The 55196-nt window shown below is 70.1% G+C and carries 55 protein-coding genes and 2 pseudogenes (2 of these 57 cut by a window edge); 26 read left to right on the top strand and 31 right to left on the bottom strand.

Going from position 1 to position 55196, the window contains the following annotated elements:
- The 6 genes from SSP08S_RS20570 to SSP08S_RS20545 form a co-directional block, all read right to left on the bottom strand.
- Positions 1-477: the 5' portion of a GntR family transcriptional regulator gene (locus SSP08S_RS20570; protein WP_019069512.1), read on the bottom strand. It extends 243 nt beyond the left edge of the window; only the first 477 of its 720 coding nucleotides appear in the window; its start codon is at positions 475-477; its stop codon lies beyond the left edge, outside the window.
- Between the two features lie 80 nt (positions 478-557).
- On the bottom strand, positions 558-2117 hold the full coding sequence (locus SSP08S_RS55595; RefSeq protein WP_043259556.1) for an MFS transporter: 1560 nt from the start codon (positions 2115-2117) through the stop codon (positions 558-560).
- A gap of 91 nt (positions 2118-2208) precedes the next feature.
- A complete protein-coding gene (locus SSP08S_RS20560; protein WP_086021980.1) occupies positions 2209-5508 on the bottom strand; it encodes a TIM-barrel domain-containing protein in 3300 nt (1099 codons plus the stop codon).
- Between the two features lie 202 nt (positions 5509-5710).
- Entirely contained in the window at positions 5711-7291 is a 1581-nt protein-coding gene (locus SSP08S_RS20555; protein WP_078532469.1) for a flavin-containing monooxygenase, read from the bottom strand.
- A 2-nt stretch (positions 7292-7293) separates the two neighbouring features.
- Positions 7294-7758: a cupin domain-containing protein gene (locus tag SSP08S_RS20550; protein WP_245607920.1), complete on the bottom strand. Its 465-nt coding sequence runs from the start codon at positions 7756-7758 to the stop codon at positions 7294-7296.
- A 117-nt stretch (positions 7759-7875) separates the two neighbouring features.
- On the bottom strand, positions 7876-8661 hold the full coding sequence (locus SSP08S_RS20545) for an IclR family transcriptional regulator (RefSeq protein ID WP_043259578.1): 786 nt from the start codon (positions 8659-8661) through the stop codon (positions 7876-7878).
- A 64-nt stretch (positions 8662-8725) separates the two neighbouring features.
- Here SSP08S_RS20545 and SSP08S_RS20540 point away from each other — a divergent pair, with 64 nt between their 5' ends.
- From SSP08S_RS20540 to SSP08S_RS20495, 10 genes are all read left to right on the top strand, one after another.
- The gene (locus tag SSP08S_RS20540; protein ID WP_043259555.1) at positions 8726-9493 is read left to right on the top strand and encodes an SDR family oxidoreductase; all 768 of its coding nucleotides are present in this window, start codon (positions 8726-8728) and stop codon (positions 9491-9493) included.
- Positions 9493-9996 (top strand): cupin domain-containing protein, encoded by a 504-nt coding sequence (locus tag SSP08S_RS20535; protein WP_019069505.1) that lies wholly within the window; start codon positions 9493-9495, stop codon positions 9994-9996. Before SSP08S_RS20540 ends, SSP08S_RS20535 begins: the two co-directional genes overlap by 1 nt.
- The gene (locus SSP08S_RS20530; RefSeq protein ID WP_019069504.1) at positions 9993-10871 is read left to right on the top strand and encodes an alpha/beta fold hydrolase; all 879 of its coding nucleotides are present in this window, start codon (positions 9993-9995) and stop codon (positions 10869-10871) included. The genes SSP08S_RS20535 and SSP08S_RS20530 overlap by 4 nt, the downstream gene beginning before the upstream one ends.
- On the top strand, positions 10868-11803 hold the full coding sequence (locus tag SSP08S_RS20525; protein WP_019069503.1) for a DODA-type extradiol aromatic ring-opening family dioxygenase: 936 nt from the start codon (positions 10868-10870) through the stop codon (positions 11801-11803). Before SSP08S_RS20530 ends, SSP08S_RS20525 begins: the two co-directional genes overlap by 4 nt.
- A gap of 148 nt (positions 11804-11951) precedes the next feature.
- Positions 11952-12410, top strand: coding sequence for a cupin domain-containing protein (locus SSP08S_RS20520; RefSeq protein WP_019069502.1), 459 nt, complete (start codon positions 11952-11954; stop codon positions 12408-12410).
- A gap of 42 nt (positions 12411-12452) precedes the next feature.
- A complete protein-coding gene (locus SSP08S_RS20515) occupies positions 12453-13259 on the top strand; it encodes an alpha/beta fold hydrolase (RefSeq protein ID WP_102133381.1) in 807 nt (268 codons plus the stop codon).
- Positions 13260-13302: 43 nt separating this feature from the next.
- On the top strand, positions 13303-14049 hold the full coding sequence (locus SSP08S_RS20510; RefSeq protein WP_019069500.1) for an MBL fold metallo-hydrolase: 747 nt from the start codon (positions 13303-13305) through the stop codon (positions 14047-14049).
- 3 nt (positions 14050-14052) lie between these two features.
- Positions 14053-14430: a putative quinol monooxygenase gene (locus tag SSP08S_RS20505; protein WP_019069499.1), complete on the top strand. Its 378-nt coding sequence runs from the start codon at positions 14053-14055 to the stop codon at positions 14428-14430.
- Between the two features lie 48 nt (positions 14431-14478).
- Complete coding sequence (locus SSP08S_RS20500) at positions 14479-15978, top strand: MFS transporter (RefSeq protein WP_019069498.1); 1500 nt, start codon at positions 14479-14481, stop codon at positions 15976-15978.
- A gap of 48 nt (positions 15979-16026) precedes the next feature.
- Entirely contained in the window at positions 16027-16377 is a 351-nt protein-coding gene (locus tag SSP08S_RS20495) for a nuclear transport factor 2 family protein (protein ID WP_019069497.1), read from the top strand.
- 45 nt (positions 16378-16422) lie between these two features.
- Here SSP08S_RS20495 and SSP08S_RS20490 read toward each other — a convergent pair whose 3' ends face one another.
- Together SSP08S_RS20490 and SSP08S_RS20485 are read right to left on the bottom strand one after the other, a co-directional pair.
- Positions 16423-17115: an SDR family NAD(P)-dependent oxidoreductase gene (locus SSP08S_RS20490; RefSeq protein WP_019069496.1), complete on the bottom strand. Its 693-nt coding sequence runs from the start codon at positions 17113-17115 to the stop codon at positions 16423-16425.
- Positions 17116-17255: 140 nt separating this feature from the next.
- Positions 17256-18089 carry a helix-turn-helix domain-containing protein gene (locus tag SSP08S_RS20485; RefSeq protein ID WP_019069495.1) on the bottom strand — a complete coding sequence of 278 codons (834 nt, stop codon included), beginning with the start codon at positions 18087-18089 and terminating at the stop codon, positions 17256-17258.
- A 147-nt stretch (positions 18090-18236) separates the two neighbouring features.
- On the opposite strand from SSP08S_RS20485, the gene SSP08S_RS20480 reads away from it, so the two are divergent.
- A complete protein-coding gene (locus tag SSP08S_RS20480; RefSeq protein ID WP_019069494.1) occupies positions 18237-18560 on the top strand; it encodes a putative quinol monooxygenase in 324 nt (107 codons plus the stop codon).
- Positions 18561-18629: 69 nt separating this feature from the next.
- Here the strand turns inward: SSP08S_RS20480 and SSP08S_RS64525 are convergent.
- The 4 genes and pseudogenes from SSP08S_RS64525 to SSP08S_RS20460 form a co-directional block, all read right to left on the bottom strand.
- Positions 18630-18737, bottom strand: a pseudogene (locus SSP08S_RS64525) (hypothetical protein); the annotation flags it as partial.
- Between the two features lie 410 nt (positions 18738-19147).
- Positions 19148-19927, bottom strand: coding sequence for a hypothetical protein (locus tag SSP08S_RS20470; RefSeq protein ID WP_019069492.1), 780 nt, complete (start codon positions 19925-19927; stop codon positions 19148-19150).
- A gap of 142 nt (positions 19928-20069) precedes the next feature.
- Positions 20070-21038, bottom strand: a complete 969-nt coding sequence (locus tag SSP08S_RS20465) for an SMP-30/gluconolactonase/LRE family protein (RefSeq protein WP_019069491.1) — start codon at positions 21036-21038, stop codon at positions 20070-20072.
- 113 nt (positions 21039-21151) lie between these two features.
- Positions 21152-22039, bottom strand: a complete 888-nt coding sequence (locus SSP08S_RS20460) for a helix-turn-helix domain-containing protein (RefSeq protein ID WP_026178672.1) — start codon at positions 22037-22039, stop codon at positions 21152-21154.
- Positions 22040-22188: 149 nt separating this feature from the next.
- Here SSP08S_RS20460 and SSP08S_RS20455 point away from each other — a divergent pair, with 149 nt between their 5' ends.
- Positions 22189-23343, top strand: a complete 1155-nt coding sequence (locus SSP08S_RS20455) for a PucR family transcriptional regulator (protein WP_063739175.1) — start codon at positions 22189-22191, stop codon at positions 23341-23343.
- Positions 23344-23496: 153 nt separating this feature from the next.
- On the top strand, positions 23497-24318 hold the full coding sequence (locus tag SSP08S_RS20450) for a class I SAM-dependent methyltransferase (protein WP_019069488.1): 822 nt from the start codon (positions 23497-23499) through the stop codon (positions 24316-24318).
- Positions 24319-24430: 112 nt separating this feature from the next.
- Here the strand turns inward: SSP08S_RS20450 and SSP08S_RS63480 are convergent.
- A pseudogene (locus SSP08S_RS63480) lies at positions 24431-24520 on the bottom strand (LuxR C-terminal-related transcriptional regulator); the annotation flags it as partial.
- Positions 24521-24900: 380 nt separating this feature from the next.
- Positions 24901-25857 (bottom strand): tetratricopeptide repeat protein, encoded by a 957-nt coding sequence (locus SSP08S_RS63475; protein WP_245607927.1) that lies wholly within the window; start codon positions 25855-25857, stop codon positions 24901-24903.
- Here SSP08S_RS63475 and SSP08S_RS59415 point away from each other — a divergent pair.
- Entirely contained in the window at positions 25780-25959 is a 180-nt protein-coding gene (locus tag SSP08S_RS59415) for a muconolactone Delta-isomerase family protein (protein ID WP_245607926.1), read from the top strand. The two genes, SSP08S_RS63475 and SSP08S_RS59415, sit on opposite strands and share 78 nt — an antisense overlap.
- On the opposite strand, the gene SSP08S_RS20430 is transcribed toward SSP08S_RS59415, so the two are convergent.
- Positions 25920-26960 (bottom strand): S66 peptidase family protein, encoded by a 1041-nt coding sequence (locus SSP08S_RS20430; protein ID WP_019069485.1) that lies wholly within the window; start codon positions 26958-26960, stop codon positions 25920-25922. The genes SSP08S_RS59415 and SSP08S_RS20430 overlap by 40 nt on opposite strands.
- Positions 26961-27103: 143 nt before the next feature.
- On the opposite strand from SSP08S_RS20430, the gene SSP08S_RS20425 reads away from it, so the two are divergent.
- The 3 genes from SSP08S_RS20425 (at position 27104) to SSP08S_RS20415 (ending at position 29830) form a co-directional block, all read left to right on the top strand.
- Positions 27104-27946, top strand: a complete 843-nt coding sequence (locus SSP08S_RS20425; RefSeq protein ID WP_019069484.1) for an isocitrate lyase/PEP mutase family protein — start codon at positions 27104-27106, stop codon at positions 27944-27946.
- Between the two features lie 331 nt (positions 27947-28277).
- Positions 28278-29099: an SGNH/GDSL hydrolase family protein gene (locus tag SSP08S_RS20420; RefSeq protein ID WP_245607919.1), complete on the top strand. Its 822-nt coding sequence runs from the start codon at positions 28278-28280 to the stop codon at positions 29097-29099.
- A gap of 77 nt (positions 29100-29176) precedes the next feature.
- Positions 29177-29830: a TetR/AcrR family transcriptional regulator gene (locus tag SSP08S_RS20415; protein WP_245607918.1), complete on the top strand. Its 654-nt coding sequence runs from the start codon at positions 29177-29179 to the stop codon at positions 29828-29830.
- 77 nt (positions 29831-29907) lie between these two features.
- Here SSP08S_RS20415 and SSP08S_RS20410 read toward each other — a convergent pair whose 3' ends face one another.
- Positions 29908-31539 carry an MFS transporter gene (locus tag SSP08S_RS20410; RefSeq protein WP_019069481.1) on the bottom strand — a complete coding sequence of 544 codons (1632 nt, stop codon included), beginning with the start codon at positions 31537-31539 and terminating at the stop codon, positions 29908-29910.
- Between the two features lie 299 nt (positions 31540-31838).
- Positions 31839-32294 carry a MarR family winged helix-turn-helix transcriptional regulator gene (locus SSP08S_RS20405; protein ID WP_019069480.1) on the bottom strand — a complete coding sequence of 152 codons (456 nt, stop codon included), beginning with the start codon at positions 32292-32294 and terminating at the stop codon, positions 31839-31841.
- Between the two features lie 186 nt (positions 32295-32480).
- Between SSP08S_RS20405 and SSP08S_RS20400 the strand changes: the two genes are divergently transcribed.
- Both SSP08S_RS20400 and SSP08S_RS20395 read left to right on the top strand, forming a co-directional pair.
- Entirely contained in the window at positions 32481-33446 is a 966-nt protein-coding gene (locus tag SSP08S_RS20400) for an alpha/beta hydrolase (protein WP_019069479.1), read from the top strand.
- 45 nt (positions 33447-33491) lie between these two features.
- Positions 33492-34232: a maleylpyruvate isomerase family mycothiol-dependent enzyme gene (locus tag SSP08S_RS20395; RefSeq protein ID WP_026178668.1), complete on the top strand. Its 741-nt coding sequence runs from the start codon at positions 33492-33494 to the stop codon at positions 34230-34232.
- 7 nt (positions 34233-34239) lie between these two features.
- Here the strand turns inward: SSP08S_RS20395 and SSP08S_RS20390 are convergent, their stop codons facing one another.
- Positions 34240-34617: a MarR family winged helix-turn-helix transcriptional regulator gene (locus tag SSP08S_RS20390; protein ID WP_019069477.1), complete on the bottom strand. Its 378-nt coding sequence runs from the start codon at positions 34615-34617 to the stop codon at positions 34240-34242.
- An 87-nt stretch (positions 34618-34704) separates the two neighbouring features.
- Between SSP08S_RS20390 and SSP08S_RS20385 the strand changes: the two genes are divergently transcribed.
- Positions 34705-36195 carry an MFS transporter gene (locus SSP08S_RS20385; RefSeq protein WP_019069476.1) on the top strand — a complete coding sequence of 497 codons (1491 nt, stop codon included), beginning with the start codon at positions 34705-34707 and terminating at the stop codon, positions 36193-36195.
- 73 nt (positions 36196-36268) lie between these two features.
- Positions 36269-36556: a DUF6332 family protein gene (locus SSP08S_RS20380; protein ID WP_026178667.1), complete on the top strand. Its 288-nt coding sequence runs from the start codon at positions 36269-36271 to the stop codon at positions 36554-36556.
- Here SSP08S_RS20380 and SSP08S_RS20375 read toward each other — a convergent pair.
- From SSP08S_RS20375 to SSP08S_RS20365, 3 genes are all read right to left on the bottom strand, one after another.
- Positions 36517-37182: a response regulator gene (locus tag SSP08S_RS20375; protein ID WP_019069474.1), complete on the bottom strand. Its 666-nt coding sequence runs from the start codon at positions 37180-37182 to the stop codon at positions 36517-36519. The two genes, SSP08S_RS20380 and SSP08S_RS20375, sit on opposite strands and share 40 nt — an antisense overlap.
- A complete protein-coding gene (locus tag SSP08S_RS20370; RefSeq protein WP_026178666.1) occupies positions 37179-38399 on the bottom strand; it encodes a sensor histidine kinase in 1221 nt (406 codons plus the stop codon). Before SSP08S_RS20370 ends, SSP08S_RS20375 begins: the two co-directional genes overlap by 4 nt.
- 160 nt (positions 38400-38559) lie before the next feature.
- Positions 38560-39252, bottom strand: coding sequence for a TetR/AcrR family transcriptional regulator (locus tag SSP08S_RS20365; protein WP_019069472.1), 693 nt, complete (start codon positions 39250-39252; stop codon positions 38560-38562).
- A gap of 167 nt (positions 39253-39419) precedes the next feature.
- Between SSP08S_RS20365 and SSP08S_RS20360 the strand changes: the two genes are divergently transcribed.
- A complete protein-coding gene (locus SSP08S_RS20360) occupies positions 39420-39869 on the top strand; it encodes a nitroreductase family deazaflavin-dependent oxidoreductase (protein WP_019069471.1) in 450 nt (149 codons plus the stop codon).
- A gap of 8 nt (positions 39870-39877) precedes the next feature.
- On the opposite strand, the gene SSP08S_RS20355 is transcribed toward SSP08S_RS20360, so the two are convergent.
- Positions 39878-41146: a geranylgeranyl reductase family protein gene (locus SSP08S_RS20355; RefSeq protein WP_019069470.1), complete on the bottom strand. Its 1269-nt coding sequence runs from the start codon at positions 41144-41146 to the stop codon at positions 39878-39880.
- A gap of 132 nt (positions 41147-41278) precedes the next feature.
- On the opposite strand from SSP08S_RS20355, the gene SSP08S_RS20350 reads away from it, so the two are divergent.
- From SSP08S_RS20350 to SSP08S_RS20340, 3 genes are read left to right on the top strand one after another with little or no spacing between them, the layout of a single operon-like run.
- Positions 41279-42634, top strand: coding sequence for a dipeptidase (locus SSP08S_RS20350; protein WP_019069469.1), 1356 nt, complete (start codon positions 41279-41281; stop codon positions 42632-42634).
- An 8-nt stretch (positions 42635-42642) separates the two neighbouring features.
- Positions 42643-42939 (top strand): DUF1905 domain-containing protein, encoded by a 297-nt coding sequence (locus SSP08S_RS20345; protein ID WP_019069468.1) that lies wholly within the window; start codon positions 42643-42645, stop codon positions 42937-42939.
- 14 nt (positions 42940-42953) lie between these two features.
- On the top strand, positions 42954-44006 hold the full coding sequence (locus tag SSP08S_RS20340) for a protein kinase family protein (RefSeq protein ID WP_019069467.1): 1053 nt from the start codon (positions 42954-42956) through the stop codon (positions 44004-44006).
- Here SSP08S_RS20340 and SSP08S_RS20335 read toward each other — a convergent pair.
- The 8 genes from SSP08S_RS20335 to SSP08S_RS20300 all read right to left on the bottom strand — a co-directional run bounded on the left by SSP08S_RS20335 (position 43979) and on the right by SSP08S_RS20300 (position 52629).
- Complete coding sequence (locus SSP08S_RS20335; protein ID WP_019069466.1) at positions 43979-45049, bottom strand: ABC transporter ATP-binding protein; 1071 nt, start codon at positions 45047-45049, stop codon at positions 43979-43981. The genes SSP08S_RS20340 and SSP08S_RS20335 overlap by 28 nt on opposite strands.
- Positions 45046-46164 carry an ABC transporter ATP-binding protein gene (locus SSP08S_RS20330; RefSeq protein WP_245607917.1) on the bottom strand — a complete coding sequence of 373 codons (1119 nt, stop codon included), beginning with the start codon at positions 46162-46164 and terminating at the stop codon, positions 45046-45048. The genes SSP08S_RS20335 and SSP08S_RS20330 overlap by 4 nt, the downstream gene beginning before the upstream one ends.
- Entirely contained in the window at positions 46161-47081 is a 921-nt protein-coding gene (locus tag SSP08S_RS20325; protein WP_019069464.1) for an ABC transporter permease, read from the bottom strand. Before SSP08S_RS20325 ends, SSP08S_RS20330 begins: the two co-directional genes overlap by 4 nt.
- Entirely contained in the window at positions 47074-48060 is a 987-nt protein-coding gene (locus SSP08S_RS20320) for an ABC transporter permease (protein ID WP_019069463.1), read from the bottom strand. The genes SSP08S_RS20325 and SSP08S_RS20320 overlap by 8 nt, the downstream gene beginning before the upstream one ends.
- 121 nt (positions 48061-48181) lie before the next feature.
- Positions 48182-49999, bottom strand: a complete 1818-nt coding sequence (locus SSP08S_RS20315; protein WP_019069462.1) for an ABC transporter family substrate-binding protein — start codon at positions 49997-49999, stop codon at positions 48182-48184.
- 250 nt (positions 50000-50249) lie between these two features.
- Complete coding sequence (locus tag SSP08S_RS20310) at positions 50250-51293, bottom strand: NUDIX hydrolase (protein WP_019069461.1); 1044 nt, start codon at positions 51291-51293, stop codon at positions 50250-50252.
- 139 nt (positions 51294-51432) lie between these two features.
- Entirely contained in the window at positions 51433-51627 is a 195-nt protein-coding gene (locus SSP08S_RS20305) for a hypothetical protein (RefSeq protein WP_019069460.1), read from the bottom strand.
- A 30-nt stretch (positions 51628-51657) separates the two neighbouring features.
- Positions 51658-52629 carry a TIGR01777 family oxidoreductase gene (locus SSP08S_RS20300; RefSeq protein ID WP_019069459.1) on the bottom strand — a complete coding sequence of 324 codons (972 nt, stop codon included), beginning with the start codon at positions 52627-52629 and terminating at the stop codon, positions 51658-51660.
- A 188-nt stretch (positions 52630-52817) separates the two neighbouring features.
- Here SSP08S_RS20300 and SSP08S_RS20295 point away from each other — a divergent pair, with 188 nt between their 5' ends.
- Positions 52818-54839 (top strand): NPCBM/NEW2 domain-containing protein, encoded by a 2022-nt coding sequence (locus SSP08S_RS20295; protein WP_026178664.1) that lies wholly within the window; start codon positions 52818-52820, stop codon positions 54837-54839.
- Between the two features lie 45 nt (positions 54840-54884).
- On the opposite strand, the gene SSP08S_RS20290 is transcribed toward SSP08S_RS20295, so the two are convergent.
- Positions 54885-55196 carry the final stretch of an ROK family protein gene (locus SSP08S_RS20290; RefSeq protein WP_019069457.1) on the bottom strand. 645 nt of this gene lie beyond the right edge of the window, so only the last 312 of its 957 coding nucleotides appear in the window; its start codon lies beyond the right edge, outside the window — the gene reads right to left on this strand; the stop codon is at positions 54885-54887.

The raw sequence follows: 55196 nt of genomic DNA, 5'->3' as shown, positions 1-55196 counted from the left end.
GTGGAAACGCTGGTCGAGAGCGGCGAAGTCGCGGTAGGACGCGTACCGGCCCTTGGGGCTCGGGTGGGCCTGGAGCTCCTCGACGATCCGCTCCAGGCCGTCGAGTTGTGCCTCGGTGGCGTTGATCGCGGCCAGCGCGGCCGCCTTGGGTTCCAACAGCAGCCGCATCTCGAAGAGTTCCTCGAGGCCCCGGCGGGTCAGCAACTGTGTGGCCCGGTATCCGGAGAGCGCGCGCTTCACGACCAGGCCCTCGGACTCCAGCCGGGCCAGCGCCTCCCGGACGGGGGTCGGCGAGACCTTGAGCGCCCGGGCCAGCGAATCGATGCCGACCCGTGCGCCGGGGGCGATCTCGTGGTCCATGACCATCGCCTTGATGCGCTCGTACACACTGTCCGACAGCGCCTGCCGGACGGGCGGCACGCTCAGCTCACCGCCTTCGTCCGGAACCCCGGCCACGGAAGGGCTGTGCGGCGGCATCCCCACTCCCCTTCAAGGCTTGCTGTGTCCGCCCAGTTTAGCCAGTGCCGGGTGGGCGCAGCGGGACACCCAGGGAGCTGTCACCCCGCCTCCGCCGGCACCGCCGCTTCCCCGCTCTTCTCGGTCAGGTCGAGGCTGCTGCGCAGGCTGACCGGCTTCAGCAGGATCGCGGCGATCACCGCGAGCAGGGCCGCCCCGGCGGAGAGCAGGAAGATCTGCGCGGTGGCGTCGCCGTAGGCGGCACGGACGATCTCCCGCACGGTGACGGCGTCCGATCCGGTGGCGGTGCTGCGCAGTCCCGCGTCGGCGAGACCGTGCGAGATCTGGTCCTGGACGTGCCGGGCCAGTACGGCGCCGAGCACGGAGACACCGATCGTGCCGCCGAGCGAGCGGAAGAAGGACACCGTGGAGCTGGCCGCGCCGATGTCCTTCAGCGGCACGGTGTTCTGCACGACGAGCACCAGGTTCTGCAGCGTCATCCCGACGCCCATCCCGACGCAGAGCATCTCCACGCTCAGCAGCAGGATCGGCGTCCTGGAGTCGAGCGTGCCGAGACCGGTGAAGCCGACCGTGAGCAGGACGGCGCCGGTGATGATGAACGGCTTGATCTTCCCGGTCCTGCTGATCAGCCGCCCCGCGACCGTGGACGCGATGAGGATGCCCGCCATCATCGGAATGGTCAGCAGACCGGCCTCGGTCGGACTGTGCCCGCGGCTGAGCTGGAAGTACTGGCTGAGGAAGACGGCGGCGCCGAACATCGCCGTACCGACGGCGAGGCTGCCGACGATCGCCAGAGCGGTCGTCCGCTGCCGCACGATGCCGAGTGGTACGACGGGTTCGGCGGCCCGCGACTCCACCCACACGGCGACGGCGATCAGCGCCAGCCCGCCGCCGACCATGGCCGCGGTCTGCCAGGAGGCCCAGCCGAAGGAGTTGTCGACGAAGGACACCCACACCAGCAGCACACTGACTCCGGCGGCGATCAGGGTCGCGCCCAGGTAGTCGATCCTGACGTTCTCACGGCGGATGACGGGCAGATTGAGCGTCCGCTGGAGCAGGAACAGGGAAACGACGGCGATCGGCACGCCGATGAAGAAGCACCACCGCCACCCCAGCCACGAGGTGTCGACGATGACCCCGCCGAGCAGCGGCCCGCCGATGGTCGACGTCGCGGTGACACTGCTCAGGTAGCCGCTGTAGCGACCGCGCTCGCGGGGCGGGATCATCGCCGCCAGGGATATCTGGACGAGGGCCTGCACACCTCCGACGCCCACGCCCTGCAGGGCCCGCGAGGCGATGAGCTGCCCCGCGGTCTGGCTGATCCCGGAGGCCACGGCCCCCAGCACGAACACGGCGATGGACGCCTGCACGAGGGTCTTCTTGCTGAACAGGTCGGCGAGCTTGCCCCAGATCGGTGTCGTCGCCGTGGTGGTGAGGAGGGTCGCGGTGACGACCCACGTGTACTGGGTCTGCGATCCGTGCACCGCCCCGATGATCTTCGGCAGCGCGCTGGAGACGACCGTACTGCTGAGGGTCGACACGAACAGCGCGAGCAGCAGCCCGCTGAGCGCCTTCAGCACCTTGCGCCGGGCCGCGGGGGACGTCTCCGTGGGACCCGCCCCGTTCACTGCCGTGCTCATCCGACGAACCCCCAGCGACCAGTTCGCTATACACCGCGTATAGCAACATCGCCTCACCATACATGGCGTATAGCGACGGGAGACAGTGCCGTCATGTTCGACCCGCTGGGAGGCTGTACGTCACGGTGATCGACGCGTGCGGGCTGCGCGGCGGCAGCGTGAGCGTCAAAGTGTGGGTCGTTCGGTCGAAGTGGTAGTTGTCGGGGGACAGTTGGAGCCCTCCTGCACGCACGGTGCTCGGGGCGGTGACGACGCCGAGCAGAGAGACGGTCCACTGCCGGGTGCCGACCTGGCCGTGGAAGGTCCCGGTGCTGGGACCGATCGTCAACGTGCGCCTGGCGCCGTTCTCCCGGTACCGGATCCTCGTGGTGGCCGTGTGGCCGCGCCCGGTGGTGGTTCCGTCGTCCTCGTAGAGGGAGAAGGAGCCGGAGGCGCCCGCGGCGACCGTGAGCGTGACCTTGGTCAGCGGGGCCTTGTCGTCGCTGGTGACGTTGTGCGTGCGGGTCGGCACGACGGAGCCCGCCTTGACGAACACCGGCATGGTGTCGAGGCCGGAGGTGATGTTCTGGGTGGTGCCGCCGGCGTAGGTCTGTCCGGTGAAGTAGTCGGTCCACTGGGTGCCGGGCGGGAACCACACCGAGGTCGTGGCCGTGGTGCCGGGTGAAGTGACGGGAGCGACGAGCATGTCGGGGCCGTAGAAGTACTCGCTGCCCGAAGTGGCGTACGCCTGCGGCTCGTCGGGGTATTCCAGGTAGGTCGGGCGGGTGACGGGGACGCCGGTGGTGCTGGCCTGCTGGGCGAGTGAGTAGGTGTAGGGCACCAGGTTCTCGCGCAGGTTGAGGAACTTGTCCGCCGAGGCGCGGGCCGCGCTGCCGTACTGCCAGGGCAGCCGGTCGCTGTGGTTGCTGTGCAGGCGGTCGATGGGCTGGAAGGTGCCGAGCTGGACCCAGCGGGCGTACATGTCGTCGGGGAGTTTGTGCGTGGTGTGGGTCGTGCCGTCGGAGGTGTAGGTCTCCGAACCGGTCAGGTTCGTGGTGTCGTTGTGGCCGCCGATGTCGTGGCTGATCGCCGACAGGCCGGTGGCCGCCGCTTCGCCGGGCGTGTAGCCGACCTCCGCCTTCAGGGTGCCCCAGGTGGAGGAGGTGTCGCCGGTGAAGTGGACGGTGGTGCGCTTGTCGGCCCACGGACCGGTCGGCAGACCCTGCTGGCCGCTGTAGCCGCCCGCCTGGAGGGAGCCGTAGGCGCGGGAGACGACGAAGCCGCGGCCGATGGTCTTGTCGGAGTCGGTCGCGTACTGCTGGTTGATCCATGCGTCGGGCGTGACGCCGGGCACCGACGACTGGGAGTTGTCGCAGCACCAGTCCGGCCACCAGAAGTCGTTGCCCTGCTGGTCCATGGTCTGGTGCAGGTCCATGTACGCCTTGAGCTGGTCGGGGTCGCCCCAGTCGAAGGTGTAGCAGTCCCCCGGCCCGCTGTTCGCGGAGGGGGCGCAACCGCCCTTGCGCAGCTTGCCCTTGGCGGTCGCCTGGGCCTGGGCGAACTGCGGGTCGCCGCTGAGGATGCTCGGGTGGACGTTGAGCGTGTTGTGCAGGCCCTGGGCGGCGGACCAGTCGAAGAACCCTTTGGGATCAGGAAACTTGGACGTGTCGATCTCCCAACCGCTCCAGGTGTTCGGCGACTTGAAGTCGGTGTCGGTCACCAGGACGTCCAGGGGCACGCCCTCGGCGCGGAAGGCGGGCAGGATCCTGTTCTCGTAGTCGGCGGCGGTGCGGTCGATGTACTCCGAGTACCAGACGCCGTAGGCCCATTGGGGCAGGAGTCGGGACGGGCCGGTGAGGGTGGCCAGGTCGGACAGGGCCTGTTTGTAGTCGTGGCCGTAGCCGAAGACATAGCCGTCCTGGTACGGCGTGCCGCCGTGGGACGGGCGTGGGGTGACCTGGCGGGTGCCGGTGTCGTAGAGGGCCGAGACGGTGTCGTCGAGCAGGTACCAGCCGTCCTTGTACAGCAGGCCGGGCGTGGTGGCCGGTGTGCCGTTGTCGCCGTTGAAGCCGTCGAGGCTGCGGCGGTAGCCGCCGAGCGCCAAGTGCGGTTGCGGAGGCGGTGAGTCGGCGGCGGTGACGGAGACCGTGTCGAGGTTGACGTGGCAGCTCGCCGCGTCCGGACAGCCGACGGAGATGTCGTTCGCTCCGGCCTTGAGGGTGACCGGGACCGACGCCGTCTTCCAGGTGTCCCAGTTGCCGGTGACGGGCAGCGACAGGGTCCGCGTGGTGCCGCCAGAGGACACCGTCGCCGTACGGGTCTGGTTGAGACCGTCGCTGCCGGTGGCGTTGGCGTAGCGGACCTGCAACGCGTAGGTGCCGTCGGCCGGTACGCCGACCACGTGGGTCAACAGGCCTGCCCCCTGGTTCAGTTCGGCGAGAAAGCCGCTGCCGGAGTGGCCAGTGTGGTCGGTCGCCGTGATCGCCGAACCGGAGGCGCGGTCGGCCTCGGCCTCGCAGTTGACGCCGACTCCGCAGCCGGTGATCGCGGTCGTCGACGTCGGCGGATAGCCGTCGCCCTCGTCGACCAGAGCGACGCTGTCGATGTTGACGTCGCCGGAGTCCGCGGCGGTCCTCGTCAGCGCGATCGTGTGGTGGCCGGCGCCCAGTTGTACCGCGGCGCCCGCCAGACCCCAGGTGTTCCAGTTCGCGGTGACGGGCAGGCTCACCGACCGGTTCGCGCCGCCGTCCACCGACAGGGTGAGGGTGCGTGTCGTGTTCTGGCCGTCGCCGCCCAGGGAGTTGGCGTAGCGGATGTCGAACCGGTACGTCCCCGACGTGGCGACATCGACGTCGGCCGACAGGGAGTCGCCCGTCCCCTCGAAGCCGGCCAGGAATCCGGAGCCGGTATAACCGGAGTGGTCCGAGGCCACGCCCGGCCCGCTGTGCGGCAGTTGCTCGGCCTCGCACAGGGCGCCGAGGCCGCAGGTGAGCCGCTGCCACGGCGTGGCGTCGACGGACGACCCGCCGGCCGACAGGCGCACCGAGAGGTTCTGGGCGTCGAAGGGCCCGGAACCCACCTGGTACCGCAGGGTGAGCGCGCTCGTCCTGATGGTCAGCCAGCCGTCGGACGTACTCGAGGTGTACGAGGTCGGCGCGAACGCGGTGCGGCCGATCGCGTTGAACGTCGCGCCGTCGGTGAACTTCCCGTCCTGCGCGTACTCGGTGCGGATCAGGGTCGGGGACAGGATCTGGAAGCGCGCGTTGCCCGAAGTCACCGACGCCGTACGGTGGTTCGGCGACGCCTCTCCGGTACCGGTCACCGTCAGCGCCGCCAGGCTGCTCACCAGGGCGATGACCGCGAGGCGTCTTCGCAGGAAGCGCGTCGTGCGTAACGCCGATCTTCTTCTCATGGACAGCTCCGTCCTGAAGCGGGTGCGTCGGTCACCGTGCACGCCTGGTGGAAACTGCCGCCGTTCGACATCGTTGTCAAGCCCCGGCGTTCACATCCGTCGGCATCCGCGCGAGCGGGTCCGCCCCGGCACACGCGGGGCGTGTGCGCCGAGGCGGACGCCGGCGGCTTCGGGCAGGCGCGGTCCGGTCACTCGGTTCGTCTCAGCCCTGCGGCGAGGATCTCGTCAGGCTCTGGTCCGGCACGCTCCCCCGTCCTGGGCCGGTCACCATGCGGAGGTGCGATCGGTCCGGGTCTCCGGAGTCGGTCTCCGCCAGCCGCTTGAGCAGCATCGGGGTCAGTCCTCGGTACGCGGCCGGGTCGACCGGGCCGAGCCAGTGGGCGGCGCGGACGAGCGAGCTGATGTTGAGGCCGAGGTCGCTCAGTACTTCGTCGGCGTTGTGCATCGAGAACGGAATGATCTTGGTGCCGCGACAGTGGTGGGTGTCGGTGGCGCTGTCCATGAAGGCCAGTTGCTCGACGACGGCGTGCCGCATGGTCTCGGTGTCGGGTGTCTCGAGCGCGCCGGCGAGGTCGGCCGCGATCCACAGCGCCGCGAGCTCGGCGTTGAGCGGGCTGAAGAAGGAGGAGTTGTAGCCGTTGAAGTACAGGCCCGGGATCCCGAGAGGCAGGATCTGGCGGTAGAGCATGAAGTTGCCGCGCCCGTCGAGCAGTTGGGACCGCACCCGCTCGGGCAGGAACGGGACGCCCTGGGTGAAGCCGGTGGCGCAGACCACCAGGTCGGCGGGGAGCAGGGTGCCGTCGGAGAGGCGGGCGGAGGGGGCGCCGTCCACGACGAGGAGCTGCTCGATCGTGCGGTCCCGGTGGACGGTGATGTCGCCCGCCGTGACGGCCTCGAAGAATCCCTCGGTCGCGAGCCCGATGGCGCCGCGCACGATGTCCTCCATCGTTCCCTCGGGCACCAGGTCGAGCCGCTTGAGGCCGAGTTGACGTATCGACACGGTGCCGATGGAGTTGATCATCCGGCGGCGCAGGCCGTTGCCGGGGCCGTGCAGGAAGCGTTCGAAGCCGCGTGGGCGGATGTAGCGGAAAAGTCCCTCGCCGAGCCGGGTGAGCAGCAGCATCTTGAAGTTCAGTCGGCCGCCGATCTTCCGCGGGACCTTCCACAGCAGTTGGCGCGCGATCACATCGGTCCGGGCGGCGACGGCGCTGATCGGCACGGCCACGTCGCAGGCCGACTTGCCGTAGCCGACGACGAGGACGTTACGGCCGCGGGCCTGCTCGGCGTCGTGGAACTCGGTGCCCGCGCACACCACACCGCCGGCCTCGGTGAACTCCGCCAGGCCGTCGAACTTCGGTACGGCTGGTTCGCAGAACACCCCATTGGCGACGACGAGTTGATCGTAGGTCTCTGTGGTGTGCGTGCCCGTGGCGTCGCGGTACTCGACGTTCCAGGCGCCGTCGCCGGTCGGCCCGGCAGAGACCACCTCGGTGCTCAGGCGCAGTGCGGGTTCGAGTCCGAAGTGGGCGGTGTAGTCGGCGAGGTAGGACTGCACCTGGGCGCCGTCGGGCCACTCCGGGAAGTCCTTGGGCATGGGGAAGTCGGAGAAGGAGTACTGCGCCTTCGGGCTCTGTGTCGTCACTCCCGGGTAGCGGCGCGTACGGCTCCACACGCCGCCCACGTCCGGTGTCTTCTCGAACACGTGCGTCTGGTGCCCGGCCTGGGTGAGCACCTTCGCGGTGACCAGGCCGGCGACACCGGCGCCGATGATGGCGATTCTCATGGTCACGCGACCTCGGGCGGGAGTTGGAGCTCGATGCCGAAGTCGGCCATGATCTTCTTCATCAGCCCGATGTCCTTCGGTCCCGGCGGCATCTCCGCGAGCGCCTGGTAGTAGCCCTCCAGACCGGCGGGCGAGACGACGGAGATGACGCGCGACTCCTCCGGGTAGGGGTTGCGGAAGGCGTGGATCACATCGCGCGGCAGGTAGAGGTAGTCGCCGTGTTCGAGGACGAAGTCCCTGCCGCCGAGGTGGACGTCGAGCCGTCCGGCCAGGCAGATGAAGGACTCGTCCTCGCGCGTGTGCAGATGCGGCGGCGGTCCGTCGGTCTCCGGCGGGACCGTGTACTCGAACAGCGAGTACGCGTCGCGTGTCGCCGCGCCGTCCGCCTTGAGGGTGATGCCGAGCCCGATCGCCGCGATCTTGTGGCCGTCGCGGGAGGGCAGCATGTAGCCACCGCCTAGAGTCACCGTCGTCTCCTTCCGGTCGCCACCGCGGCCGTCCGACCGCGGCGCTGATCCGCTGCGCCCAGCGTGGTTTCGACGCGGTCGATGCGCAATGACCGAGTCCCATGGGCTGGGACGATTTCAGCAGCGGATGCTGTAGGCCCGGGAGGCCGCCGCGGCGGCGAGCCGCACGGCCGGCCCGGCCCGGTCGGTGCGGACCAGCGCGGTGGGACCGGTGACGGACAGGGCGGCGGCGACGTGGCCGTCCGGGCCGAAGATCGGGGCGGCCACGCAGCTCACGCCGATGTTGCCCTCCTCGCGTTCGACTGCCCAGCCCCTGGCCGGCACGGCAGTCAGTTCGCGGATTACGGCGACCTTGGTGGTCAGGGTGCGCGGAGTGCGCGGCGGCATGTCGGCGTCGAGCACCGCCTCGATGGTGGCCGGGTCGCTGTAGGCGAGGATCGCCCGGCCCAGCGCCGAGCAGTACGCCGGGATGATCCCGCCGACCTGGGAGAGCATCGGCATCGGGCGATGGCCGGTGATCTTCTCGACGACCAGGATCTGCGTGCCTTCCAGGACGCCGAGTTGGACGGTGATCCGGGTCGCGCTGTGCAGGTCCTGGAGGTAGGGAAGCACGGCCTCCCGCAGTTCGAGCCGGATCGGCGCCAGGCTCGCGATCTCGAACAGCCGGTTGCCGATCCGGTAGTGGCCCTGGGGTTTGTCCAGCCAGCCGAGCCGGATCATCCGCTCGGCGGTGCGGTGCGTGGTCGACCGGGGCAGCCCGCAGCGGGCCACGAGCGCGGAGAGGGTCAGCTCGCGGTGTGCCGCGTCGAAGGCGCCGAGGATCGCCGCCGCGCGCTCCAGGCCCTTGGTCTCCGTCGCGCCGTCCCGCGCAGTGGGACTCGTCCCTTGTTCTCCGGGGCTCATGCCGGTCACGCTAAGGCCCTCCCGCTCCGCGGACAAGGAGCGGATTCAGGAGGATGCCCACATCATGCGGACAGCATTGGTCGGCGGCGGTTCCAGCGGTATCGGCCACGCGATCGCCGAGCGCCTGGCGGGTGCGGGCGACCGGGTGGTGATCACCGGTCGGCACGCCGACGCCCTCGAAGCCGCGGCCGTCCAACTCGGCGGCATCGTCGGCGAAGTGCACGCCCTGGTGAGCGACATGGCCGACCCCGCCTCGGCAGCGGCGGCGATGGAAGAGGTCGAGCACCGCCACGGCGGCCTCGACGTCCTCGTGCTCAACGCCGGGGGTCCACCGCCCGGTGGGATCCTCGACCTCGACGACACGCGCTGGCGGGAGGCGTCCGAGCTGTTGCTGCTCGGCCCGCTGCGGCTGGCCCGCCTGGCGATGCCGGGCATGGCGAAGCGCGGCTTCGGGCGGGTCGTGTTCGTGACGTCCACCGCGGTGCGCCAGCCCCAGTCCGACCTGGCCGCGTCCGTGGTGCTGCGTTCCGCGGTCACGGCCGCAGCCAAGCTGCTCTCCCTGGAGTTCGCGGCCCAGGGTGTCACCGTCAACTGCGTTGCTCCCGGCGCCACTTCGACTGAACGCCGTACGCAGATCCTGACCAACCGGGCACGCGCAACACACCAGGGATTCGACGAACTCGACGCGCAGGACCTCGCGCGCATTCCGGCCGGGCGCGCCGCGCGGCCGGCGGAGATCGCGGCGGCCGTGGCGTTCCTGGCCTCCGACGAGGCGGCGTACATCAACGGGACCGTACTCACGGTCGACGGCGGAAGGACGGAGACGATCTGATGGCGGCATCGGGATCCCGCTTCACCATGGCCGATTTCCTCGGCTCGCTCCACGACACCGTGCGGCCCGGCGCCGCGCGGCCGGTCGTCGTGCACGCCGACGAGCTCGTGCCGCTGCCGGCCGACCAGGTGCACAACCCGACCGTGCTGGCGATCGCCGGTCTGCTGCCGACGGCCACCTTCGAACTCTTCCGGCAGACCATCCCGCCGGGCCTGAGCTCGGACATGCAGCGCCATCACCACGAGACCGTGCATTTCGTCATCAGCGGGAACGGCCACAGCGAGATCGAGGACGACACCGAGCCCTGGGCCGCCGGCGACTTCATCTACACCCCGCCCTGGACCTGGCACCGCCACTACAACGACTCGGAGACCGAGCCGGTCGAGTTCCTGACCATCGAGAACTCCCGCCTGCTGAACCTGCTGGGCGTCGGACGCCGGCAGAGCGCGGGCCTGGCCACGGTCGCCGAGGCCCGCGCACGATTCAAGGAGGAGCAGGCATGAGCCCGCTGCCCGCCCACATCGGCATCTGGGGCGAACTGTCCGACGTGGAGCACGAGTTGCGCTTCGTCGACGTCGCGAGCGTCCGTACCCGCGTCCTGCGCGCGGGAGTCGGCCCCGACCTGCTCCTCCTGCACGGCACCGGCGGCCACTTGGAGGCCTACGCCCGGGACATCGCCGGGCTGGCCGCCGACTTCCGTGTCACCGCCTACGACATGGTCGGCCACGGCTGGTCCGACCTCCCCGACCGGCCTTACACGATCGACGTGCTCTCCGATCACCTCGTCGGCCTGATGGACGCGCTGGGGATCGACTCGGCACACCTGTCCGGCGAATCGCTCGGCGGCTGGGTCACCGCATGGACCGCGGCCTACCACCCCGACCGCGTCGAACGGCTCGTGCTCAACACCCCCGGGAACATCGCCAACAAGCCCGAGGTGATGGTCCGGATGCGCGAGAGCACCCTGGCCGCCGTACAGGACCCGAGTGACGAAACCGTGCGCCGCCGCGTCGAGTTCCTCTTCCACGACACCTCGATGGTCACCGACGAGCTGGTGAACCTGCGACGCGCCGTCTACAGCCGCCCCGGCTTCCTGCGCGCGATCGAGAACACGCTGGTGCTGCAAGACCCCGAAATACGCAGGGAGTTCGCCTGGGACCCCGCCTGGGTCGGCGGGATCACCGCGCCCACCCTGCTGCTGTGGACCGACCACGACCCGACCGGCGGACTCGACGAGGCGGCGCTCCTCCGGAGCTGGCTGCCCGACGCCCGCCTGCACGTGATCGAGGGCGCGGGTCACTGGCCGCAGTGGGAGAAGCCTGACGAATTCCTGCGCGCCCACCGCGACTTCCTGCTGCTCGGCAAGGACCCGGTATGAGCGAGATCATCGGCATGGTCGCCCTGTCCCACTCCCCCTTCGCCACCCTGCTGCCGCCCGCCGGCCCCGAGCAGCCCGGCGGCCGGTTCCTCGCCGAGGCGGCCCGGCTCTCCCGTACGGTGGCGCGGCTCGCGCCCGACGCCGTCGTGGTCGTCGGACCCGACCACTTCCACGGGAACTTCTACGACGCGATGCCGCCGTTCCTCATCGGTGTCGAGCACGCGGTCGGGTTCGGCGACTTCGGCAGCCGGTCGGGCCCCCTGCCCGTCGCCGGCGAACTGGCGTGGTCCGTGTACGACGGGCTCACCCGCGCGGGCTTCGACCTGTCGCTGTCCTACTCGCTGACGGTCGATCACGGACTCGTGCAGAGCTACGAGATGGTCTGCGGCGGCGCGGAGATACCGATGGTGCCGCTCGTCGTGAACACCGCCGCTCCCCCGCTGCCGGCCATGGAGCGCTGCATCGGCTTCGGCCGGGCCCTGGGCGACGCCCTGCGCGACGGTGCCGGCACCGGCCGGGTGCTGGTCATCGCGAGCGGCGGGCTCTCCCACTGGCTGCCCAGCAACGACCCCCGCGATCCGGCGATGGCCGAGGAGCGCCGGCACGCGGTGATCCACGGGCGCGAAGCCCCCCGCGCCCTCTCCGTCGAACGCGAGCACCGGGTGCGGGCAATGGGCGGCAACCGGGACGCCCACGTCAACAGCGGGTGGGACCGCTGGTTCCTCAAGCAGTTGGGGACCGGAGAGTCCCGGCCGGTCGCGGCCCTCGGCGACGCAGGTCTTGAGGAGCAGGCGGGCAGCGGCGGCCACGAGATCCGCACCTGGCTGATCGGGCACGCCGCGGTACAGGCACCGCTGGTGTGGACCGCGTACGAACCGGTCCCGGAATGGATCACCGGCATGGGCCTCGGCGCCACCTTCGAGGTGCGCTGAGGGACCAGGGCCCGCGGGCGGCCACGGCCGCAAGCTGAAACAGGCATGCCCTCGTAATGAGAGTTCACTTGCATAAAGAGAGTCGACCGTCTAAGTTCATGAGAGCCAACCCCAATAAACACAGTGGTCTCTCTCCCCGGAGGTTCAGATGACGGACGTCTCAGTGGTCGGCCCGGACGACGGTGAGTCGATCCGGCTCGGCCCGACCCTGATGCGGATCCTCGAGGACGGCACCACGACCGACCACCGCCTCGGCATCGGGGAGATCACGCTCGCCCCGCACACCGACGGTCCGCCGCAGCACCGGCACGCCCGGCACGACGAGGGCTTCTACGTCGTCTCCGGCGCGGCCCGGTTCACCGTCGGCGAGACCGTGTACGACGCGCCCGCCGGAACACTGGTCATGATCCCGCCCGGCGCCCCGCACACCTTCGCCAACCCGACCGACGGCATCACGGTCCTGCTCAACACGTTCACCCCGGACCTGTACGTCAACTACTTCCGGGACCTGCGCGACATGATCGCCGGCGGCCGGCCGCTCACCGCCGAGGCGACGGTCGAGGCGATGAGCCGCTACTCCACCGAACCGTCCACCGACTTCGCCTGAACACCCGCAACTGCAACTGCACCTGCAATGAAGGAGAAGACCGTGGGAATCACCACTCAGTACACCGTCGACCTCGACGAAGTCGGCCCGGTCGAGGTGTCCGTGGCCGCATACGGTTCAGGACAGCCGTTCCTGCTGCTGCACGGCGGAGCCGGCCCGCAGTCGGTGACAGGGTTCGCCGAGAAGTTCGCCGCCGCTCACGACGTGCGCGTGCTGGTCCCGACCCACCCGGGCTTCGGTGGCACCGTACGACCCGAGTCACTGACCTCCGTCCCGGGCCTGGCCGCGCTCTACGGCGCGCTGCTGGACCAGCTCGACCTGACCGACGTGACCGTCGTCGGCAACTCGATCGGCGGCTGGATCACCGCCGAGATCGCGCTGCTGAAGTCGCCCCGGGTCAGCGGCATCGTCCTGGTCGACGCGGTCGGGATCGAGGTGTCCGGCCACCCGGTGGCCGACTTCTTCTCCCTGACCATGGATCAGGTCTTCGAGCTCAGCTTCCACGATCCCGAGCCCTTCCGTGTCGACCCCGCGACCCTGCCCCCGGCGGCGCAGGCGATCGCCGCAGGCAACCGGGCCGCGATCGCCGTCTACGCGGGCTCCGCCATGACCGACCCCACCCTCCTCGGGCGTCTCGGGTCCCTGGAGATCCCCACCCTCGTGCTGTGGGGCGAGAGCGACGGGATCGTCGACGTCGACTACGGGCGCGCCTACGCCGCCGCGATCCCCATGGCCCGGTTCCAACTGCTCCCCGGCACGGGCCACTCCCCGCAGCTGGAGACCCCCGACCAGGTCGACCACGCGATCTGGGACAGCGCCGACACGGACTTCTCCGCCTTCGCCCGCTGAGCCGGGACCACCTGCCGACCCCGCCCCCCACGGAGACCCCGCCATGCCCAAGACCGCGGTCACCCGCATCACGCACAGCTGCCACCTGATCGAAATAGGCGGCCGCACCTTCCTGACCGACCCGTGGTTCAGTACCCGGCCCGGCTACTACCAGGGCGAGCCGATCGCGATCGGCATCCCCGACCTGCCCCGGCTCGACGGCGTACTGATCAGCCACGAGCACTACGACCACTGCGACCTGGACGCCTTCGCCGCGTACCGGGACCGGGCGGTCCCGCTGTTCGTCGCCGGGACCGTTGTCGAGGCGGCGCGCAAGCACGGCTTCACGAACGTCACGGCCCTCGCGCCCTGGCAGGAGGCCGAGGTCGGCGGCGTCACGATCACGGCGACCCCGGCCGAGCACGGTGTCTACGAGGTCACCTTCGTCCTGCGCTCAGGCTCCGACGCGGTGTACTTCGCCGGCGACACCCTGCTCATCCCCGAACTGGCCGAGATCCCCGAGCGGTTGGGGCACATCTCCGTCGCCCTGCTGCCCACCAACGGCCTGCACATCCGGCCGGCCGACGACATGCAGGTCGTCATGAACGCCGACGAGGCGGCCGAACTGACCGCCGTCCTCAAGCCCGAACTGGCCGTCCCGCACCACTACGCCTTCACCAAGGGCTTCCTGGGCGACCGGTTGATCACCCGCAGCGACAAGAACCCGCTGCGCTACCAGGACGCGGTGCGCGACCTGGCCCCCGGGACCAGCGTCCGCATCGTCGAACCCGGCATCAGGATCGAGCTCTGAACCATGCCCGACACCGAGGACTTCCTCAGCGCGAGCCTCGCCCACGACAACCTCCAGGTCGACGCGGAGGACCCGAACCCCCGCCCGATGATCGCCGTTCTGGACGCCAGGCCCGGTCTGAGGGACAGCCTCTGCGCGAGGATCGTCGAACTCGTCCGCGAGGTGCGCCGCGAACCCGGCTGCGTGACCTTCACCGCCTACGAAGCGCGTGATGTAGCCGGCCGGTTCTACCTCTACGAGGTCTACACCGACGCCGCCGCGTTCGACGCCCACCTCCGCACCGAGCACGTCCACCGCTTCATCTCCGCCATACCCGAACTCAGCACCGGCGGCCCCGAAAGCCTCGTACAACTCGACGAACTCCTCGTCGACCAGCCGTAGTCGGGGACTTCTCCGGCACCCACGCCACCGCCCACAGAGAGGATGGACATGACGACGCACGAGTCCCTGGCCGACGGCAACCGTCGGCGGGCGGGCGTGATTCTGGCCGTGTGCTGCCTGAGCCTGCTGATCACCGCCCTGGACACCACCGCCGTGAACGTCGCCCTGCCTGCCGTCGGCCACGATCTGCGCGCCTCGGTGAGCGGCCTGCAGTGGACCGTGGACGGCTACACCCTGGTCGTCGCCGCCTTCATGATGCTCGCCGGATCCACCGCCGACCGGATCGGACGGCGCCGGGTGTTCCAGGCCGGACTGACCCTGTTCACCGTCGGCTCGCTGGCCTGCTCCCTGGCCCCGACCCTGGGCTGGCTGATCGCCTTCCGTGTCACCCAGGGGCTGGGCGCCAGCATGCTCAACCCGGTCGCCCTGTCGATCATCACCCACGCCTTCCCCGATCCCCGCGAGCGCGCCCGCGCGATCGGGCTGTGGGGCACCACGGTCGGCCTGTCGCTGGCCGCCGGCCCGGTGGTCGGCGGCCTGCTCGTCGCCTCGGCCGGCTGGCGCTCGATCTTCTGGATCAACATCCCGATCGGGCTGGCCGCCCTGGCGCTCACCGCGGTGTTCGTTCCCGAGTCCAGGGCCGCGACAGCACGACGGCCGGACCCGGTCGGCCAGTTGCTGGTCGTCACGATCCTCATCTCGCTGATCTTCGCGATCATCGAGGGCTCCCGGCAGGGCTACGGCAGCGTCCACATCATCGCCCTGTTCGCCCTGTCGGCGGCCGCGGTCGTGGCGCTGCCCGGCTACGAACGACGCCGTGAACAGCCGTTGGTCGACCCGGTGTTCTTCCGCTCCGTCCCGTTCACCGGCTCCTTCGTCGCCGCCGTCACCGCGTTCCTCGTCCTGTCCGGCTTCCTGTTCCTCAACACGCTGTATCTGCAGGACGTGCGCGGCTACAGCGCACTGCACGCCGGCCTGCTGACCATGCCGCTGGCCGTCGGCACCGCGATCGCCTCGCCGCTGTCCGGGCGCCTCACCGCCCTGCGCGGTCCACGCCCGCCACTGGTCGCCGCGGGCCTGCTGATCGCCGCCGCGACACTGACCCTGACCACACTCACACCGACCACCCCATGGGCGGTCCTGCTCATCGCCTACGTACTCCTCGGCATCGGATTCGGCCTGGTCAACGCGCCGATCACCAGCACCGCCGTGGCCGGTATGCCACGCGCCCAGGCCGGGGTCTCCGCCGCGATCACCACCACCGGACGTCAGGTCGGCAACAACCTCGGCGTCGCCGTCCTGGGCGCGATCGTCACCGCACGCACCCAGTCCCCGGGCCGAGCCGGATTCGCCGCCGCCAGCCATCCCGCCTGGTGGATCCTGACCGCATGCGGCCTGCTGATCGCGGTGATGGGCCTGGCCACCACCACGCCCCGCGCCACCGCCACCGCCGCCCGGGTCGCCGCACGCTTCCCGACCGATCCCGCGCCCGATCCCACGACCGCCTCGAGCGGCACGCCCGGCGTCCGCGACGGCACACCGGCGTGATGCCACGCCAGTCCGCATCCCAACTCCGCTCGCACGAAAGGAAGTTGCGTGTCCACGTTCCTCGACGACCTGCAGAAGGCGATCTCTGCGCACGATCTTGAGGCACTGGTCTCCTGTTTCACGGAGGACTACCGCTGTGACATGCCGACCCACCCGGCACGCGGTTTCGTAGGACAGGAAGTCGTCCGCAGCAACTGGGCCGGCCTCTTCGCCCGTGTGCCGGACATCGAGGCGCGCGTACTGCGGGCAGTCGAGGACGGCGACGTCATCTGGAGCGAGTGGGAGATGTCCGGCACGACTGTCGACGGAACGCCCCAGGTGATGAGGGGTGTCGTCATCGTCCGCACCGAGGGCGACCGGGCCTCGCAGGCGAACTTCTACCTGGACCCCGTCGACTAGGGCCCGGCGCGCCGGGGGTCGGCCGGACCTGGGCTCGGGGCAGGTTCACCACGGGAGGTTCCCGGACCGGTCGACGAACCGGCCCGTCGGTCCGTCCGGGCCGAGCGTCGCGAGGGTCACGATGGACTCCGCGCCGTCGGCGACGCTGTGTCCGAGGCCGCCGGTGAAGTCGGTCGCGGTCTGCCCGGGGTCCGCGGCGTTGACCTTCACGTCCTTCAGTTCCTTGGCGTACTGCGTCGTGAGCATCGTGACCGCGGCCTTCGAGGCGCAGTAGAGGGGCAGGGCGTACTGCGACTCGATCCGCGCCGGGTCCTGGGTCATGCCGAAGGAGCCCATCCCGCTGGACACGTTGACGATGACGGGGTTCGGCGATGTGCGCAGCAGCGGGAGGAAGGCGTGCGTGACACGCACGATCCCGACGACGTTCACGTCGAGCACGGCGCTCATGTCGGCCGCGGTGTACTCCTCGACGGGGCCGACCTTGCCGAGGACGCTGGCGTTGTTGACCAGGACGTCGACCGTTCCCTCGTGCGCGGCGACATCCGCGGCGGCGGCCCGGACCGAGTCGTCGTCGGTCACGTCGATCCGGACGAACCGGGCGCCGAGCGAATCGGCCGCGGCCCGACCGCGCTCAGGGTCGCGGGCACCGAGGAGGACGGTGTGCCCCGCCTCGACGAGGCGACGAGCGGTTTCAAGACCGAGGGACTTGTTGGCCCCGGTGATGAATGTGGTGGTCATGCGGGCTCCTCCTGACTCCGAACAGCACGGTCGTGCGCTGTTCACGCACTTCATGCTGGGTCGTCGGGAAGGACGGCGGGAGCTACGGGACTTCCTGGTACGGCGCGTACCACCCGGTGGGCCGGGCGGAACTGGGGGTTTCATCCCTGCGGAGTCATCCTCTGGACCCCGATGGCCGCGAGGAATTCGAGTTTGCTGCCGGCGTCGGTGCCCGGCTGCGGCGTGTACACCACGAGGCGGAGGTTCGTGTCCTGGGTGGCGAGGATGTCGGAGGTCAGGGCGATGTCCCCGACGTCCGGGTGCTGAACGAGTTTGTGGGCGCTCTGGTGACCGCCCACCGCTCGGCGGCTCCACAACTCGCCGAACCGTGGGCTGAGGTTCAGCCTCGACACCAGCGCCGCGAGGTCGGGATCCTCGGGGTATCGGCTCGTCGTGGCGCGCAGGTCGGCGACGAGGGACTCCTCGAACGCCGCCCGCTCGGCCGCCGTCTGCCGGACCCGGGGCAGCTCACCCAGGAACTGCCAGACCAGGACGTTGCGGTCGCCCACACCGTGGACCGTGGGATCGCCGAACGTGGCCGCGAACAGCGGATTCCAGTGCAGCAACTGCCAGGTGGCGTCGTAGATCGCCAACGGATTGGCGGCGAGCTGGTCCACGATCCGGTACAGACTCTCCGGGATCATGCGCGGAATCCGGGTCGGATCCGCCGCGTGGCCGGCCATGCGCAAAAGGTGCGCGTGCTCGTCGTCGGACAGGTGCAGTGCGCGGGCCAGGGCCGAGCAGACCTGCGCCGAGGGCGTCGCCACCCGTCCCTGCTCCAGCCGGACCACGTACTCGACCGAGATACCGGCCAGCGTCGCCAGCTCCGCGCGCCGCAGTCCGGGGACCCGACGGGGTGAGCCGTGGGCGAAGCCCACGGTCGCGGGGTCCAGCCGGTCCCGCCACGACCGCAGCGCCGCACCGAGTTGATCCATGCACACCATCCTCCCGCACACCCCGCCCCGCCGGGTGGTACGCGCTGTACCACGAAGACCCGTAGCTCCCGCCGTCGCTCCCCGGGGCCCAGTGTCGAGTCGTGAACGGCGCACAACGACGCTGTTCGGAGTCCAGGAGGAGCAAGCATGACCACCACGTCCAACCACTACGTCACCGTGCTCTGGGAAGCCCGGGCCAGATCCGGGAAGGAAGCCGCGATGAAGGCGTTCATGACAGCCGCCGTCACCGCGTCACGCCACGACACGGGCAACATCGACTACGAGGCCCACCAGGTCGAGGGAGAACCGGGCACGTTCGTCGTCTTCGAGCGCTGGGAGAGCCGCGAGGCCCTCGAAGGCCATCTGAACGCACCCCGCATGCGGGACCTGATACCCCAGCTGCTGGAACTGATGGACGGGAGCATCGAGGACGGGATCCGCTTCCTGCAGCCGTTCCGCCCGGCACGGTAGGCCGCGACGTCGTCCGGCCTGAACACAGGTGAACGTGCCGGTGAGGTTGACCGCCGGCACCCGGTCCCAGGCATCGGGCGTGATGTCGATGACGGAGGCGAACGTCTCGACGCCCGCGCCGGTGACGGTGACGGTGACGGTGATCGGACCGTACGCCTCGCGGACCGCCTGGATCACCGCTGCGACCACACCGCGGTCGGAGACGTCGCAGGCGTAGGCCGTTGCTTCCGCGCCGGTGACGCGCGCCTACGTGGAGGACCTGATCCACCGCTTGGAGGAGCATCCGTCACCGTACGGCTGACAGACCGTCAACTCCGCTGCACGAGCAAGCCTGTTCGGGGTCGGGGGCGCCGCCCACCGCGCGCCCTTCACGCCCATCTCCAGGCGCTCGAAGAGCACGGGTTCGACGCGGCTCCGCAGCCGGTCGATCTCACCGCGAACGGCCGCGGGCAGCTGACCTTTCACTGGACGCCCCGCCACGACTGCGGATTCTCGCCGACGGCTACGGCCTCTGCTGTGTCCCGTGGGTCTGTGCAGCCCACGGGACACAGTCCGCGGAACAGGACTCCTGAGGCGCCGTTCGCCGGCTACGTCAGGTTGAGGGTGTCCCCGGCCGACGCCTTCAGCGAGGTGGTCGTGGTGCCGGGGAAGTACCAGCGCCAGCTGCCTGCCGCCGTGACGGTCACCTTGGTGCTCAGTTGCCCGACGTTGCCCGTCGTGACGGTCCTGACCGTGGCGTAGTGGGCGGCGCCCTTCTTCCTGAACTGGAGCTTGACCTGCTGCCCGGGGAACCCGTGGTACTTGCGGTCCTCCCAGTTGGCCCGCGCCAGCTTGCCGGTGACGGTCACCTTGGCGTTCTTGGCGACCTTCTCCGGTGCGATCACCGTGGTGAGCCGGGCTGCCCGCTTGACCTTGTACTCGGCGATGTGGTCGGAGATCCAGTAGTCGCCGTCGTTCGCCTTGACGGTCGCGTTGACCTGCCAGACGCCGGCGACCTTGTTGGTGTCGATGTCGTCGCTGTCGGCGATCCAGGAAGGATCGACTGTCAGCGTGGCCCGGCATACCGAGGTCGTCGCGCTCTTCTTCGTGCAGGACGAGTCACCGTCCCAGGTCACGAAGGTGTAGGCGTTCGACTTGTTGAAGGTGCTGAGGTCCGTGAGCCCCTTCACCCCCGAGTTGTCCTTGACGGTGATGTCGACCGGGTAGCGGATCGTCTTCGCCGTGCCCACGATGACGTTGCCGCCGCCGTTGACGACGGTCTTCACCACCCGGACATCGCCCCGCCCCTCCGCGTGCGCCCCGGTCGCCGTCACCAGCACCAGGGCCGCAGCCCCGCCGGCCGCGGCCCAGGCCGTTCTGCCTCTCATGGTCCTCCCCTTGTCGTGTGCGTGCCAGGAGAGGCTATGTGATCAGCGCGCTTCCCCGGCCACCCGGCCAGGGCGTGCCGATGAGGTTGCCCACCACCTGGTACGTCTGCCGGGGCGTGATCGAGCGCGGTGACGGTGCCGTCTACCTCCGGTCCAGGTGGGCCAGCAGCAGGTTGGGGTCCTCGGCGGTGACGTAGGCCGCGCTCAGGACGTAGGCCGTGTCACCGCGCAGGGCGATGGAGGTGGGGTTCTGGAGGCCGTCGGCCTTGGTCAGTACGACCGTGTTGCCGATGTGGGGCTCGACGAGGACGACCTCGCTCGAACCGTTGACGGTGGCGAGCAGTTGGTCCCCGCGCCCGGTGAAGGCGAAGTCGTCGATCCCCGGCAGACCGGTGGCCTCGGTGCGGACCCGGCCCGCGCGTCCGTCCCGCAGGACGGGGATGCGTACGACGGTGCCCTGGTCGAGGTTGGTGACCCACAGCGCCCCGCCCCGGATCTTCAGGCCGTTGGCACCGAGGAAGCCGGCCGACGCGAGTTCCGGGGCGGTGGACCAGGCGGTGGGGGTGCCGCCGGAGACGGGCACCTTCCAGACGGTGCCGAGCACGGAGTCGGTGACGTACAGGGAGTGCGAACGGGCGTCCAGCGCAAGGCCGTTGGGCAGTCCGTCCGCCGGCAGCGCGGCGATCCGCTCCGGTGCGCCGCCCGGCCGCAGCCGCCATACGCCGGTGAGGTCGGCGGTGCCGGTGGCGTACAGGAAGTACAGCGTCCCGTCGTGGGCCCGGACGATCCCGGACGTCAGCGCGAAGCCCAGGACGGGGGTGTGGACCCCGCCGTCCGCCGGCGCGGGCAGGGTGGCCAGGATCTGTGTGGCGCCCTTGGGCGAGAGCCGTGCGATCTGGCGGGCGGCGGCGAAGGTGACGTAGGCGCTGCCGTCCGGGGCCAGTGCGATGTTCTCCGGGGTCTGCCCCTCGGCCAGGTCGAAGTGGCGGGCGATCCGCGCGTCGCTCAGCGGCGCGGAGACGGCCGACGCGGGGGCCGGGGACAGCACGGCGGTGGCGGCCGCGACGAGGACGGCCGCGGACAGGGCCGACTTGGTGAGGGTCTTGCGCATGGGTCGGTTCCTTCTTGAGAGATGGATTCGGGCACTGCTTCTGGGCATGCGGCAGCCAGGCGCCGATGCGCGGGTGACATCGAGCGGGCGGCGGTCGACCGCCCCGGACGGGTTCAGTCCGTACTGACCCGGGACCGGTTCGACAGGGACTCGGCCGGTACGGCGGCCTGGGCGAGCAGCGCCAGTGCCGCGCGCGAGGGTGAGCCGGCCGGGGTGGTGGCGACGACGAGGCTGATGCCACGCCCGAGACCGAGGCTCTGCTGCACGACCGTCAGCGGACCCACCAGCGGATGCTGCATGTCGTAGGAGGCGAACATGTGCGACTTGACGCGGTGATCGGCCCACATCGAGGCGAACTCGCCGCTCTTGGCGCTCAGTTCACCCACGAGCGCGTGCAGCGCCGCGTCGTCGGGGAACCGGCCCGCCATCAACCGGAGATTGCCCACCGCGGCCCTGGCCTTGCTCGGCCAGTCCGCGTACAGGTCGCGGGTGTGCGGGTCCAGGAACACCAGCCGGGCCAGGTTGGGGCGCTCGGCCGGCCGGTCCGGGGCCTCGGGGTCGAGGTGCCCGGCGAACAACGCGTGCCCCAGCCGGTTCCACGCCAGCACATCGGCGCACCGGCCCTGCACGATCCCGGGAGTGTCTCCCAGTACGTCCAGGAGCTGGGCGTTCTCCTCCGTCACCCGCTCCGGCGGGAGCCGCCGGCCCCGGGGGCGCTGTCTGCCCGCACGGGCCAGATCGTGCAGATACCGCCGCTCGGGCTCGTCGAGCCGCAGGGCACCGGCCAGCGCGTCCAGCACCTCGGGTGAGGCACTCGGCGACTGGCCCTGTTCCAGCCGCGTGTAGTAGGAGACGCTCACCCCCGCGAGCAGCGCCAGTTCCTCGCGCCGGAGACCGGGCACGCGTCGCCGCTCCCCGTAGGTGCTCACCCCGACGTCCGCAGGACGGAGGTGAGAACGCCGAGCCTTCAGAAAATCCCCGAGCTGCGTTTCTCCGTTCACGGAACTCAGTATGGGCAGCGATCGCGCACGCAGCCTGACCCAACTTCGGGTAGGCAAGGGCGGGTCCGGCTCCCCGGGCCGGCCATGTTCCCGTCACTCCTTGTGAGCGCGCTTGACACCGGCTCGTTGTCGATTCGACAGTGTCGGGCGTGACAGCCTCCGCGGTACGACCGGACGGACATCCGCTGCGCCTGCTCTGCGAATCGCTGCAGTCCCGGCTCGACGAGCTCAGTGTCGAGCTCACCGACGACATCAGACGCGAGATCCCCTCGTACGCGGCCTTTCCGCTCGCCGAGCAGCGCGGGACGGTGCGGGTCCGCCTCGGCTATGTGCTGCGCGGCCTGGCCCTCGATGTGGAACCGACGGCCGAAAATCTGCTGGAGGTGCAGACCGCGTCCCGCAGAAGGGCGTACTACGGTCTGCCCGTCCAGGACGTGCTCGCGACCTTCCATCTCGTCTCCCGCCGGCTGTGGGACGAACTGCGGGCCGCGGCGCGCGGTACGGCGGCCGAGGACACCGCGGTCGAGCTGGTCGCGCCGCTGTGGCTGTGGGTCCAGGCGATGAGTGGTGTCGTGGCGGACGTGTACGCGGACGAGGCCGGGGCGCGCTACGGCCGCGAGGCCGGGCTGCGCCAGCGCTTCCTGGAGCTGCTCCGCACCGGTGGGGCACCGCGCGAGCACACCGCCGAGATCGCCCGTGAGCTGGGCTTCGACCCGGACGGCGAGTTCCAGGCCCTGTGCACGACGGCAGCCGTGTGGTCCGCGGAAGGGCGCCTCGGCCTGTTGCAGCGCGCGGCGCAGCAGGTCGCCGGGAAGGTCTCCTGCGGCCTGAGCGGTGAACTGATGGTCGCCGTCACCCAGCGAAGCGACCCGGCCGACCTCGTCAGCCGCGTGATCAAACTGGGCGGTGACGACGCTCTCGTGGGCGTCGGCCTCGTACGGACCGGGCTCGCCGGCGCGGAGATGAGCATCAGCGACGCCGAGCGCGCCCTGGTGGTCGCCGAACAGGGCGGCCGTGCGACGTCGTTCGAGGACGCCTGGCTGCGGGCGAGCCTCGTCGACAGCCGGGACCGGCTGCTGCCCCTGTTCACGGAGGTCCGCCGGGTCGCGGTCGAACAGCCCCAACTGGCCGAGACCGTCCTCGCGTTCGCCGACTGCGGGCTGTCGCGCGCACATACCGCCGACGCGCTCCAAATCCATGCCAACACGGTGGCCTACCGGCTCGGCCAGTGGCACAAGCTCACCGGCACCGACCCGCGCACCTTCGAGGGCCTGGTGCGCTCGGTCGTCGGCATCACCAGCTGACGTCACGAGTTGACCTCGGCTGTGGAATCCACAGCGAACCGCCCGATCACTCCATGATCACGCCGAAGACCGCCCACCGCCCGATTCCTACACTCCGTAGTTGACGACGTGCCGCGTTCAAGGCACCCCGTAAAACGATGGAATGGATCAGGAATGGTCGAGACGGACCCGGGTTCCTATGTCATGGGAAACAGCTCGGAAGAGGCGGACAGGCTCGGAATACAGGCCTCTCTCTACGACCGCCACACCGAATACCTGTTGCGGACGGCGGGGTTGAAGGAGGGAATGCGTGTCCTCGACGTCGGCTGCGGTACGGGTGAGGTGTCGCTCTGTGCGGCGCGGATCGTCGGCCCGCGCGGCCGGGTCCTCGGCGTCGACATGGAACCGGGGGTCCTGGAGCGCGCACGCGCCAACGCGGCGGCGTCCTCCGCCGGAAACGTCACCTTCGAACAGGACGATCTCTCCGACCTCCGTACCACCGGGCTCTTCGACGCCGTGGTGGGACGGCTGATCCTCATTCACCTCGACGATCCGGCGGCGGTCGTGAAGGAACTGACGCGGCTGGTGCGCCCCGGTGGCGTCATCACCTTCCAGGACTTCAACGTCTCGAGGACGCGCGCCGTCCCCCACGTACCCCTGGTGACGGAGACCGTGGAGTGGATCGCGGCAGCGCTCCGAGAAGGCGGCCGCAACCCCGACATGGGTGAACAACTGGCCCAGGTGCTACGGCAGTCGGGGCTGCCCGAGCCCCGGGTGGCGGTCGCCGTGCCCACCGGCGGGCCCGACTCGGCCGCGGTGACCCTGATCGCCGAGTCGGCGCGCAGTCTGCTGCCGGTGATGGAGCGCGGCGGCATCACCACCGCCCGGGAAGCGGACCTCGACACCCTGCGCGCCCGCATGTCACGCGCCTGCGCGGAGGTCCGGGCGACGGTCTACGTCCCGGAACTCGTGGCCGCCTGGGCCGAGTTGCGCTGACGACGTCAGTCGCTCGACGGCAACTCGCGGAACTGCGCGGCGAGTTCGCTGGGGAGCGGATGCCGAGTTTCGAGTAGACGTGCGTCAGGTGGTACTGGACTGTCCTGACCGAGATGAACAGCTCCAGCGCCGCCTGCTGGTTGCTGGCCCCGTCGGCCACCAGCCGGGCCACGGACCGTTCCTGCGAGGTGAGTTGGGCCATGCCGGGGGTGAGGCGGCCGGTGTGCAGACCGCCCGCCTGGAGTTCCCGGTCGCAGCGCTCGACGTAGGTGCGGGCGCCGAGGGTGGCGTAGGCGTCGCGGGCGTTCTTCAGGACGGTGTCGGCCTCCCGGCGCTTGCCGGCCCGGCGCAAGGTCTGGCCGTAGGCGAAGCCGACCCTGGCCCGGTCGTACGGGAACGGCAGGTGTTCCAGGTGGGCAAGGGCCTGCTCGAACTCCTTGCGGGCCGCGTCGATGTCGCCGCGCGCGGCGACGAGCCGGCCGCGGGCGAGGCCGAGGCGGGCCTGTGCGGAGCGTCGGCCGCAGCGGGCGGCCAGTTCCTCGTGCGGGGTGAGGAAGGTGTCGGCCTCGTCCCAACGGCCGGTCACCACAAGGGCGTTGGAGTACACGTCGGCCCAGGGCCAGAAGCCGGGTTCGTCGACGCCGTCCCGTTCGCTGAGCTGGACCACGGGGGCCAGCGCCTCCACGACACGCTCGTAGTCACCGCGCGCCTCGGCGACCTGGGCGCGGGCGAGGCAGGACGGGACGAGCATGACCTCGTAGTGGTGGAGGCCCGCGGCGGCTTCGGCCACCTGCCGGTCGGCCACGTCCCAGTCGCCGCGCAGGGCGTGGATCTGGGCGCCGGTCCAGTGCACAGGGGCCGGACCAGCTCGATCCGCACTTCCGCCGGCCTTAGGGCGGCGCGCTGCACGGTCTCCAGTGCCTCCGACCAGGAGCCCAGGGTGAATTGGGTGCGGGCGAGCCAGCCCTCGGCCCACAGGAAGATACGGGTGGAGCCCATGCGGAAGCTGGTCGGTACGGCCGCCTCGAGCCGGGGGCGGGCGGCCTCGGGGGCGTCCAGGGCGAGGTCCACCCAGCCCCGGCCGAGCTGGAAGCGCTGGGGCTGGGCGCCGCCGGGTGTCTTGGACGCGGCCGCCTCGTAGGCGGCCAGGGCCTCTTCGGGACGGCCCATCGCGGCTAGGCCGAGGCCGAGCACCGCCTCCGACTCGATGGCGGAGGGATCGTCGGGGTCCGCCGCGAAGTCGATGGCCCGGCGGGCCCAGTCGACGAGGTCGCGCCCGTCCCAGCGACCCAGTGCGTGCAGTACGCGCCGCTGGCAGATCTTGGCCATGAGTTCGGGGTGCCGGTCCGGGTCGCAGTGCTCCCAGGCCTGCGTCAGGTAGGTGTCCGCCTCGGCGGGCCGGCCGCGCATGATGGCGAGGTAGCCGAGGACCGTGTCGCGCAGCACGCCTGCGGGGAAGCTCTGCTGCACATCTGGCGGTGCGTCGGCCAGTACGCCAACATCAGCGTCTTCGACGTCGCCGACAACGAGGCGCTGCACCAACTCCTCTGGGATCTACCGCTGTTCCCCTACATGTCCATCGAAGTGACACCGCCGGCACGTCACCCCTCGGGCCTCGCGGCGGACGAGACATCGGCCTGAGAAGCGGCGACCGCCGGTTCGGGCAACGACAACGTCCGCTGTCCGGCGTCCAGTTGGGCACGGACACCGACCGGCATCGGCAGATTCGGCCCGGCATGCCCGAACTCGACATTGCCCAGGACCGGGATGTCACGGTCGCCGAGGACATCGAGAACTATGTCCCGGAGAGTCGGAGACCCGTCGCCGGGCGTCCCGAGTCCGTCGATCTCGTGCGGGACGCCCACGACCATGCCGGAGATCCGATCGAGGATGCCGCAGTGCCGCAGCACGTGCAGAAGGCTCCACACATGCGCCGCCTGGCCGCCCGTCTCCTCCCAGAACAGCACGGCGCCGTCGAACCGTTCGAGCGGCAGCGCGTACGGCGTCGCCTGCGCAAACACGATGCGATTGATCACTCCGCCGATCAGCGGGCCTTCGGCGCGACCGGCCCGCCAGCACTCCCAGGACGGGGTGGTCGGCAGCGCACCGATCGCCTCGCCGCCGGTCAGCAGTCTCAAGTAGAGCCGCTCAAGCACCAGTTGGCGCGCCGCCGACGCTCTCTGCCAGTGGCCGCCGAGTCCCGGGGTGGCCATGTCGGCGTGAAATCCGACCAGTCCGGTGCGGGCGTAGAGCACCAGGTGTAGCAGCGAGATGTCGCTGTAGCCGAGGATCGGCTTGGGGTCGGCGACGACCGCCTCGAAGTCGATCAGGTCCAGATAACCGAGCGCCGTCTGGCCGCCGTCGTGCGCGACGATCGCCCGCACCTCGGGATCACGCAGCAGCCCGTTGAACTCCTCGGCGATCTCCGCCGGCCGAGCCGCACTCCACCAACGCTTCCGCCCGGCCTCCAGAAGCGGCGCCCGCCGCACCCGGAACCCCATCCGCTCCAGCACGGCCACCGCCCGCTCGAGGTCGGGCTCGTAGACGGCGTGCAAAGGCCCGGACAGCGAGGCGATGACGACGAGATCCCCGGGCAACAGGGCCCGGGGCCTGAGCAGTTGAGGCGGCACGGTGCGGGTCACCGAGGCAGTGTCCCGACGCCCGCAACACCACGCCACTCATTTACCACCGGGTCCCCTGTGTACCCGCGCGTAACCCCAAAAACATAACGCTCGTTGCGTAAGCGCACATCACAACCGCCGCAAGAGACAAGAGGACCCGTTCAATGCCTCACGGCAGCGCACTGCGCAGCGCGATCACCGCTTCCGGCACGACGCCTCTGATCGGCGTGTACGACATGTACTCGGCGTCGATCGCCGCCCAGCACTACGACGGCCTCTTCGTCTCCGGGTTCGGATTCGCCGCGTCCTTCTACGGCCTGCCGGACATCGGTTTCATCGCCTGGCCGGACATCGTGGCCTTCACCGAGCGGCTCCGCTGGGCCTTCCCCCGCCATCACCTCCTCGTGGACATCGACGACGGCTACGGCGACCCGGAGGTGGCCTGTCATGTCGTACGGCGGCTGGAGCGGGCCGGTGCCTCGGGGGTGATCCTGGAGGACCAGAAGCGGCCGCGCCGGTGCGGTCATGTGGCGGGCAAGCAACTCCTTCCGCTCGACGAGTACCTCGACAAGCTCGAACGCGTACTGGCCTGCCGCACCGGCGACTTGACCGTGGTCGCGCGCACCGACGCGACCGACGAGGCCGAGATCCTCACGCGCGCCAAGGCGCTCGCCGCCACCGACGCCGACGTGGTGCTGGTGGACGGGGTGCGTGACGTCGACGCGATCCGCCGGATCCGCGACTCCATCGGCGACAAGCCGCTGCTGTTCAACCAGATCGCCGGTGGCCGCTCCCCCCGGTTGTCGCTGGGCGAGTTGGCGGAACTCGGCGTGGACGTCGCGATCTACAGCACCCCCTGTCTCTTCGCCGCGCACGAGGCGATGGACAAGGCTCTGACCGACCTCAAGGTGACCGACGGACGGCTCCCGGAGACGGGGGACGACGGAGTCGGCGTACCGCAGTCCGTCGAACTGCTCACCCGCAATCTCCGGGCCACACCGAGCTGACGCGGCGGAGCCGTCTATCTCCGGTTGGACGCGGTGATCGTCCCGGGGCACGAGGACGGTGCCCCGCCCCCGCCATAGCCTCGATCACATCGAGAAAGCGCGCGGCCCCTCGACGGAGCCGGCCGCCCGCTCTCCGGTAGTTCGCGGCGCCGGCAGCACAGCGCGCCGCGGCGATCCCATTCCACGAGAGCGCGGAGGCGTTGTGCCCCTCTTCGGATTGCCCCCTGTCCCCGGCCGACGGCCGCGAAATCTCCGTGCCGCCACGGCAGTTGTGGTCACCTCGGCCGCCGCGTTCACGCTGAGCGCGCCGACGGCGACGCCGGTCCCGACCGTGCCTGTGGCAGTCAGCACCCGCGGCGGATCCCCCTACGTCGCGCTCGGCGATTCCTACGCCTCGGGTGCCGGGCTGGCCGGGGTGAAGGACGCCAAGTGCGACCGTACGAGCGGCAGTTACCCCACTCTGATCGCCAAGTTCCGTGCCGTCACCGGAGCGCGCCAGGCCTTCAAGGACGTCACCTGCAGCGGCGCCACCACAGGCGACTTCTGGAACAGCCGGGGCGGCATCCCGCCCCAGATCGACGCCCTCAGCCCCGACACGAGACTCGTCACCCTGACCCTGGGCGGCAATGACGTGGGCTTCTCCAGCGTGCTCGCCACCTGCGCGCGGGTCGCCTCCTCCGACCGGGACGGCAGTCCGTGCGAGCGGTACTTCACGGCGGACGGCAAGGACGTACTGGAGGAGCGCGTCGCCACCATGGAGGGGCGCGTCCACGACGTGCTCGCCGACATCAGGCGGCGCAGCCCGCACGCGAAGGTGATCGTCGTCGGATATCCCGCACTCTTCCCCGACGACGGCGTCGCCTGCCCCGAAATCCCTTTCGCCAAGGGCGACTTCGCCTATCTGCGGGACACGACGAAGAAGGCCAACCGGGCACTGGAGCGTCAGGCGGTGGCCGCCGGCGCGGGGACGTCCTTCGCCGACACCTACACGCCGACGATCGGCCACGACATGTGCCGGCCCCGCGACGAACGGTGGATCGAGTCCCTGACCCCCGCCCCGAACACCATGGCCGCACACCCCAACACCCTCGGCCAGTCGGTCATGGCGGCGTCGGCGCTGTGGCAGATCTACCAGCCCTTCCACCGGCCGTAGCGGTCGGCTTCACCAAAACACCAGGTCAGGGCAGCATCGGTCAATGGACCGCGCCCCAGCCGCCGTATAGTCGCGTCATGCAAGAGACTGGGCGGATGGAGCCGACGCCCCGCAGGAACCTGCGCGAAGAGCAGAAGATCCTCACCCATCGCCGACTGCTCGAGGCGGCCGTCACGGTGTTCACCGAGAAGCCCTTCCTCGAAGCGCGGATGGAGGACATCGCCCAGGCGGCGGGGGTGACCCGCGTGACGGTCTACGCCCACTTCCCGGGCAAGGCCGAGATCGTGGACGCGCTGGTGGAGCGCCTGTACGGCCTGATGGGCGAGGCCTACGCCGACCTGGCCGCGCTGCCCCGGTGGACGCCGGCGGACATCCGGGCGTGGCTGGAGGAGGCGGCGGTCCGCTGGCGGGAGATGGCGCCCATCCGTCGCGTCGCCCACGCGGCGGCCCCTACGGCACTGCGCAGCCTGGGCGACGGCCGGACGCAGTACGTCGAGGCACACGAGCGGTATGTCGGCATGCTGGTCGGCGACTACGGGCGGTGGCGGGGCGTGGACCCCGCCGAGGCCCGGCAGCGTGCGCTGATGGCCGTACTGCAGACCGAGTCGTTCTTCTCCGCCTGGATCGCCGTCGAGTGGCCCTTGGAAACCGCGGACCCGCTGCGCCTGTTGGCGGACTCGCTCTGCCACCTCCTCGCCCCCGCAGTGGAGAACGACAGCGCCTCGGCCTGAACGGACCGTACGACAGGGGTGGTTGGCCGTCGGTGTCCTAACCGAGGGTCAACCACCCCTGGAACAGCGGTCGTTGGTCAGCCGGTCTCGCCGACGACGGTTGCCCCGGCGGCCGTTTGGGTGGCCGCAACGGGCTCCGTGTGCGGGGCGCGGGCGCGGACGCCGATCGTGACGAGGGCCACGGCGGCTGCCACGAGCATGCCGACTCCGCCGACGAGGGCGCAGGTGTGCAGCGCGTCGGTGAAGCTCGCGCCGTAGGCGGCCAGGGCCCGGCCGGTCGCCTCGCCGGAGTTGAGGTGCAGGAAGGCGCCCGCCTGGATGCCGACGCCGTTCACCGTGCCGATGACCTGGCCCTGGTCGGCGGGGCTCAGGCCGGACGCGGCGACGTGGGCGGGCAGGGTGTCCAGGGTGCGGTTGGTGAGGACGACGCCGAAGATGGCCGGGCCCAGGGCGCTGCCGATCTGGCGGAGCGCGCTGTTGGCGGCGCCGGCGGTGCTGCCGAGGCGGCGCGGGAGGCTGTTCATGGCGATCGTGGTGACGGGGGCCATGGCGAGCGCGATACCGAGGCCGAGCACCGCGATGACGAGGACCGCCTCGCCGGTGCCGGTGGTGGCGTCGAAGAGGTTCACCAGCAGCGCCCCGATGCCGCCGACGAGCAGGCCGGTCACCAGCACGAGGCCGGGCGAGAAGCGGTGCATCAGCCGGCCGACGACCGGGCCGAGGACGACGGTGAAGCCGTTGAGGGCGATCAGGCGGACCCCGATGTCCCAGGTCGAGGCGTGGTGGACGAGGCCGAAGTACTCGCTGAGCGAGAAGACCAGGCCGACCTGGGCGAACAGGGTGAGCGCCATGACGAACGCGGCCCCGGAGAACGCCGTGGACTTGAACAGGCGCATGTCCAACATCGGGCAGCGGGAGCGCAGTTCGACGACCACGAAGGCCGGCAGGGCGAGGGCGGCCACGGCGAACGCGGTCACGACCTCCGCCGAGCCCCAGCCCGGAGCGCCGCCGCCCTCGATGACGCCGTAGACGATGCCGGTGATGGCGACGATCGCGAGGAGCTGGCCGGGGATGTCGAGGTGGCGTTCGCGGTCGGAGCGGGAGTCGACCAGGACGACGGCGCCGACCAGGACCGTGAGGACGCCGATGGCCAGGGTGGGCAGGAAGATCCAGCGCCAGCTCGCGTGCTCGACGATCAGGCCGTTGAAGAGGGGGCCGAGCGTCAGGCCGAGGCCGAGGGCGGCCGTCCACAGGGCTATCGCGCCGGCCCGCTTGCGGTGGTCGGGGCAGACATGGCTGATCAGGCCGAGGGTCGCGGGGAGCAGCGCGGCGGTGCCGACTCCGGTGAGCGCCTGGCCGACGCAGACCTGGACGACGCTGTGCGCGGTGAGGGCGACGAGACAGCCGACGCAGGACAGCGCCAGACCGATCAGGTACATCCTCTTGCGGCCGAAGAGGTCGCCGATGACACCGCAGGTCAGCAGTAGGGCGGCGGTCGGGAGGATGAACGCGTCGGTGATCCACTGGAGCCCGGTGGTGGAGGCGTCCAGCGCCTGCTGGATCACCGGAAGCGCCACCGACACACCGACGACCGGCAGATAGGAGACGAAGACTCCCAGGCAGGCCAGCAGGATGGTGGCAGTGACGTGACGGGACGGGGAGTCCGGCTGGGGGGAGGTAGGCGAGACTTCGGAAACCAGGGTCGGCATGGCACCTCTTCAACGTCGAACGGGGCGGATTGACCGGGTGTGAACTGCGCGTGGCGTTCCGTGCGCGGCTACGGCGGGGGTGACGGTGCCGACTCCGTCAGTCGTGTCCCGGAGCCCGGAGGCTGACGTGGTTGTTCGGCTTGAATCTCCATTGACGTAAGCCATTTCCTTTCGGGAAATCGCTTCGGACCGTATACCGGTGACCCGGTCCTGGAGATGCCGTTGGACCTGCAAACTAAGCTGAACAGCGGCGACGACACACCGCTCCGCGGGGCCTGAACGCGCAGGTGGGAGGCCGGTCAGCCGGCGGCGACGTTGGCCGTGATCAGCCGGAGGAGCTGCTTGGCCAGGGCGTCCTGGTCGGGGGTCAGGCCCATCGCGTCGCCGATCGACACGGGCACGGACGCGGCCCGCTCCCGCATCCGCGCGCCGGTGTCGGTGAGCCGGATGGCGACCGAGCGCTCGTCGTCGAGGCGGCGTTCACGGCGCAGCAGTCCGTTCGCCTCCAGCCGCTTCAGCAGCGGGGAGAGCGTGCTGGATTCCAGCTGGAGCGCGGCGCCCAACTCCCGTACGGAGATCGAGTCCTGCTCCCAGAGGACGAGCATGACGAGGTACTGCGGGTAGGTCAGGCCCAGTTCGTCGAGCAGCGGCCGGTAGCGGGCGGTCACCGCGCGCGAGGCCGCGTACAGCGCGAAGCACAACTGGTCGTCGAGGAGCAGCGACCCCTCGGCCGGTTCCGCGGCGGCTGGGCTCATGGTGCGACTCCTCGCTGCGGTGCTCTTCAGGGCAATCACCACCTTATCGTTCGGGTCCGGTCGATCCTATCGAGCACGCTTTAGTTGTGCACGACTTAATCGCGCGCTATTCTCAAGCCTGTGCCGCACCACCGGCCCGGACCCCACCGGGACCCGCCCGCGGCACCCGCTCGTGAGGAGATCGTCATGACCGACACCGCACCCCGCCCCGTCCTCGAACCCGCGGCCCAGGCCTTCGCCGAGGCGACCGCGAACCCGCCCTACCTCTTCGACCTGACGCCCGCCGAGGGCCGCAAGGCGGTCGACGAGGTGCAGTCCGGCGAGATCGCGAAGCCCGCCGTCGACGAGGAGTGGATCACCGTCCTCGGCGGCCCCACCGGCCAGGTCAAGGCCCGCATCGTCCGCCCGGCCGGGGTCACCGGCACACTCCCCGTGATCATCTACATCCACGGCGCGGGCTGGGTCTTCGGCAACGCCCACACCCACGACCGACTGGTGCGCGAACTCGCGGTCGGCGCCGGTGCCGCCGTTGTCTTCCCGGAGTACGACCTCTCCCCCGAGGCCCGCTACCCGGTCGCCATCGAGCAGAACTACACCGTCACCCAGTGGGTCGTGCAGCAGGGCGCCACCAAGGACCTCGACCCGACCCGCATCGCCGTCGCCGGTGACTCGGTGGGCGGCAACATGACCGCCGCGCTGACCCTGATGGCCAAGGAGCGGGGCGATGTCCCCCTGCTCCAGCAGGTGCTGTTCTACCCGGTCACCGACGCGAACTTCGACACCGCCTCCTACCACCAGTTCGCCACCGGCTACTTCCTGCGCCGCGACGGCATGCAGTGGTTCTGGAACCAGTACACGACCGACGAAGCCGAGCGCGCCCAGATCACCGCATCCCCGCTGCGCGCCACCACCGAACAGCTCACCGGCCTGCCCCCGGCCCTCGTCATCACCGGCGAGGCCGACGTCCTGCGCGACGAGGGCGAGGCCTACGCCAACAAGCTCCGCGAGGCCGGAGTCCCCGTCACCGCGGTCCGCTTCCAGGGCATCATCCACGACTTCGTCATGCTCAACGCCCTGCGCGAGACCCACGCCGCCGAAGCCGCCATCACCCTGGCCGTGGGCGTGCTGCGCAAGGCACTCGCCACCGGCTGATCCCGGGAGCACCCGCCCCTGCCTTCCGTACGGCACACTCGCCCCATGGACACCGATGCGTTCGTGGGGACCCTCGACCGGGAGGGCGGCCTGCTGGCCTCGGCCGCGGAGGAGGCGGGCGTCGACGCCGAGGTCCCCACCTGCCCGGAGTGGCGGGTGCGGGATCTGCTCCGGCACACGGGGATGGTGCACCGCTGGGCGACCGCGTTCGTAGCGGAGGGATACACCGAGTACCACCCCGACGGCGGTCTGCCGGATCTCGACGGCGCCGATTTGGTGGCCTGGTTCAGGGACGGGCACCGTTCCCTCGTGGACGCCCTCTCCGCCGCCCCGCCCGACGTGGAGTGCTGGCACTTCCTGCCGGCGCCGTCACCGCTCGCCTTCTGGGCGCGGCGTCAGGCGCACGAGACGACCGTGCACCGGCTGGACGCCGAGGCGGCGCGCGGCGGGGTGGCCGAGGAGATCGCCCCGGACTTCGCGGCCGACGGCATCGACGAGTTGCTGCGCGGCTTCCATGCCCGCCGCAAGAGCAGGGTCCGCAGCGAGGAGCCCCGGGTGCTGCGGGTGCGGGCGACGGACACGGACAGCGCTGTGTGGACCGTACGGCTGTCCCAGGAACCGCCCGCCGCCGAGCGGCACGACACCGGGGATGCCGACTGCGAACTGGCTGGTCCTGCAGGGCAGTTGTACCGGGCGCTGTGGAACCGGGGGCCGTTCCCGAGGGTGACCGGTGACATGTCGCTCGCCGGGCTGTGGCGCGAGAAGTCGGCGATCACCTGGAGCTGACGGTCCGTCAGCCGGACAGCATTCTCGTCAACACCGCGCGCTGCAGCGGAAGTACCTCGCCGTGCAGGTCGCGCCCTTTGTCCGTGAGGGTCACGCGCACGCCCCGGCGGTCCTCCGCGCACATGCCGCGCTCGACGAGACCGTCCTTCTCCAGGCGGGCGATCAGCCGGGACAGGGCGCTCTGACTGAGATGGACGCGCTCGGAGATCTCCTGGACGCGATAGGCGCACGCGTCACCGGCCAGCACGTCCAGCACCTCGAAGTCACTGCCGCACAAGCCGTGTTGGTGCAGGGTGCGGTCGAGTTCGCACTGCGTGCGGGCGTGCAGCGCCAGCATCTCCCGCCACTGGTCCACGAGCGCTTGCTCGGCCTTCTTCGCCGCCATGAGAGCGCACCGTAGCAGAGAAGCGGATTTATTGCACCGTAATTAAATGCGTTTGCATTCGATGCATACGCATGTAGTCTCTGCGGCATGACCTCTCCGCTCTCCCCTCCCGCGGCCCCGTCGTCGGCGGTTCGCTGGACCCCACGGCTGTGGGGCACCCTGCTGGTGCTCTGCGCCGCGATGTTCCTGGACGCGCTGGACGTGTCGATGGTCGGCGTCGCCCTGCCCTCCATCGGCTCCGAACTCGACCTCTCCACCTCGACACTCCAATGGATCGTCAGCGGCTACATCCTGGGATACGGCGGACTGCTCCTCCTCGGTGGCCGGACCGCCGACCTGCTGGGCCGACGCCAGGTCTTCCTGGTCGCCCTGGGAGTCTTCGCGGTGGCCTCGCTGCTCGGCGGGCTCGTCGACTCGGGTCCGCTGCTGATCGCCAGTCGCTTCATCAAGGGCCTCAGCGCGGCCTTCACCGCACCGGCCGGCCTCTCGATCATCACGACGACCTTCGCCGAGGGCCCGCTGCGCAACCGCGCCCTGTCCATCTACACCACCTGCGCGGCCACCGGCTTCTCGATGGGCCTGGTGCTCTCCGGCCTGCTCACGGAGGCCAGTTGGCGGCTCACCATGCTGCTGCCCGCGCCCATCGCGCTCATCGCCCTGCTCGCCGGCCTGAAGCTGCTGCCGCGCAGCGAGCGCGAGAAGGACCACAACGGCTACGACGTGCCCGGCGCCGTCCTCGGTACCGCGTCGATGCTGCTGCTGGTCTTCACCGTCGTACAGGCGCCCGAGGCCGGATGGGCGTCGGCCCGAACTCTCCTGTCCTTCCTGGCCGTTGCCGTCCTGCTGAGCGTCTTCGTGTACGTCGAGCGGCGCTCCGCCGGGCCGCTGATCCGGCTCGGGGTGCTGCGCTCCGGCAACCAGATCCGCGCCCAGCTCGGCGCGATGGCGTTCTTCGGGTCGTACGTCGGATTCCAGTTCCTGGTCACGCTGTACATGCAGTCGCTGCTCGGCTGGTCCGCGCTGCACACGGCGCTCGCCTTCCTGCCGGCCGGGGCGGTGGTGGCGGTGTCCTCGACGAAGGTCGGCTCGATCGTCGACCGGTTCGGCACGCAGCGGCTGATCGCGACCGGCTTCGCGCTGATGGTCGTCGGGTACGCGCTGTTCCTGCGGGTCAGCCTCGATCCGGGGTATGCGGCGGTGATCCTACCGTCGATGCTGCTGATCGGCGCGGCCTGCGCGCTGGTCTTCCCCTCGCTGAACATCCAGGCCACGAGCGGGGTCGAGGACCACGAACAGGGCATGGTCTCGGGGCTGTTGAACACCTCGGTGCAGGTGGGCGGCGCGATCTTCCTGGCCGTCGTCACGGCCGTGGTCACCGCCCACGCTCCCGCGCACGCCACCCCGCAGGCGGTGCTGGACAGCTACCGGCCCGGGCTCATCGTGGTGACGTTCATCGCGGTCGCCGGGCTGCTGATCACCCTGCCGGGGCTGCGCGGCCGTCGCGACCAGCAGACCCTCGTGGTCGCCAAGTCCACCGTGAAGGAGGCGGAAGCGGAGCGCGTGGCGGTCCGTGACTAGGGGGACGCCTCCCTGAGTGTGCGCCCGGCGGAGCCGATTGCTCCGTCGGGCGCACACGTGTGAGACTCGCGGAATGAGCATGACCGGGGGACGACGCACACAGGCCGAGCGGGACGCGATGACCGTCGAGATCGGGTACGCGCTGGTCAGCGCGGTGTTCGCGGCTGTCGTCGTGTTCGGGGCGGTCGCCGGTCCGGTGTGGCTGTTCGAACTGCCGGGCACGGTCGAGACGGTGCTGACGTGGGCGGGCCTCGTGCTGCTGCCCGTCGTGTTCTTCGTACGCGTGGCGAGCGTGCTGTACCGGTATCGGCAGGAGTCGGGTCAGCCCAGCCAGCCGGGGCGGACCAACCCCGACTCGTAGGCCAGCACGACCAGTTGGGCCCGGTCCCGGGCGCCCAGCTTCACCATCGTGCGGCTGACATGGGTCTTCGCGGTGAGCGGGCTGACGACCAGACGGCGGGCGATCTCCTCGTTCGAGAGGCCGATACCGACCAGGGCCATCACCTCCCGTTCCCGCTCGGTGAGTTGGGTGAGGGCGTCGGCCGTGGCCGGTTCCTTGGACCGGGCCGCGAACTCGGCGATCAGACGGCGGGTCACCCCGGGGGACAGCAGCGCGTCGCCGTCGACCACCGCCCTTACCGCGCGCAGGAGTTCGTCCGGTTCGGTGTCCTTGACGAGGAAGCCGGAGGCGCCGGAGCGGATCGCCTCGAAGACGTACTCGTCGAGTTCGAAGGTGGTCAGCATGACCACCTTGACCGCTTCCAAGTCGCCGTTCCCGGTGATGCGTCGGGTCGCCGCGAGGCCGTCGAGCAGCGGCATGCGGATGTCCATCAGGACGACGTCGGGGCGCAGTTCGCCCACCTTGCGCACGGCCTCCTCGCCGTCGGAGGCCTCGCCCGCGACCTCGATGTCGGGCTGCGCGTCCAACAGCGCCTTGAACCCGGCGCGGACCAGCGACTGGTCGTCGGCGAGCAGTACCCGGATCACCGGTCGTCCTCCTTCGATGTGACCTTCAACGGCAGTACGGCGAGCACCCGGAAGCCGCCGTCCGGGCGCGGGCCCGCCTCGATGGTGCCACCGAGCGCGGCGGCCCGCTCCCGCATCCCGGCCAGCCCGTTGCCGCTGCCCCCGGCGTCCGCGCCGGTCGCGGGCCCGTCGTCGTCGACGCGCAGCCGCAGCTCCCGGGCATCGTGGTCGATGTGCACGCGCGCGTGCCGCGAACCCGAGTGCCGTACGACATTGGTGAGGGCCTCCTGGACGACGCGGAAGGCGGCGAGGTCGGTGCCGGGCGGGAGGCGGGGCGGGGTTCCCTCGACCTCCACCGTGAGGCCCGCGCTCGCCGCCTGCTGCACCAGTTCGGGCAGCCGGTCGAGACCGGGGGCCGGGGCGCGGGGCGCGTCGCCCGGGGTGCGCAGGCTGTCGAGGACCTGGCGGACCTCGCCGAGCGCCTCCTTGCTGGCGGCCTTGATCGTGGTGAGGGCCGTACGGGCCTGCTCGGGGTCGGAGTCGAGGAGCGCGAGGCCGACGCCCGCCTGGACGTTGATGACGGAGATGCTGTGCGCGAGGACGTCGTGCAGTTCGCGGGCCATCCGCAGCCGCTCCTCGTCGGCGCGGCGGCGGGCCGCCTGGGCGCGCTCGGCGCGCTCGCGGACCCACTGGTCGCGGCGGGTGCGGGCCAGTTCGGAGACCGCGGCGACGGCCACCAGCCAGGTGGCGACGGCCAGTTCACGGCCCCAGGGCATCGCGTGGTCGTGCTGCGGGGGCAGCCACCGGTACAGCCAGTGGGCGATCAGGAGGTGCGCCGCCCAGAGCGTGCCGAGCGCGGCCCAGGCCGCCCGCCGCCGCCCGGCGACGACCGCGCTGAAGCAGCCGAGCGCGACGGGCAGGAAGACCGGGCCGTACGGGTATCCGGCGCCGAAGTAGAGCACGGCGGCGAGCGCGGTCCCGAAGGCCACCCCTACGGGGTAGCGGTGGCGCCACAGGAGCAGCACCGAGCCAGCGACGAGCAGCACGCGCGCGTAGAGGTCGAGCTGGACGCGGTCGGGCTGGCTGTGCGAGGCGAAGCTGCTCCCGATCAGCACGAACAGGGTGACCAACAGCGTGGAGCGCCACGGCCACCGCGTCGGGGCCGCCTCCCCGCCCCACGGCGGTCCATGGCGCCACCACTGGGGCGGTCCCCCACCGCGTACGCGCTGCTCGTCCATGCACGTCACGCTAGACGCCGGGCGAGGTCGGGGGCATCAGCCGGGCGGGGTGATCACGAGTACTTCCCGGGGAGTACGTCCTACTCCGGTCCACCACAGCGCCCTGCAAGGGGCGCGGGGAACTGCGTGCCCAGCCCCCACCGGCTCGCAGCCGACGAGCTCACACGTCCGCAAGCCCCACCCCAAGCGCAAGCCGTCGTACCGCATGACGAAAGAACGGCTCCCGATCCTCCACCACCCGGCGGAACTGGCCAAAAAGCTCAAAGCTGACCAGTCCGAACGTCTCGGCGATAGCGGCGACGAGGGCCACGGCCGATCCGGGCGGAAGGCCGCCGGCGAAGTCCGCGATCATACGGTCCGCCTCGGGGCGCAGACCGGCCGGAAGCGGGGGCTCGGTAAGGGCGCCGGCCTGGTGGGCGTCCTGTACGACGCCGATCAGGATGAGGGCGACACGAGCGGCGGACGGGACGGTCGTCTCGGGGGCGACATAACCGGGGACCGGTGAGCCGTAGATCAGCGCGTACTCGTGCGGATGCGCGAGCGCCCAGCCCCGTACCGCCTCGCACACGCTCGTCCAGCGCCGCAGCGGGCTCGCGTCGGCCACCTTGGCGTGGGCCGTCTCCGCGCTCTCGCCGACGGAGTCGTACGCATCGATGATGAGAGCGGTCAACAGGTCGTCGCGGCTGGGGAAGTACCGGTACAGCGCGGAGGAGACCATGCCCAGTTCACGGGCCACGGCGCGCAGCGAGAGCTTCGCGGCGCCCTCGGCGGCGAGCTGTCTGCGCGCCTCGTCCTTGATGGCCGCGGTGACCTCGATCCTGGCTCGGGCGCGGGCGCCTTGTGTGGTGCTCATACGGGCAAGTGTGGCATGGAATCAGATCAGTGCACACAAACAAGAGCGGCGAACAAAAAAGAGAGCACCGCTCTTGCATTGGATCGCCTGGCCGATGCAGACTGTTCCCGAGAGCGAGAGCAGTGCTCACAAAAGGGAGCCGCGCTCTCCAAAACCCAGGAGTCGTCATGAGCACGCACGTCCAGAAGCCCGGCTGGTTCACGGTCAACGTCTTCAACCGCGCCGTCGCCTGGTTCACCCGCCGCGGTCTCAGCGTCTGGGGTTCACGGGTGCTGGCGGTCCGCGGCCGTAAGAGCGGCGAGTGGCGGACCACCCCGGTGAACCTGCTGACGGTGGACGGACAGCAGTACCTCGTCGCCCCGCGCGGGCACGTCCAGTGGACGCACAACATGCGGGCGGCGGGCGGCGGCGAGCTGCGGCTCGGCAAGAAGGTGGATGTGTTCACCGCGACCGAGGTCACCGGCGACGACAAGGTGCCGCTGCTCCGCGCCTACCTCAAGCGATGGAAGGCCGAGGTCGGCGTGTTCTTCGGAGGAGTCGGCCCCGACTCCTCCGACGACGAACTGCGCCGGATCGCCCCCGACCACCCCGTCTTCCACGTCACGGTCAGGAGCTGACCTCTCAGTCAGGAGCCGGCCTCGCCCTCCGCGGACTCCACCGTCTCCACGGGCCCAACGGGCTCCGCGGTCCTGCGGTCGAAGGCGGTCAGCGCGCGCTGCGCCATCGGGTGGCTGCGCACCAGCTCGCCGAGCGTGGTCGAACCCCGGGTGATGTCCATGAAGGCCTTCCAGGCCGGCCGGAAGCCGGTGAGGGCCGCGTGGAACAGTCCGGGGCGCCGCTCGAAGATCGCCAGCATGGTCTTGCCGACGCTCATCTCCACGCCGAGCCCCGCCTTGATCGCGAACGCGTAGTTCAGCGCCTGGCGGCGGGTGTCCACGGCGTCGTGCGCCTCGGCGATCCGCACCGCCCACTCCCCCGCGAGCCGTCCCGAGCGCAGCGCGAACGAGATGCCCTCCCGGGTCCACGGCTCCAGAAGTCCGGCCGCGTCCCCGCAGACCAGCACCCGCCCGCGCGAGAGCGGCGAGTCGTCCGCCCGGCAGCGGGTCAAGTGCCCGGAGGAGATGCTCGGTTCGAAGCCGGCGAGACCGAGCCGGGCGATGAAGTCCTCCAAGTACCGCTTGGTGGCGGCGCCTTCACCGCGCGCGGAGATCACGCCGACCGTGAGCGTGTCCCCCTTCGGGAAGACCCAGCCGTAACTCCCGGGCATCGGGCCCCAGTCGATGAGGACCCGCCCCTTCCAGTCCTCGGCGACGGTCTCCGGCACCGGGATCTCCGCCTCCAGGCCCAGGTCCACCTGGTCGGTCTTGACCCCGACGTGCGCCCCTATGCGGCTGGCACTGCCGTCCGCGCCGACGACGGCCCGCGCGAGGACCGTCTCGCCGCCTTGGAGGACGACGGCGACCGTACGGCGGTCCGGCACCGCGGAGCCGTGCTGCTCGACTCGTGTCACTGTGACGCCGGTGCGCAGCTCGGCGCCCGCCTTCTGCGCGTGCTCGACGAGCTGCTGGTCGAACTCGGGCCGGTTGATCAGCCCGAACAGCATCTGCCGGGACCGGCGGGTGCGCGTGAAACGCCCGTTGTTCGAGAACGTTATGGCGTGCACCCGGTCCTTCAACGGCAGGTCGAAGCCTGGCGGGAGCGAGTCGCGCGAAGGTCCGATGATGCCGCCGCCGCACGTCTTGTAGCGCGGCAACTCGGCTTTCTCCAGCAACAGCACACGCCGTCCCGCGACGGCCGCCGCATAGGCGGCCGAGGCCCCCGCGGGTCCCGCGCCCACCACGACGACGTCCCACACCCGCTGCACGTCGTCCGCCGAAGAGTTCTCGCTGCTCACGATGGTCTACTGCTCCCGATCAAGCCGCTGCCGCACCTGTCCCCCGCATCCTACGGCGGACATCGCCACAGGCCGTTGTGGGAGGATCGACGGCATCATTCGTACAACGTCGCACCCACAAGGAGCGTGCCCATGTCGTCGAATCCGGTCGCCGAGACCGTCGCCTCGCTGATGCCCAGGGCAAGAACTGAGCTCGGCGAGCTGGTGGCCTTCAAGTCGGTGGCGGACTTCGACCAGTTCCCGAAGAGCGAGAGCGAGGGCGCCGCGAACTGGGTCGCCGACGCGCTGCGCACCGACGGTTTCCAGGACGTGGCCCTGCTCGACACCCCCGACGGCACACAGTCGGTCTACGGCTACCTGCCCGGCCCCGAGGGCGCGAAGACCGTGCTCCTGTACGCCCACTACGACGTGCAGCCCCCGCTCGACGAGTCCGCCTGGACGACCCCGCCCTTCGAACTGACCGAGCGCGACGGCCGCTGGTACGGGCGCGGTGCCGCCGACTGCAAGGGCGGCCTGATCATGCACCTGCTCGCGCTGCGCGCCCTCAAGGCCAACGGCGGCATCCCGGTACACATCAAGGTGATCGCCGAGGGCTCGGAGGAGCAGGGCACCGGCGGCCTGGAGCGGTACGCCGAGGAACACCCGGAACTCCTCGCCGCCGACACCATCGTGATCGGCGACACAGGAAACTTCCGCCTCGGTCTGCCCACCGTGACCTCGACCCTGCGTGGCATGACCCTGGTGCGCGTCCAGATCGACACCCTCGAAGGCAATCTGCACTCGGGCCAGTTCGGCGGCGCCGCGCCCGACGCACTGGCCGCGCTGATCCGCGTACTGGACTCGCTGCGCGCCAAGGACGGCTCGACGACCGTCGACGGGCTCGCCGCCCACGCGACCTGGGACGGACTGTCGTACGACGAGGAGCAGTTCCGCCAGGACGCCAAGGTGCTGGACGGCGTCGAGCTGATCGGTTCCGACACGGTCACCGACCGCATCTGGGCGCGCCCGGCCGTCACCGTCCTCGGCATCGACTGCCCGCCGGTCGTCGGCGCGACCCCGTCCGTGCAGGCCGGCGCCCGCGCACTGGTCAGCCTCCGCGTCCCGCCGGGCGTCGACGCGGCCGAGGCGACCACCCTGCTCCAGGCCCACCTGGAGGCCCACACCCCGTGGGGCGCCCGCGTGAGCACCGAACACATCGGCCAGGGCCAGCCCTTCAGCGCCGACACGACGAGCCCGGCGTACACGGCGATGGCCGACGCGATGGCGGTCGCCTACCCCGGCCAGGAGATGCAGTACGCCGGCCAGGGCGGCTCCATCCCGCTGTGCAACACCCTCGCGGCCCTCTACCCGCAGGCCGAGATCCTCCTCATCGGCCTCAGCGAGCCGGAGGCGCAGATCCACGCGGTCAACGAGAGCGTGTCGCCCGAGGAGTTGGAGCGGCTGTCGGTGACGGAGGCGCTGTTCCTCCAGAACTACGCGGCCAACTGAGCGCGTCCATGCGGTTCGTCTTCACCGGCCGGGTGATCGAGTGGCGCGGCCCCGCGCCGTACTACTTCGTCCCCGTGCCGGACGAGGAGTCGGCGGACGTCCGCGAGGTCGCCACCATGGCCTCGTACGGCTGGGGTGTGATCCCCGTCGAGGCGCGGATCGGCGAGGCCGTGTTCACGACCTCGCTCTTCCCCAAGGACGGCGGATACTTGCTGCCGCTCAAGAACGCCGTGCGGAAGCCGTGCGGTCTCGGCGCGGACGACGAGGTGACCGTGGAGATGACCGTCCGACTCGGCACCGCCTGAACGAGGATGGGGCCATGCCCCGCACCGCGCGCATCGCCGCCCACACCGACATCGCCACCACCCTCGCCCTCCTCTCCGACCATGAACTCACCGAACTGGTCGACGCGGGGACGCCGTTGGGGACCGGTATCGGCGGGCGCTCGGCGCTGATCGAGGTGGACGGCAGAAAGGTGTTCGTGAAGCGGATGCCGCTCACGGATGTGGAGCGGCGGGCGGAGAATGTGCGGTCGACGGCCAATGTGTTCGGGGCGCCCGCCTACTGCCACTACGGCATCGGCGCGCTCCCCAGTCCCGGCTTCGGCGTCTGGCGGGAGCTGGCCGTCCACGAGATGACGACCAACTGGGCACTGTCCGACCGCTTTTCGGGTTTCCCGCTGCTGCACCACTGGCGGGTGCTGCCCGACCCGGAGCAGTCACTCCCCGAGGAACTCGCCGACGCGGAACGGACCGTGGCCTACTGGGGCGCCGGACGTGAGCACATCGAGGCCCTGCGCACGGCGTCCGCGAGCCTGACGCTGTTCATGGAACACCTGCCGCACACCCTCCACGACTGGCTCTCCGAACAGCTCCGCACCGGCGACCCCGACACCGCCTGCGCCCTGGTGGAGCAGGGTCTCGAAGCCGTCACCGGATTCCTCCGCGAGCGGCAACTCCTGCACCTCGACGTCCACTTCAAGAACATCCTCACCGACGGCCGGCAGCTCTACCTCGCCGACTACGGCCTCGCCCTCTCCCCGCGCTTCCGACTCGCCGCGGACGAACGCGACTTCTACGACCGCCACCTTCACTACGACCACGCCTACGCCTTCTCCTACCTGGTGCACTGGCTCGTCGTGGACCAGTACGGCTACGGCCCGGACGAGCGCCGGGAGTTCATCCGCGGGTGCGCCGACGACGGCAAGCGGCCCGAGGGCATCCCCGAGGCCGCCGCCGAACTCATCTCCCGGTACGCCCAACTCGCCTTGAAGGTGGGCGACTTCAACCGACGGTTCATGGACGGGAACAGGCTGACGCCGTACCCGTCCGCCGGGGAACTCGGCTACAACAGCTCCACACTCTCCGCGTAGTGACAGGCGACCGGGTTGCCACCGCCCCGGTCGACGAGTGCCGGTACCTCCTCCACGCACGACGTCCGTTCACTGTCGGTGAGCTGGTTCGCGAACTTGGGGCAGCGCGTGCGGAAGCGGCAGCCGCTGGGCGGGCGCACCGGGCTGGGGACGTCGCCCTGGATGGTGATCCGCTTCCGGGCGCGCTCCTTGCGCGGATCGGGCAGCGGGATGGCGGAGACCAGGGCCTGGGTGTACGGGTGCGCCGGGCGGGCGAAGAGCTGACGGGCGGGGGCGATCTCGACCAGGCGGCCCAGGTACATGACGGCCACCCGGCCCGCCACATGCCGCATCACCGACAGGTCGTGGGCCACGAACAGGAAGGACAGGCTCAGTTCGCTCTGCAGGTCCATCAACAGGTTGAGGACGCCCGCCTGGATCGACACGTCGAGGGCCGACACCGGTTCGTCGAGGATGACGACCTTCGGGCGCAGGGCCAACGCCCTTGCGATGCCGATGCGTTGGCGCTGTCCGCCGGAGAACTCGTGGGCGAAACGGTTGCCGTGCTCGGGGTTGAGTCCGACCAGCCGCAGGAGTTCGCTCACCTCGGCACCCGCCCCGGACCCGTACCGCCCGTGGATGCGCAGCGGTTCGGCGACGATCTCGTGGACGGTCATCCGGGGGTCCAGCGAGGCGTACGGGTCCTGGAAGACGATCTGCAACTCCCGCCGCAGGGGCCGCATCTGACGTCTGCTCAGTTCGGTGAGTTCGTGCCCCTGGTAGCGGACCCGGCCCGCGGTGGCCCGTTCCAGGCCGAGGACGGTGCGGGAGATCGTGGTCTTGCCGGAGCCCGACTCCCCGACCAGGCCGAGGGTTTCGTTCTCGTAGAGGTCGAAGGAGACTCCGCAGACGGCGTGCACATCGCCCACGCGGCGGCGGACGATTCCCTTGGACATGACCGGGAAGTGTTTGACCAAGTCCCGTACCTGGAGGACCGGTTCGCCGGTGCCGCCGTGGCCGGGCAGCGGCGGCAGGGGGCTGGCGGCCTGCGCGGGCGCGGTCATACGGGGTCCTCCTCGGGGTTCGTGGCGGGGGCCGCGTCGGCGAAGCGGGCCAGGGCCTCGGTGTCCGCGCCGACCGCGTCGAAGACCTGGTCGGCGCCGGTGTCGACGAGTTCGTCGGCGAAGTGGCAGGCGCTGAGGTGCAGGTCTCCGCCGGCCCTGCGCAGGGCGGGTTCGTCGGTGTCGCACACGTCCCGGCGCATCGGGCAGCGGGGCGAGAAGGGGCAGCCGGGCGGCAGGTTGAGCAGGCTCGGCGGTGAGCCGGTGATGGGGGTGAGGCGCGCCTCCTCGCGGTCGAGGCGGGGCAGGGAGCCGAGCAGGCCCAGGGTGTAGGGCATGCGCGGGGTGTAGAAGATGTCCTCGACGGAGCCGGTCTCCACTATCCGGCCGGCGTACATGACCGCGACCCGGTCGGTGTGGCCGGCCACCACGCCCAGGTCGTGGGTGATGAGGACGAGGGCCGCTCCGGTCTCGGCGCGGGCGGTCTCCAGGGCTTCGAGGATCTGCGCCTGCACGGTGACGTCGAGCGCGGTGGTCGGCTCGTCGGCGATGATCACGTCCGGGTCGTTGGCCATGGCGATCGCGATGACGACGCGCTGGCGCATGCCGCCGGACATCTCGTGCGGGTAGCTGTCGACGCGCCGTTCGGGGCTGGGGATGCCGACCGTGCCGAGGAGTTCGACGGCCCGTTTGCGGGCGTCCCGCTGTTTCATGTCGGGGTTGTGGCGGAGCAGGGTCTCGCTGATCTGGTAGCCCACGTTGTAGACGGGGTTGAGGGAGGTCATCGGGTCCTGGAAGATCATCGCGATGCCGCTGCCGCGCAGGTCGGACAGGCGCGCGTCGGACAGCCCGAGGAGCTCGGTGCCCTCGAAGCGGACCGAGCCGCGCACCTTGGCGCCGGTCGGCAGCAGCCCCATCACGGCGAGGGCGGTCACCGACTTCCCGGACCCCGACTCGCCGACGATGCCCAGCGATTCGCCCCGGTCGAGCCGGTAGCCGACGCCGCGTACGGCCCGTACCGTCCCGTCCTCCGTGCCGAACTCCACGCTGAGGTCCTCGACTTCGAGCACGGCCGAGGTCACGGGGACCTCGCGCACTCCATGACTCGTGGTCGTCACTGTCGCACCCTTTGCTGCCGGGGGTCGAAGGCGTCGCGCAGGCCGTCGCCGATGAAGTTGATGGTCAGCGCGATGGCGATGATGAACGCGCCGGGGATGTAGAAGAGCCAGGGCCGGGTGTCGACCGCCGTCTGGGCCTGGGAGACCAGCAACCCCAGGGAGGTGTCGGGCGGTTGGACGCCGAAGCCGAGGAAGGAGAGCGCGGTCTCGGTGAGGATGCCGGTCGCCACCAGGATCGTCGCGTTGACGATGATCGGGCCGAGGGCGTTGGGCAGCAGATGCCGGAAGATGATCCGCACGTCGGAGGCGCCGAGCGCCCGGGCCGCCTCGATGAACTCCTTCTCGCGCAGCGACAGCACCGAGGAGCGCACCACCCGGGCCACGTACGCCCAGGTCAGTCCGGCGATGACGATGGCGATCCAGTACCAGGAGCCGCCGGTGCGGGAGGAGATGACCAGGGCGATCGCGAACAGGGGCAGCGTCAGCACGAGATCGGCGATGCGCATCATGACCGCGTCGACGATGCCCCGGTAGAAGCCGGCGATGGCGCCCCAGATCGCGCCCACCAGGGTGGACCCGAGCGCGATCATGATGGCGATCTTGAGTGAGGTCTGGGTGCCGCGCATGACCTGTGCGTAGGCGTCGTATCCCGAAGAGTTGGTGCCGAACGGGTGTTTCCAGGACGGCGGTTTGGAGTTGTCCTCGGTGTACTTCTCGTAGGAGTAGTGCCACAGGTGCGGGCCGATGAACGCCCACAGCAGGATCAGCACGAACACGACCAGGCTGACCATCGCGGCCCGGTGCCGTACGAAGCGGCGCAGCACCAGCTGGGTCTGGGTGCGCTGCCTTACGGTGAACTCGCGTTCTCCGGGCGGCAGTTGAGTGCCCGCGGACCCCGGTGCCTCGATGTCAGTCATAGCGGATCCTCGGGTCGAGTACGGCGTAGAGGAGATCGGCGACGAGATTGAACCCGATGACGACGACGGCGGAGAGCAGCAGCCAGGCCATGGTGCGGTAGACGTCGAGCGTGGTCGCCGCCTGGACCAGCATCTCGCCCATGCCGTGCCACTGGAAGATCGTCTCCGTGATCACCGCGCCGCCCAGGATGATCGCGATGTCGAGCGCGGTGACGGTGGCCAGCGGGATGAGGGCGGTGCGCAGCGCGTGCCGGGTCATCACCTTGCCGCGCCGAAGTCCCTTGGCGCGGGCGAGCCGTACGTAGTCGCTGTTGAGGACCTCCAGCATGGAGGCGCGGGTGTAGCGGGTCCACGACGCGAAGGAGACGAGGGCGAGGGTGATGGTGGGCAGGATGAGGTGGCCGACGTGATCGGTGAACTGGTTCCAGGTGGTGTCGACTTCGAGGTACGGGGACTTCTCGCCGATGGTGCCGAGGAACTGGCTGCCGGTCTTCTCGTTGAACCAGATTCCGGCCTGCTTGAGCAGCACCGCGAACCAGAACACCGGCATGGCGAGGAAGAGGAAGCCGAAGAAGGTGATGGTGTAGTCGGCGGCGGAGTACTGGCGGATGGCGCTGAAAACGCCGAAGACGACGGCCATGATCAGCGCGAGGATCATCGCCGCGGCGACCAGGGTGATGGTCACCTTGAAGCGGGTGAACAGGTCGTGCCCGATGTTCAGGTTGGCCTGCACGGACGGGCCGAAGTCGCCGTGCAGGACGCCGGTGATCCAGTTCCAATAGCGTTCCATCACCGGCTGGTTGGCGTGGATGTGCCGGGCGAAGGCGGCCACCGCGGCCTTGCTGGGGGCGGGTTGCCGTGAGGTGGCGAAATTGGCCACCGGGTCGCCGGAGTTGATGACGACGAGGAACACGATGAACGTGGAGACGATGAGGACGGGTATGGAGACGAGGATGCGGCGCACGGTGTAGGCGAGCATGCGGTCTTCTCTCGGAGGCCGACGGTTCGGGGATGCCGTCCGTGGTCGGGGCCCGGCCCCGGTGTCGCCGGGGCCGGGCTCTACGGGCGTGCCGGTGTAGCCAATTCCCTCTGGCGGTGGGCTACTTCTTCAGGCCCCACGTGCCGGTGTTGTAGGCCGGTCCCACGTTGGTGGAGTTGTTCCGCATGTTCACGAACCGCGTCTGCGAGGCGAAGAACGTCGGCTTCTGGTAGAGCGGCAGGACGTAGGCGTCGTTCACCATGATCTGGTCGGCCTGGTTGAGGAGGGCCGCGGCCTTGGTCGCGTCCGTCTCGCCCACGGCCTGGGAGATCAGGGAGTCGGCCGTCTTGTTGCTGTAGCCGCCGTAGTTGCCGCCACCGCCGGTGAACCAGTTCTGCTGGGCGTTGCTGGTCGGGAACGGTGCCGCGACCCAGGCGAAGACGATGATGTCGTACTGGTGCCCGGCGAGGACCGTGCCGAGGTCGGCGGCGCCGATCGGCTTGATGGTGATCTTGATGCCGAGGCTCGCCAGGTTGCTCTGCAGGATCTGGCACTCGCTCTGCCGGATCTGGTTGCCGGTGGTGTAGCGGCAGTTGAAGGGTCCGACCGTCTTGCCGTCCGGGGTCTTCAACGCCGTGCCCACACCGGTGAACTTGGCGTCGGTGAGGTACTTCTTCGCCTTCGTCAGATCACCGGATCCCTGACCGGTGGCACTGACCACGTCCTTGTAACCGGCCTGCCCGGGAACGAAGTTGTGGCTGCCGAGCGGCTTCACGGCCGGGTCGAACTGGCCGACCGTCTTGGCGATGATGTCCTTGGTGTTGATCGCCGTGAACATCGCCTGCCGCAGCGCCAGATACTTCCCGAGCACCGGGTCGTGCAGGTTGAGGTCGAAGTGCTCCCAGGTCAGCCCGTTGCCGATGCTGTAGGTGACGCCCGGGATGTCCTTGACCTGGTTGACCAGGTCCACCTCGGGCTGCGGATAGATGCCCTGAACCTCGTTGTTCTTGAGGGCGGTTGGCTCCTGGGTGGCGTCCGAGATCACCTTGAAGATCAGCCTCTGCAGGGTCGCCTTCTTCGCGCCGTACCACTTCGGGTCGGGCACAAAGGTGGCGTGGTCGTTGTCGACCCACTGCTGCATCTTGTAGGCGCCCGCGGTCGGGTACTTGGTGGGCGGCGTCTTCAGGAAGTACTGCCAGGCCTGCGCCATCTGCGTGGCCGTCATGGCGGCGGCGTCGCCGACCTTGGCGCCGGAGAGCTTCTCCGCGGTGTGCGCCGGATAGAGCGGATAGCCCGCGCCGAACAGCGACTTCCAGTCCGAGTACGGCTTCGACATCACCATGGTGAAGGTCTTGCCGTTGTCGGACGGGGTCAGGGACTTGATCCGGTCGTAGCCCGCGGTGCTCTGCGGGAGACAGCCATGGGTCTGGCTGGAGTCGCTGGCGGGCGGCGGCGGGCAGTCCTTGCCGTTGTTGGTACGCCAGTAGTAGGTGAAGTCGTCGGCGGTGATGGGCGTGCCGTCGTTCCACGCCGCCTTCGGGTTGATCTTGTAGACGATGGTCTGCGGGCTGGTGCTGGTCTGTGTCGCCGAGGTCACCAGATCGGTGTTGAGGGCGACGGTGAAGTCCGGCTGGGGCACGAACACCTGCGGCAGGACGACCTCCAGGGCCTCCCCGTTCTCGAAGGTGTTGCCGTTGACGTCCTGGACGTTCCACTGCTGGATGTTCTTCTCCAGCACATAGGTGTACGTTCCGCCGGACTTGGTGGCGGCCGAGTTGCAGGTGTTGGCCTGGCCCACGGTGTTGCAGGACGTGAGTCCGGCCGAAGTGCCCTTGCTGGGGCCGCCGCCCCCACCGCCGCTGCTACAGGCGGTGAGCACCAGGGTGAGCCCGGCGGCGAGAGTGAGGGCCCGGGTGAGGGCCGAGGATGGCGCGCGCATGTTCCTCTCCTTCGACCGGCGAAATGTCCGGTCCCGTCGAGGCGGCCGGCGGCCGCGAGAGAACTGAGCTGCGCAAAGACGTTAGAGCTCCGATGTACCTTCTTCACGTTCCTGTTCATACCGGGACGGCGACAATTCACCCTCGCTTTGTTATCGGAATGACCCATGCCCCGCAAAATCGCCAGGTGGTGCCCCCGAAAAGGCAAAGTCCCGTTCAACATCGTTGATCAGACCGCAAATTGACGTGTCGTCACCCGAGCGGTACGCCCGCCTCCAGATAGAGCGCGGCCCCGCGTTCCCGGGCCCGCAGCGCCCACCGCAACCGCTCGTAGCGGACCGGCGGCAACAGGTCGGCGGCCTCCTGCTCGCTGGCGAAGCACCAGCCGCGCAACTCCGGTCCTGGCAGCAGCAGTCGGTCCGCCTCGGCGGCGCCCAGCCGGCCGCCGTCGAAGAGGAGGCGCAGTCCGCCGTAGCCGGGCGGGGCGGGTGGCTCCCAGTCGACGACGAGCAGCCGGGGTACGTCGTCGAGGACGAGGCCGGTCTCCTCGGTGACCTCGCGCATGCCGGCCCGGGCGGGCGCCTCGCCGGGTTCGACGACGCCGCCGGGGAACTCCCAGCCGGCCTTGTAGGTGGGGTCGACGAGCAGGACCCGGTCCTCCTCGTCGAAGAGGAGCACGCCGGCCGCGACGGTCTCGGAGGTGGGCTCCGGGGTCTGCACGATGTCGCAGACGGGGACGGAGCCGCTGCCGACCGCGTCGGCGATCCGGCAGGCCGTCTCGTACGGGGTGAGGGCACTGGTGTCGACGAGATGAGCGTCGGCGGTGAGCCAGGAGGCGAGTGCGGCGCGGTACGGCTCGATGTGGTCGTACGCCCACTGCTGCATCCGCAGCTCGCCGTCGGGGAGGTCCGGCGGGATCTCCCGGCCGGCTATTCGCTCGCGCAGGATCGTTTCCGCCGGTGCCAGGAGAACATGCCGGACCGCGACCCGGCGGGCCGCGAGGCCGCCGAAGATCTCGTCGCGGTACTCCTGGCGCAGCAGGGTCATCGGGACGACGAGGGTCCCGCCGAGCTCGGCGAGCATGGCGGCGGCCGTGTCGATCACGAGCCGTCGCCAGATCTGCAGGTCCTGGAAGTCGCCGACCTCCGCGAGGTGCTTGGGCGGGAGCAGGTTCGGAAGTGCCCCGCCGATGATCTCGGGGTCGAAGAACGTGCTGTTCGGGATCAGGTCGATCAGTTCCCGTGCGGTGGCGGTCTTGCCTGCACCGAACGCGCCGTTGATCCAGACGACGGTCACAGGTCCCCCTCTTCTGTTGGCCCCCTGAGGCTTGCCCGTTCCACCCTGCCACGGAAACCAGCCCCAGTTGAGAGCGCACAAACGACGGCGCCGGTACCCCCTCCGACGAGGCACCGGCGCCGTTGGCTTTCGACCGGTATCAGCTGTTCTCTCCCAGGGCACCCTCGTCGACGGCGAGACTGCCGTCGCTGACGAGGTGGTCCATGGAGCCCACGGTGTCCTTGACGTTCAGATCGCCGAGTACGTCGTGGTCGTGGGAGTGCGACGGGGTGATCGCGGCGACGACGAACCCGGTGGCGAGGGAGGCGATGGCCAGCATGCTGCGCTTCTTCATGCCCCGTTCAACTGACGAAGCGCGCCGGGGTCACGCCCGGACCGGCCGCCGGGTGGAAACCGCCCCGCCGCGTGACCGTCGTACGAGGTCCACGGCCGCCTCGGGCCACTGCGGATGGTCGAAGGTGAACCCCTCCGCCAGCAGCCGACCCGGGACGACCCGCCGGCTCTTCAGGAGGAGTTCGGTGTCCGAGCGCAGCGCGAAGGCGCCCAGCTCGGCCATCCACTTCGTGGCGGGCAGACCCACGGGGATGCCCCGTGCGGCGCGCAGGACGCGCATGAAGGCGCGTTGCGGGAGCGGCCCCGGGGCGGCGAGGTTCACCGGCCCGGCGATGTCGTCGCGCGCGACGAGGAACTCCACCGCGCGGACGAAGTCCTGGTCGTGGATCCAGGAGACGTACTGGGCGCCGCCCGCGACCGGACCGCCGAGCCCGAGCCGGGCCAGCCCGAGCAGCACGTCGAAGACACCGCCCCGGTCGGGGCTCATCACCATCGCGGCGCGCAGGGCCACCTTGCGGGTGCCCGGGGTGTCGGCGCGCTCCTGCTCGCGCTCCCAGTTCTTCGCGATCTCGACGCTGTACGCCCAGTAGTCGGGGACGTCCGGTTCGGCGCCGCCGATCAGGCCGGTGGCCTCGTCGTTCGGGGCGTCGTAGCGATGGGCGTAGACGGTCGCGGTGCTCATCTGCAGCCAGACGCGCGGCGGGTGCGCGGCGGTGGCGATCGCCTCGCCGACGACCCGGGCGGAGTGCACGCGCGAGTCCATCATGGCCTTCAGGTTGGCGGGGGTGTAGCGGCAACTGACGCTGCGGCCCGCGAGGTTGATCACGACGTCGCTGCCGTCGATCTCCCGGGCCCAGGCGCCCAGCCGCTCGCCGTCCCACCACACTTCGCGGTCGCGCGTCGGTCGCCTGGTGAGGACGACGACCTCGTGGCCGGCCTCGGTCAGGGCGCGGTCGAGGATCGCGCCCACCTGTCCCGTGCCGCCGGGAATGACGATCTTCACAGGGCTCCCCCTTCTGTTCGGGAGTGAGCCTAGCGCAGAAAGTTGAACGCGTTCAAAAGGCGCGCGATGGAAAGTCGAACAATCAATACGCAACTCTTCCAACAGAGTTGGACACGTCCTACCGTAATCGCGCACATGGCATGCACAGGAAGTGATCCCATCTCTCGCGAGTCCGGAGGAAGGTCACCATGCGTCACCCCTACACCCGCACGACCCGCCGAAGATTGGTAGGAGCGGTCGCAGCAGGGCTGTTGTGCACGGCGGGCCTCGCCGCGCCCGCCGTCGCCACCCCCGCGCAGGACCCCGTCTCCCCCGCCCTGGCCGACGGTCAGGCGCTCACACCTCCGATGGGCTTCAACAACTGGAACTCCACCAACTGCCGTGCCGAGTTCAACGAGTCCATGGTCGAAGGGATCGCGGACCTCTTCGTCGCCAAGGGCCTCAAGGCGGCCGGCTACCAGTACGTCAACCTCGACGACTGCTGGGCCCTGCCGAACCGCGACGCCGACGGCAAGCTGGTCCCCGACCCGGTCCGCTTCCCGCACGGCATCAAGGCCGTCGCCGACTATGTGCACTCCAAGGGACTCAAGCTCGGCATCTACACCAGCGCGGGCACCAAGACCTGCAACGACGCCGGCTTCCCCGGAGCTCTGGGCCACGAGTACAGCGACGCGCGGCAGTTCGCCGACTGGGGCGTGGACTACCTCAAGTACGACAACTGCAACAACCAGGGCGTGGACGCCAAGTTGCGCTACACCACCATGCGCGACGCCCTGAAGGCGACCGGCCGGCCCATCGTCTTCAGCATCTGCGAATGGGGCGAGAACAAGCCCTGGGAGTGGGCCTCGGACGTCGGGCACCTGTGGCGCACCACTGGTGACATCAGCGACAACTGGGGTTCGATGCTGTCGATCCTCAAGCAGAACCTGCCGCTCGCGCCGTACGCCGGCCCCGGGCACTGGAACGACCCCGACATGCTGGAGGTCGGCAACGGCGGGATGACGGACACCGAGTACCGCTCGCACTTCTCGATGTGGTCGATCATGGCCGCGCCGCTCCTCATCGGCTCGGACCTGCGCAAGGCGACCGACGCGACCTTCGACATCCTCGACAACAAGGAGGTCATCGCGGTCGACCAGGACCCGTTGGGCAAGCAGGGCAACGTTGTCACGTCCGAGGGCGGACGCTGGGTCGTCGCCAAGGAGATGAAGGACGGCAGCCGTACGGTCGCGCTCTTCAACGAGTCCGGCAGCGCCCAGCGCATCGCCACCACCGCAACCGCCGTCGGCCTCCCGAACGCCCGCGCCTACACCCTGCGCGACCTGTGGCAGCACAGGAGCTACAACACCGCGGGCACGATCTCCGCGACCGTCCCGGCTCACGGCACGGTCCTCGTACGGGTCTTCGCCGACCGGCAGTCGGTCAAGAACCCGCCCGCCGTCGAACTCGGCCTGGACGGCGCCCCGTTGGTCCAGGCGGCGACGGCGACCCCGCTCACGACGACGGTGACCGACCTCGGCCGTACGACAGCCGAGCACGTCTCGGTGAGCCTGACCGGGCCGGCCGGCTGGAAGATCCGGCCCAAGTCGTCGACGACCGCGAAGGCCGTGCCGACCGGCAGGTCGCTGCGCACCAAGTGGACGGTCACCGCTCCCTCGGGGACGCCCATGGGGTCGTACGACCTTGTACTGAAGGCGAGTTACCGCTCACCGAGCGGTATGCGCGTCACCAGCACTCTCCCGTTCACCGCGTCCGTGGTGGTCGCTCCCCCGGCGGGCACCTCGTACCTCGGTGACCTTCCGTGGATGTCAACGGCCAATGGATGGGGGCCCGTTGAGCGCAACACCAGCAACGGGGAGAGCGCGGCGGGGGACGGCAATCCGATCACTCTCGGCGGAGTCGTCTACGCCAAGGGGCTCGGCGTCCACGCCGAGAGCGAGGTGGCGTACTACACCGGGAAGGCGTGCGAGAAGGTCACCGCGGACGTCGGTGTGGACGACGAGAAGGGGGCCAACGGGACCGTCGCCTTCGAGATCTGGGCGGACGGCACGAAGGTCGCCTCCACCGGCGTCCTCACCAACGCGATGCCCGCCCAGCCGGTCACGGCGGACGTGACCGGCGCCCAGGTGGTCCGACTCGTCGTCACCGACGGCGGCGACGGGATCGACTCGGACCACGCGGACTGGGCGGACGCTCAACTCACGTGCTGAGCAAGGGCATAGGCCACTGAACGAACGTTTCGTCCGTTCCGCGCCTCACACCCCGGCCGCGGTCGCGTTGTTCGCCTGACGGGCGAGCGCGGCCGCGGCCGCTCCCACCAGCCCGGCGTCCGTGCCCATTTGGGCCGGCGTCACGGTCAACCGCCGTACGAAGGACAGCGTCGCGTAGTCGCTCAACGCCTTGCGCAGCGGCGTGAAGAGCACGTCGCCCGCCTTGCCGACGCCGCCGCCGATCACGGCGATGTCGATCTCGACGAGGGTCGCGGTGGCGGCGATACCGGCCGCGAGGGCCTGTGCGGCCCGCTCGAAGGAAGCGACGGCGACCGGGTCGCCCGCGCGGGCGGCGGC

The sequence above is a fragment of the Streptomyces hokutonensis genome, assembly GCF_000376565.1.
In the GTDB taxonomy this organism is placed as follows: Bacteria; Actinomycetota; Actinomycetes; order Streptomycetales; family Streptomycetaceae; genus Streptomyces; species Streptomyces hokutonensis.
This window is presented reverse-complemented; position numbering and strand designations above follow the sequence as displayed.

What these genes read in the sequence shown, in the direction of transcription:
- SSP08S_RS55595 (WP_043259556.1), bottom strand. Translation starts at nt 2,117, where the DNA reads ATGAGCACGGCAGTGAACGGGGCGGGTCCCACGGAGACGTCCCCCGCG.
- SSP08S_RS20560 (WP_086021980.1), bottom strand. Translation starts at nt 5,508, where the DNA reads ATGAGAAGAAGATCGGCGTTACGCACGACGCGCTTCCTGCGAAGACGC.
- SSP08S_RS20555 (WP_078532469.1), bottom strand. Translation starts at nt 7,291, where the DNA reads ATGAGAATCGCCATCATCGGCGCCGGTGTCGCCGGCCTGGTCACCGCG.
- SSP08S_RS20545 (WP_043259578.1), bottom strand. Translation starts at nt 8,661, where the DNA reads ATGAGCCCCGGAGAACAAGGGACGAGTCCCACTGCGCGGGACGGCGCG.
- SSP08S_RS20540 (WP_043259555.1), top strand. Translation starts at nt 8,726, where the DNA reads ATGCGGACAGCATTGGTCGGCGGCGGTTCCAGCGGTATCGGCCACGCG.
- SSP08S_RS20535 (WP_019069505.1), top strand. Translation starts at nt 9,493, where the DNA reads ATGGCGGCATCGGGATCCCGCTTCACCATGGCCGATTTCCTCGGCTCG.
- SSP08S_RS20530 (WP_019069504.1), top strand. Translation starts at nt 9,993, where the DNA reads ATGAGCCCGCTGCCCGCCCACATCGGCATCTGGGGCGAACTGTCCGAC.
- SSP08S_RS20525 (WP_019069503.1), top strand. Translation starts at nt 10,868, where the DNA reads ATGAGCGAGATCATCGGCATGGTCGCCCTGTCCCACTCCCCCTTCGCC.
- SSP08S_RS20520 (WP_019069502.1), top strand. Translation starts at nt 11,952, where the DNA reads ATGACGGACGTCTCAGTGGTCGGCCCGGACGACGGTGAGTCGATCCGG.
- SSP08S_RS20510 (WP_019069500.1), top strand. Translation starts at nt 13,303, where the DNA reads ATGCCCAAGACCGCGGTCACCCGCATCACGCACAGCTGCCACCTGATC.
- SSP08S_RS20505 (WP_019069499.1), top strand. Translation starts at nt 14,053, where the DNA reads ATGCCCGACACCGAGGACTTCCTCAGCGCGAGCCTCGCCCACGACAAC.
- SSP08S_RS20500 (WP_019069498.1), top strand. Translation starts at nt 14,479, where the DNA reads ATGACGACGCACGAGTCCCTGGCCGACGGCAACCGTCGGCGGGCGGGC.
- SSP08S_RS20490 (WP_019069496.1), bottom strand. Translation starts at nt 17,115, where the DNA reads ATGACCACCACATTCATCACCGGGGCCAACAAGTCCCTCGGTCTTGAA.
- SSP08S_RS20485 (WP_019069495.1), bottom strand. Translation starts at nt 18,089, where the DNA reads ATGGATCAACTCGGTGCGGCGCTGCGGTCGTGGCGGGACCGGCTGGAC.
- SSP08S_RS20480 (WP_019069494.1), top strand. Translation starts at nt 18,237, where the DNA reads ATGACCACCACGTCCAACCACTACGTCACCGTGCTCTGGGAAGCCCGG.
- SSP08S_RS20470 (WP_019069492.1), bottom strand. Translation starts at nt 19,927, where the DNA reads ATGAGAGGCAGAACGGCCTGGGCCGCGGCCGGCGGGGCTGCGGCCCTG.
- SSP08S_RS20465 (WP_019069491.1), bottom strand. Translation starts at nt 21,038, where the DNA reads ATGCGCAAGACCCTCACCAAGTCGGCCCTGTCCGCGGCCGTCCTCGTC.
- SSP08S_RS20450 (WP_019069488.1), top strand. Translation starts at nt 23,497, where the DNA reads ATGGTCGAGACGGACCCGGGTTCCTATGTCATGGGAAACAGCTCGGAA.
- SSP08S_RS20425 (WP_019069484.1), top strand. Translation starts at nt 27,104, where the DNA reads ATGCCTCACGGCAGCGCACTGCGCAGCGCGATCACCGCTTCCGGCACG.
- SSP08S_RS20415 (WP_245607918.1), top strand. Translation starts at nt 29,177, where the DNA reads ATGCAAGAGACTGGGCGGATGGAGCCGACGCCCCGCAGGAACCTGCGC.
- SSP08S_RS20410 (WP_019069481.1), bottom strand. Translation starts at nt 31,539, where the DNA reads ATGCCGACCCTGGTTTCCGAAGTCTCGCCTACCTCCCCCCAGCCGGAC.
- SSP08S_RS20405 (WP_019069480.1), bottom strand. Translation starts at nt 32,294, where the DNA reads ATGAGCCCAGCCGCCGCGGAACCGGCCGAGGGGTCGCTGCTCCTCGAC.
- SSP08S_RS20400 (WP_019069479.1), top strand. Translation starts at nt 32,481, where the DNA reads ATGACCGACACCGCACCCCGCCCCGTCCTCGAACCCGCGGCCCAGGCC.
- SSP08S_RS20395 (WP_026178668.1), top strand. Translation starts at nt 33,492, where the DNA reads ATGGACACCGATGCGTTCGTGGGGACCCTCGACCGGGAGGGCGGCCTG.
- SSP08S_RS20390 (WP_019069477.1), bottom strand. Translation starts at nt 34,617, where the DNA reads ATGGCGGCGAAGAAGGCCGAGCAAGCGCTCGTGGACCAGTGGCGGGAG.
- SSP08S_RS20385 (WP_019069476.1), top strand. Translation starts at nt 34,705, where the DNA reads ATGACCTCTCCGCTCTCCCCTCCCGCGGCCCCGTCGTCGGCGGTTCGC.
- SSP08S_RS20380 (WP_026178667.1), top strand. Translation starts at nt 36,269, where the DNA reads ATGAGCATGACCGGGGGACGACGCACACAGGCCGAGCGGGACGCGATG.
- SSP08S_RS20370 (WP_026178666.1), bottom strand. Translation starts at nt 38,399, where the DNA reads ATGGACGAGCAGCGCGTACGCGGTGGGGGACCGCCCCAGTGGTGGCGC.
- SSP08S_RS20365 (WP_019069472.1), bottom strand. Translation starts at nt 39,252, where the DNA reads ATGAGCACCACACAAGGCGCCCGCGCCCGAGCCAGGATCGAGGTCACC.
- SSP08S_RS20360 (WP_019069471.1), top strand. Translation starts at nt 39,420, where the DNA reads ATGAGCACGCACGTCCAGAAGCCCGGCTGGTTCACGGTCAACGTCTTC.
- SSP08S_RS20350 (WP_019069469.1), top strand. Translation starts at nt 41,279, where the DNA reads ATGTCGTCGAATCCGGTCGCCGAGACCGTCGCCTCGCTGATGCCCAGG.
- SSP08S_RS20345 (WP_019069468.1), top strand. Translation starts at nt 42,643, where the DNA reads ATGCGGTTCGTCTTCACCGGCCGGGTGATCGAGTGGCGCGGCCCCGCG.
- SSP08S_RS20340 (WP_019069467.1), top strand. Translation starts at nt 42,954, where the DNA reads ATGCCCCGCACCGCGCGCATCGCCGCCCACACCGACATCGCCACCACC.
- SSP08S_RS20335 (WP_019069466.1), bottom strand. Translation starts at nt 45,049, where the DNA reads ATGACCGCGCCCGCGCAGGCCGCCAGCCCCCTGCCGCCGCTGCCCGGC.
- SSP08S_RS20325 (WP_019069464.1), bottom strand. Translation starts at nt 47,081, where the DNA reads ATGACTGACATCGAGGCACCGGGGTCCGCGGGCACTCAACTGCCGCCC.
- SSP08S_RS20320 (WP_019069463.1), bottom strand. Translation starts at nt 48,060, where the DNA reads ATGCTCGCCTACACCGTGCGCCGCATCCTCGTCTCCATACCCGTCCTC.
- SSP08S_RS20315 (WP_019069462.1), bottom strand. Translation starts at nt 49,999, where the DNA reads ATGCGCGCGCCATCCTCGGCCCTCACCCGGGCCCTCACTCTCGCCGCC.
- SSP08S_RS20305 (WP_019069460.1), bottom strand. Translation starts at nt 51,627, where the DNA reads ATGAAGAAGCGCAGCATGCTGGCCATCGCCTCCCTCGCCACCGGGTTC.
- SSP08S_RS20295 (WP_026178664.1), top strand. Translation starts at nt 52,818, where the DNA reads ATGCGTCACCCCTACACCCGCACGACCCGCCGAAGATTGGTAGGAGCG.